This is a genomic window from Falsiroseomonas frigidaquae (assembly GCF_012163145.1).
GTDB classification, from domain to species: Bacteria; Pseudomonadota; Alphaproteobacteria; order Acetobacterales; family Acetobacteraceae; genus Falsiroseomonas; species Falsiroseomonas frigidaquae.
The window spans coordinates 281643-337374 of record NZ_JAAVTX010000006.1 but is presented as its reverse complement, the minus strand read 5'-3'; the positions used below and the strand labels follow the sequence as shown (position 1 = coordinate 337374).

Here is a 55732-nt window from a genome sequence, read left to right as displayed (position 1 = left end):
TGGCAGCATCAGGAAAGCCCTCCCGGAAAATAGCGATGAAACGCCAGCAGGGCGGCGCCGGCGATGGCCCCGGCGATCACATCATCCAGCATGACGCCGAAGGCGCCGGGCTGGCGGTCGAACCAGGAAATCGGCCAGGGTTTCGTGATGTCCAGCAGCCGGAACAGCGCGAAGGCGGCCAGCGCGCCGGGCAGGGTGGCCGCCGGCAGCGCGGCGAGCGCCAGCAGCATGCCCGCCCCCTCATCCACCACGAACCAGCCGGGGTCCTCGTGGCCATCGCGCAGCACTTCGCCCGCCGCCCACCAGCCGGCCACCAGGCACAGCGCCGCCAGGGCCAGGCAGGCCACCGGCCCCAGCCACAGCGCCGGCAGCACCAGGGCAGACCCCCAGGTGCCGGGCCCCGGCCGCAGCCGGCCGACCCCGCCCATGGTCGCCACCAGCAGGGCAGGGGTCATGGGATGCGGTCGAGGAAGGCGTCGAGCGCCGCGACGGCCGCAGGTTCCTCCAGCGTCGGGCAATGGCCGCTGCCGGGGATCTCGACGAAGCGCATGTCGCGCCGGGCCTCCGCCATCCGCAGCGCCGTGTCCTCCGACAGAAGGTCGGACAACGCGCCGCGCACCAGCATCAGCGGCGCATGCGCCAGCGCGCCGAAGGCGGGCCAGAGGTCCGGCATGGCGCCGCCCGCCGCCATCGCCTGGGCGATGCGGATGTCCCAGCGCGGATGCCATGCGCCATCCGGCCCGGCCCGGAACGTGCCGGCGGCGAAGCGGTGCCAGCCGGCCTCGTCCAGCGCCAGCGGCGGCAGCTTGGCCTTGAGATACGCGACGGCTTCCTCCAGCCCCGGCAAGGCGGGGTCGCGGCCGACGAAATCCTGCACCTGGCCGAGGCCCACCGGCTCCAGCACCGGGCCGACATCGTTCAGCACCACCCCGGCCAGCGCCGTCGGCCGCAGCACGCCCAGGATCATCGCCAGGATGCCGCCATAGCTGGTGCCCACCACCAAGGCGCGGTGGCAATGCAGCGCCGCCATGGCGTCCAGCACGTCGCGCAGGCTGTGCTCGATGCCGTAGCGCGTGACCGATTCGGCGCGGCCGCTCTCGCCATGCCCGGCATGGTCCAGCGCCAGCACACGCCGCCTGCCGGCATGGCGATCCGCAAGCGCGTCGAAATCCTCCGCCGTGCGGGTCAGGCCGGGCAGGCAGAGAATCGGCGTGCGGCCTTCCGGTCCGGCATGGTCCAGCGCGGCCAGCTTCAGCCCGTCCCGCGCCGTGATGAAAACCCGCCTGGTCATCGGCGGCCCGCCATCAACCCGGCCAGCGGATGCGGCAGGTCGCCGGTGGCGGGGTTGCGGGCGCGGTAGATCACCACGTTCTCGATCACGCGCTGCACGTAGTTGCGGGTCTCGCCGAAGGGAATCTGCTCGATCCAGTCCAGTACATGCGGCCCGCTCGGGGAACGTGGGTCGCCATAGGTGCCGAGCCACTGGTCCACCCGCCCCGGCCCGGCATTGTAGCCGGCCGCCGCCAGCGGCATGGCGCCGCCGAAGCGCTCCAGCATCTGGCCGATGAAGGCGCTGCCGAGGCGCAGGTTGTGCGCGGCATCGGTGGTCAGCATCGCCGTGGAATGCGGCACGCCGAGCCGCCGCGCCACGCCGGCGGCGGTGGAGGGCAGCAACTGCATCGGCCCGCGCGCATTGGCGGACGACACGGCCGAGAGATCGAAATTGCTTTCCTGCCGGGTGATCGCATTGACCAGCGCCGGCTCGGCGCCCTCGTTCGGGGTGGGGTAGGGGGTGGGCCAGCCATCCTCCAGCAGGATCACGCCATCGGCGCCGGCACGCCGCGCGATCCAGACCGCGTGGTCCGGGCGACGGATGGCGACGCCGAGGCGCGCGATCAGCCAGCGGTCGCCGGCATCCGGGGAAAGCTCCTCGAGCCGCAGCAGGAACATGCGGGCGCGGTCGGATTGGCCGAGATCGGCCAGCGCCACCACGGCCCGCACCATCTCCCGCCCCAGGAAGCCGGCCGCCTGGTCCTGGCCCGGGGCTGCGGCGCCGCTGCCGCCGATCCGCGCGGCAAGCTGTGCCGGGGTTTCGCCCAGCGCCAGGCTGGCGAGCTGGCCGTAGAAGGCGACCGGCAGCGTCGCCGCTTCGCGCCACTGCGCCTGGGCCTGCGCGGTGCGACCGAGCGTCGCCAGCGCGGCGCCTTCCCAATAGGCGCTCCGGGCGCGGGTGATGACGCTGCTGCTGCCCTCGCCCAGCCGGGTGAAATGGGCCAACGCCTGGGCCGGCTGGTTCAGCATCCGCAGCGCGATGAAGCCGGCCAGGAACTCGCCTTCCTGCCGCGGCTCGCCAAGCTCCGACTGGCCATGATTGGCCGCCAGGCGATAGGCGGTGGCCGGGTCGCCCAGCCGCAGCGTCTTGCGCGACAGCACCTGGCGCTCCACCCAGATGGCGCGCTGCGCCTCCGGCGACAGGTCGCGCTGCAGCGGCTCGGCGGCGTGCCAGATGGCGGCGGCCTCGGCATCGCGGTCGGCGCGGCGGGCGGTGCGGGCCAGCTCATGCGCCACGCCGATATCCTGCGCGGTGCCGGCAAAAGTGCCGGCGCGGGCGGCGAGGCGGGCTTCCAGCGTGGCGCGGCGGGCGGCGTCCAGCATCGGCAGCAGCCGGGCGGCAGCGGCGGCCTGGTTGGCCCAGAACAGCCGGTCGGCCCGGCTCCAATGGTCGTCGGCGGTCAGCTGGGCCGCATTGCGGCCCAGGAAATCCTGTTCGGCGAAACCATCGCCATCGGCATCCCGCCAGCCGGCGCGCAGCACGGCGGCGGCTTCCGTGGCGCGGCCGGTCCGGATCAGGGCATCGGCATGGCGCTGCACGCCGGGCAGGGTGCGGGCGGGGGTGCGGCCGAACTGGCGCAGCGCCAGCGCATCATCCGCATCGCCTACCAGCGCGTCCTCGGCACGGATCGACATGGTGATGGGCAGCGGCCAATCCGGGTTGGCGTCCAGCCAGCGGACGATCTCGGCCGCGCTGGCGCCGCCGTTGCGGTTCTGCACGCGGCCCCAGACCACCAGCTTGCGAACCACCGGATCGGCGGCGAGCGAAAGGCTGTCGGCTTCCAGGAACCGGTTCTGGCGCAGCGCCTCCAGCGCCTGGCGGCCGGCTGCGCGGGTCGAATCGTCCGCCCAGGGCTGCGCCGCGGCCGGCGCGGGCTCAACCAGGAGCGGGGCGAGAAGCAGGAGGATCAAGGGGGTGCGTCGCATGGCGGACACTCTAGCGCAAAATGCCGTCCGTCTTCTGCCCCTGTCGGCGAGGCTTTCCCTGCCTTTGTTGGTGGGGCCCTCGCCCTTGTCGCAGCGCGGTCCGACCATTACTCTCTCTCCCCTTCATCAGCTTGGCACGGCAGGAAAAAACATGTTCAGGGGATCGCTCGTGGCGTTGATCACGCCCATGCACGCCGACGGGTCCCTGGACGCCAAGGCCTTTTCCGATTTCGTCGCCTGGCAGATCGCCGAAGGCACGCAGGGCCTGATCCCGGTCGGCACGACCGGCGAGAGCCCGACCCTCAGCCATGCCGAGCACCATGAGGTGGTCGATCTCTGCATCGCCGCCGCCGCCGGTCGCGTACCGGTGATCGCCGGCACCGGTTCCAACAGCACCTCGGAGGCGGTGGACCTCACGCGCCATGCCAAGGCCGCGGGCGCCGATGCCGCGCTGGTGGTGACGCCCTACTACAACAAGCCGACGCAGGAAGGCCTGTACCGCCACTTCATGGCAATCGCGGATGCGGTGGAACTGCCGCTGATCATCTACAACATCCCGCCGCGCAGCGTGGTGGACATGTCGGTGGAGACCATGGCCCGGCTGGCGAAGCACCCGAACATCGTCGGCGTGAAGGACGCGACGGCGAACCTGACCCGCCCGCTGCACACCACCGCCGCCATCGGCGAGGATTTCTGCCAGCTTTCGGGCGAGGATCACACGGCGCTCGCCTTCCTCGCGGCCGGTGGCCATGGCTGCATCAGCGTCACCGCCAATATCGCGCCCCGCCTGTGCCGGGAGATGCATGACGCCTGGGCCGATGGCCGGGTCAAGGACGCCATGGCGATCCAGGCCCGCCTGACCCCGGTGCATGACGCGATGTTCTGCGAGACCTCGCCCGGCCCCGTGAAGCTCGCCGCCAGCCTGCTCGGCCACGGCACCGATCATTGCCGCCTGCCCATGGCCCCCGTGGCGGAGCAGACGCGCGCCCGCGTCCGCGCTGCCATGACAGGGGCCGGATTGTTGAACTGATGGCGGAGCCCAAGAAGAAAAGCGCGCTGATCAGCCACGGCGTCGCCGCGCAGAACCGCAAGGCGCGCTACGACTACAAGATCGGCGAGGAGATCGAGGCCGGCGTGATGCTGGTCGGGCCGGAGGTGAAGTCGCTGCGCGCCGGTCGCGCCACGCTGACCGAGGCCTGGGCCGGCGAGCGGGACGGGGAGATGTGGCTGTTCAACTGCTACATTCCCGAATGGCAGGCCGGCAGCCATGTCGCGACCTTCGAGCCGCGCCGCCCGCGCAAGCTGCTGCTGCACCGTAAGCAGGTGAAGGAACTGTCCGCCAGCATCGCCCGCGACGGCATCTCCCTCGTGCCGCTGGCCATCCAGTTCAATGAGCGCGGCGTGGCGAAGATCCTGCTCGGCGTGGGTGAGGGCAAGAAGAAGCACGACAAGCGCGCGGCGATCGCCGAACGCGACTGGTCGCGCGACAAGGCCCGGCTGATGCGCGACCGCGGATAGCCCTTCAGCCCGCACCCCGCCTTGCCGGGGGCGGGTACTCGACACGGCTTCGCAAGGACTGCCAGGCTCCTGCCATCCTGCGGAGCAAGCCCGATGCGCGGTGTCATCCTGGTTGTCCTCGCCCTGCTGGCCGCAGGCTGCGCCGCGGAAGCGCCTGCCGCCGACCCAACCCTGCTCCGCATCGCCATCCCCGGGACGGGCCGCGACATTCCGGCCCGGCTCTGCCGGCCGGAGGCGCCGGGCCCGGTGCCGCTGGCCGTCATCAACCACGGATCCCCCGCCAATGCCGCCGGCCGCGCCAGAATGGCGCCGCAACCCTGCACGGCGGAGGCGGTGCGCTGGTTCCTGGCGCGCGGCTTCGCGGTGCTGCTGCCGCTGCGCCGCGGCTATGGCCCCGATGGCGGCGACGGCGGCGGCTGGGCGGAAGGCTATGGCGGCTGCGCCAGCCCGGACTACGTCGCCGGCGGCCGGCAGACGGCACGGGACATCGCCGCCGCCGTGGCGCTGGGCCGCAGCCTGCCGGGCATCCGGCCGGAGGGGGTGCTGGTGGTCGGCCAATCCGCCGGCGGCTGGGGCGGGCTGGCGCTTGCGGCGGATCCGCCGGAAGGCGTGGTTGCGGTGGTGAACATGGCGGGCGGTCGGGGCGGCTGGGCCGGCGGGCAGCCGAACCGGGTCTGCGCCCCGGACCGGCTGGCGGCCGATGCCGGGCGATTCGGCCGGACGGCGCGGCTGCCGACGCTGTGGATCTACACCGCCAACGATACCTTCTTCGGCCCGGACCTGGCCCAGGCGATGCACCAGGCCTTCACCGCCGCGGGTGGAAGCGCCCAATTCGCGGCGCTGCCCGCTTTCGGTGCCGATGGCCACAGCCTGTTCTTCGGCCGCGGCGGCAGCGCGGTCTGGGGTCCGGTGGTCGAGCCCTTCCTGGCAGAACGCGGTTATCGCCCGCGCTAGCCAAGGGAGGCCTCAGCGGGCCTGCATCTGGGCCCGGATCTGCGCCATCAGCTGATTCAGGCGATCCTTGTACTGCTGCATCATCTCGGAGGCCGCCGAGGCCTGTCCCAGCATCTGCTGCAGCGCCACCTGGTCCAGCTCCTCCGCCGCCAGGGGCCGGCATTTGCGCGGCTGCTCCGTCATGCCCGCCTGTTGCCTTGCGGTAAGGATTATCGGTTTGCGCTAAAGCCTTTCGGCGGCGGCGGAAACCCCGGCGCGGCTGACGAAAACGGTAGCGCGCCCGGTCATTGCAGGCTGCCCCAGCGCTCCGTCGCCGGTTCGGCCGCGGCCCATTTCCAGCCTTCGGCCTGGCGGCAGGCGGTGGTGAGGAACCACTGGCTCTCGCCCTCGACCGCGAAGGCGGCTTCGCGGCATTCGGCCAGCGGATTGTCGATCACCCGCACCAGCCGCACCTGGCCGTTGCGGTTGCCGATGGGAATGGTGTGGCGCACCTGCCAGGAGCCATCCTCACCGGGATCAAGCGTGCCGATGACGCCGGCCAGCGCATCCTGTTCCGCCCGTTGCCGGCGCCGCATCACCACCTGCATGCCCGCCGTGACGCCGGCGCGCACGCTGACGCCGACGGCATAGCCCACCGCGGGATTGCTGCTGGCCAGCGCCGCGCCGCCACCCGCCACAGCGCCGGACAGATCGGCCACCTGGCCGCAGCCCGCCAGCAGCGTGGCGAGGCCGGCAAGCGCGGCTTGCCGCAATCCCGGTCGCAATGCCGCACGCCTCACTGCAGGCTGCCCCAGCGCTCCGTCGCCGGTTCGGCGGAGGCCCAGCGCCAGATCGTGCCGTCGCGGCAGACGGTCGCGGTGTAGAAGCGGCGGGATTCCGGCTCGACCACGGAGAACACGATCTCCTTGCAATCCAGCGTCCCGGCGCTGATCTGCCGCGTCACCGCAACCTCCCCGGCCTCGTCCGGCTGCAGCGGGATGGTGTGGTCCACGGCCCAGTTCGCCACCTCGCCCACCTCCAACGGCCCGGCGGCCGCGGCCAGGCGAAGCTGGGCGCTGCGATGGGTGCGGCGCTGGGCGTATTGCAGCCCGGCCCGTGCCCCGGCCTGCACGCCGATGCCGATGCCCGTGGTAGCCGCGGCACTGGCGCCAACCGCCTCCGCCAGGCTGGCGCTGCCGATGCCGGCGGCGGCGCCGGTGCCCTCGGACAGAAGTGCGCCGCAGCCAGGCAAGGCGGCGGCGCAGGCGAGAAGAAGCGCGCGGAAGCAGGTCATGCCGTCCCGGATGGCGGATGCGTGGGGATGCCGCAACCATGGGTCGCATCGCGGATCGTTCGGAAATGGCTCCGGAAACATGCCTAATACCGATGCCCCCTTGCAACCTGACGTTACATCGGCACGTATCCTGCTCAGGAGATCACGATGCCTGAAGACGATGACATCCCGCTGACCGGCAGGGTGCGCGACAAGCTGGTGGAGGCGAAGCAGGACTGGGCGCGGGAGGGGCGGCTGCTGACCGGCACCACCTCCACGCCGGAGGCCGACCGCCTGCCACCGGGCCAGCGCCTGGTGACGGACTTCCCGGTGCTGGACCTTGGCGTGCAGCCGGATGTCAGCCCGCTCAAGTACCGGCTGCGGATCGAGGGCCTGGTCGCGGCGCCGCTGCGCCTGACGCTGGAGGAATTCCGCGCCCTGCCGCAGGAAAGCCGGACCAACGACATCCACTGCGTCACCCAATGGTCGCGCTACGACAATCGCTGGGACGGCGTTCCGGTGCCGGACCTGCTGGCGCTGGCGCGGCCGAAGGATGAGGCGCGCTTCGTCGCGCTGACCAGCTATGATGGCTACACCACGAACCTCGCCATCGAGGATTTCGCCCGGCCGGAGAACCTGTTCGCCCATTCCTGGGCCGGCGCGCCGCTGGAGCGGCAGCATGGCGGCCCGGTGCGGCTGGTGGTGCCGCATCTGTATTTCTGGAAAAGCCCGAAATGGATCACCCGGGTCGAGCTCCTGCGTGAGGACCGGCCCGGCTTCTGGGAGGTGCGCGGCTATCACAACCGCGGCGATCCCTGGATGGAAGAACGCTATGACTGACCGGTCTCGCCGCATGCTGGTGGCAGCACCCCTGCTGATGGCCGCGGCGCCCGGCCAGACCGCCTTCGACTTCCGGCTGGAAGCGCTGGAGGGTGGACCGCTCGCACTGGCCGATTTCCGCGGGCGGGCGCTGCTGGTGGTGAACACCGCCAGCTTCTGCGGCTTCACCCCGCAATACGAGGGTCTGCAGGCGCTGCATGACCGCTTCGCCGCACGCGGCTTCAGCGTCATCGGCGTGCCATCCAACGACTTCCGGCAGGAAAGCGCCGACGCGGCGAAGATCCGGGAGTTTTGCGAGACGGTCTACGGCATCACCTTCCCGATGGCCGGGCTGACCACGGTGCGCGGGCCGCATGCGCATCCGCTGTTCACCTGGCTGGCGGCGCGGGCGGGTGGTCCGCCGCGCTGGAATTTCCACAAGTACCTGGTGGCGCGCGACGGGCTGGCGGTGCGAGCCTTCAGCACCTCCACCGGGCCGGCGCATCCGGAGCTTGTGCAGGCGGTCGAGGCCGCTCTGGGCACCGCCGCCGCGGGCTGAACCGCAGCGCCGGGGTGTAACGTCGAGTCTGCAACTCTGCTGCTGCTGCCTCGTTGTCCCGTTGTCGTGAACCGAGGGACACCCCATGAACAGCATCGTCTACATCGTTGGCGCCGTGGTCATCGTCATTGCCATCCTGAGCTTCCTCGGGCTGCGCTGAGCGGGCAGGGGGCGCGGATCGCCGCGTCCCCCTCTCACCGGCTTGCCGGCGCCGGGCTGGATGGCGCGTTCCGCCGCGTGGTCGATCAGGCCAGCAGCGGCAGTATTTCCCGCACCGCCGCCTCGAACATCTCCGTCGTCAGGCGGCCGGTATTCGTGTTGTAGCGGCTGACATGATAACTATCCGCAAGGATCACGCCGTCCGGCAGCGCATGCTGCGCGCCATGGGCGAATTTGTAGCGCGCGGCCGGGATTCGGTGGCTTTTCAGCAGGGCGTTGTGCGCGACGAGGCCCAGCGCCAGCACCACACGTAGCTTCGGCATCGCCAGGCGCTCGGCCAGGACGAAGCGGTTGCAGGTGGTGATCTCCGCCGGCGTCGGCAGGTTCTCGGGCGGCACGCATCGCACCGCATTGGCGATCCGCACCCCCTGCAGCTGCATGCCGTCCTTGGGATCCTCGCGATACTCGCCGGTGGCCAGCCCGTATTTCAGCAGCGTCGCATAGAGCAGCTTGCCGGCATGGTCGCCGGTGAAGGGGCGACCGGTACGGTTGGCCCCCCGGACGCCCGGCGCCAGTCCGAGCACCAGCAGCCGGCCATCGGCCGGCCCCCAGCACGGCACGGGGCCGTTGTGCCAGTCGGGCCATTTGGCGCGGTTCTCCAGCCGGTAGGCGACCAGGCGTGGGCAGAGCGGGCAGTCATGGCCGGGCGTCTCGGCGGGAAGCGGGGGCGCCGGGGAAAGGGGCAAGGCGTGGTCTTTCGCGGCTGCGGCTTGTAGAGCGCCGAAGATGATCCTGATCGCCCTTGGCGCCAACCTGCCCGGACCGGACGGGCGCAGCGCGCTGGAAACCTGCCGCGCCGCCGCCGCCCTGCTGGATTCGCTGCCCGGGCTGCGCCTGCGGGCGCTGTCCCGCTGGTACGCCACCGCGCCGGTCCCGCCCACCCCCGGCACGCCGGACTACGTCAATGGCGTGGCCCGCCTCGCCCCGCCGCCAGGTGTTGCGGCGCCGGACGCGGCGACGCTGCTGGCGGCGCTGCAGCGGATCGAGGATCGTTTCGGCCGGGTTCGCCCCTATCCCAATGCGCCGCGCACGCTGGACCTCGACCTGATCGACCTCGATTCGATGCTGCGCGAGGCGCCCGACCCGATCCTGCCGCATCCCCGCGCCCATCTGCGCGCCTTCGTCCTGGCGCCGCTGGCCGATGTGGCGCCGGGCTGGGTGCATCCGCGCCTGGGCGAGACGGTGGCCACGCTGCTGGCGCGCGCGGACCGGGCAGGGGTGCGGGTGCTGGGCTGATCGCAGCCTGCCTTGCAACCGGCGCGCCGGCTGGCTACATGGAGCGTTCACCATAGGGTGGGGAGGGGAGTCCCGCGCGCAGTCGCTGCGCATCGGGTGGCCCGGACTATTCCCCCCGCATCGGGATTGGAGCCGCCATGGCGCGCGTAACTGTCGAGGACTGCATCCTCCGCGTCCCCAACCGCTTCGAACTGGTCCTGCACGCGGCGCAGCGCGCCCGCAATGTCAGCCGGGGCGAGGAACTGACGGTCGAACGGGACAACGACAAGAACCCGGTCGTCGCCCTGCGCGAGATCGCCGAGGGCACCGTCGACCTCGACCTGCTGCAGGCCGATCTGGTCAAGTCGCTGCAGCGCGCACCGGAGCCGGAGCCGGCGGAGGAGGAGGTCCTCGACCTCATCGCCACCGACGAGAACATCTTCGGCGTGATGGACGTGAACGAGGAAGCCATCGGCGAGGGTGCCGGCCTGGAAGACCTCTCGCCCGACGACATCGAGGCGGCGATCGCCGCCGAGCTGGGCGGGAAGCGCTGACGCAAGGGCGAAAGCGCGGGGGCGCAGCCGCCTCCGCGCACCCGCCAACGGCCCCGAGGGGCCGCAAATGAACACGCCCGCCGATTCCCCCGCGGGCCTGGCGCCGCAGGCGCCGGTGACAGCCTCGTCGCCGCAGGCGCCGGTGACAGCCTCGTCGCCGCAGGCGCCGGTGACAGCCACATCGCCTCAGGCGCCGGGGGCAAGCGCGCCGCCGCGGACAGCCTCGGCCCCGCAGGCACCCGGCATCACGCTGGACCCGCCGCCACCCGCCCCGGCGCTGGCGCCCGCCGGTACGCCGCCCGCGGGCGAGACCATCGGGCAGGAGCTGGCCCGCCTCGTCGCCGCGTATTCGCCGCGTGCCGACACCTCCCTCATCGAACGCGCCTGGATCACCGCCTGCGCCGCGCATGAGGGCCAGAAGCGCGACAATGGCGATCCCTACATCATCCACCCCGTCGCCGTGGCCCGCACCCTGGTGCAGTACCGGCTGGACGCCGCCTCCATCGCCACCGCGCTGCTGCATGACGTGGCGGAGGACACGAAGGTCGGGCTGGCTGAGCTGGAGAAGCGCTTCGGCAAGGAAGTCGCGCGCCTGGTGGATGGCGTCACCAAGCTGACGCGGCTGGAGCTGCAATCCGAGCGCACCAAGCAGGCCGAGAATTTTCGTAAATTGGTCCTCGCCATGAGCGAGGACATCCGGGTGCTGCTGGTGAAGCTGGCGGACCGGCTGCACAACATGCAGACGCTGCATTTCGTCCCGCAGGAAGCCCGCCGCCGCAAGACGGCGCGGGAGACGATGGAGATCTTCGCCCCGCTGGCGGAGCGCATCGGCATGGATGCGCTGAAGACGGAAATGGAGACGCTGGCCTTCCGGGAGCTGGAGCCGGATGCCAGCCAGTCCATCGTCGCCCGCCGCGGCTTCCTCTACGGCCAGGGCGCCGACCTGATCGCGGAAATCCGGGAGGATCTGAAGCGGGTGCTGGAGGAAGCCGGCATCAACCTGCTGGAGCTGACGGGGCGGGAAAAGTCGCCCTATTCGATCTGGCTGAAGATGCACGGCAAGAGCATCGAGTTCGAGCAGCTGTCCGACATCATGGCGTTCCGCGTCATCGTGCCGGACCAGGCGGCCTGCTACCAGGCGCTCGGCGTGCTGCACTCGGCCTATCGGGTCGTACCGGGGCGGTTCAAGGACTACATCTCCACCCCCAAGACCAATGGCTACCAGTCCATCCATACCGGGCTGACGGTGCCGGAACGGCGCAACGCCAAGATCGAGGTGCAGATCCGTACGCGGGAGATGCATGAGGTCGCCGAATACGGCGTCGCCGCGCATTGGATCTACAAGCAGGGCGGTGAGGCCGCGCGCGACCAGCAGAAATTCCCCTGGGTGAAGGCGCTGCTGGAAATCCTGGAGCAGGCCAGCGAGCCGCAGGAATTCCTGGACGCCACGCGGCTGGAACTGCACCGCGACGAGGTCTTTTGCTTCACGCCCAAGGGCGAGCTGATCGCGCTTCCGCGCGGATCCACCTGCGTCGATTTCGCCTATCAGGTGCACAGCCAGGTCGGCGATCAATGCGTCGGCGCCAAGATCAACGGCCAGATCAAGCCGCTGCGCACCCCGCTGGAAAACGGCGACCAGGTGGAGATCATCACCGCCCGCGGCGGCACGCCAAACCCGCAATGGGCGCGCTTCGTCGTCACCGGCAAGGCGCGCGCCCGCATCCGCCGCTTCGTCCATGCCGAACAGCGCCAGCAGCAGCAGCAGGAAGGCCGGGCGGCCATCGCCAAGGTGTTCCGGGCGGAAGGCGTGGAATTCTCCGAGAAGCAGATGGAGCCGGCGCTGAAGGCGCTGAAGCAGTCGAGCTTCGAGGAGCTGTGCCTGGTGGTCGCCGCCGGCGGCGCTTCGCCCAAGGATGTGCTGCACGCCGTCTACCCGGAACTGCGCGGCCCGCCGCGCGCGGCCGATTCGCTGCCCATCGCCCGGTCCCGCCCGCGCGCCGTGCCGCTGGCCAAGGGCGGCTTCAAGCGCGACGTCACCATGGGCATCACAGGCCTGGTGGCGGGGATGGAGGTGCATTTCGCCGGCTGCTGCCACCCGCTGCCGGGCGACCGCATCCTCGGCATCGTCACCACCGGCAAGGGCGTAACCGTCCACAAGACGGATTGCCACAACCTGTCCGGCTTCGGCGACAGCCCGGAGCGCTTCATCGATATCGACTGGGATTACGGCGGCGGCGTCGGCGTGGCGCATACGGGGCGGATCGACGTGGTCACCGGCAACGACCGCGGCGCGCTGTCGGCCGTGACGGATGCGATCGCGCGCCAGGATGGCGCCATCGAGAATATGCGGATCGTCCATCGCGGCCCGGATTTCCAGGAGATCGCGGTGGATGTGGAGGTGCAGGATCTGCGCCACCTCTCCAACATCATCGCCGCGCTGCGGGCGCTGCAGGGCGTCGCGCAGGTCGAGCGATCGAAGGGTTGACCGCCTCCGATGACCGCAGGGCGCAGGCGCCGCGCCAGCGGCGGCGAGCACCGGAGGTCTGAATCGGATGCGGAACACATGATCATCGGTTTGGGCAGCGACATCATCGACATCCGCCGGATCGAGCGGGTGATGGCGAAGTATGGCGACCGTTTCCTGGCGCGAATCTACACCCCGGCGGAGCGTGCCAAGGCGGAGAGGCGGACGGAGAAGATCCGCGCCGCCACCTATGCCAAGCGCTACGCGGCGAAGGAGGCAGCCTCCAAGGCGCTCGGCACCGGCTTCCGGGCCGGCGTGTTCTGGCGTGACCTGGGCGTGGTCAACCTGTCCTCCGGCCAGCCGACCCTGCGGATGACGGGCGGCGCGGCGGCGCGGCTTGCGGCGATCACGCCGGCCGGCCATGCCGCCCATGTGGCGCTGACCATGACGGATGAGTTCCCCTATGCGCAGGCGATGGTCATCATCACCGCCGTCCCACTGCCGCGCATGATGCCCGCGTAATGGCACGTTCCTTGACAGGTCACGCCGCCTCGCGCTCTATCCCGCCTCGTAGAGACGCGTCCGGCATTTGGGGCGTCCGTTGAGGATGCCCGCGCAAATTCCTTCCATGGCCAAACACAAGTCGGGCGGTTGGCTCGAATCCATCAAGACGGTGGTCTATGCCGGGCTGATTGCCATCGGCATCCGCACCGTCGCGTTCGAACCCTTCAACATCCCGTCCGGCAGCATGATCCCCACGCTTCTGGTGGGGGATTACCTGTTCGTCTCGAAATATTCCTACGGCTATTCGCGGCATTCCATGCCGTTCAGCCCGAACCTGTTCGACGGCCGCATTCTCGGCAGCCTGCCGGAACGCGGCGACGTGGCGGTGTTCAAGCTGCCGCGGGACAATGCGACGGACTACATCAAGCGCATCATCGGCCTGCCCGGGGACCGCATCCAGGTCCGTTCCGGCGTGCTGTACGTGAACGGCCAGGCGGTGCGGCGCGAGCTGATCGGCCCCTATACGGTCGAGGGCGACGGCCCCCGCCTCGTGGTGCGCGAGTACCGGGAATTCCTGCCACCGCAGCCGGGCGTCGCGGCGCATGTCCACAACATCCTTGAGATGTCGGACGACCAGCCCTTCGACAATACCTCGGAATATGTCGTGCCGGCCGGGCATGTCTTCGCCATGGGTGACAACCGCGACAACAGCCTGGACAGCCGGGCCCAGAATGCGGTGGGGTTCATCCCGGTGGAAAACCTGGTGGGCCGCGCGGAATTCATCTTCTTCTCCGTCGACGGTTCCGCCCGCTGGTGGGAGGTGTGGGCCTGGCCGATGGCAATCCGCTGGAGCCGTCTGCTCAGCGCGGTACGGTGACCCCATCCGAGAACGGTGGTGCCGAGGGCACGGCCGAGACGACGCGCGACCGCAAGGCGGACGTGCTGCGCCTGGAGCGCAGCCAGCGGCGCCGGGTGAAGGTGCAGGCGAAGCGCGCCGAGGTGGCGGAGTCGACCCGCAGCGCGCATGATGCCGCCCTGGCCAGCTTCGCCGCCACCCTGCCGCACCGTTTCGCCCGCCCCGGATTGCTGGTGGAGGCGCTGACCCACCGGTCCTCCGCCGACCCCAACCGGCAGCAGCTCGACAGCAACGAGCGGCTGGAATTCCTCGGCGACCGGGTGCTGGCGCTGATCATGGCCGAGTGGCTGGCGGAGCGCTTCCCGCAGGAGCGGGAGGGCGCGCTGGGCAAGCGGCTGGGTGCGCTCGTCTCGGCGGAGACGCTGGGGCGGGTGGCGGAGGGCATGGGCCTCGGCGCGGCGCTGCGGGTGCCGCCGGGCGAACAGCGTGCCGGCGTGATGGCCCGGCAATCCGTGGTGGCGGATGCGCTGGAGGCACTGCTGGGCGCGTTGTATGTCGATGGCGGGCTGGACGCGGCCCGGGCGTTGATCCGGCGGGAGTGGGAATCGCTGCTGGAGGTTTCCTCCCGGCCGCCTTCCTCGCCGAAGAGCCGGCTGCAGGAATGGACCCTCGGGCGGGCCCTTGGGCTGCCGGAATATGTGCTGGTCTCCACCAGCGGCCCGCCGCATGCGCCGGTCTTCCGGGTGCGCGCCGTGGCGGCGGGGCGGGAGGCCGAGGCGGTGGGCGACAACAAGCGGGCGGCGGAACAGGCGGCGGCGGAACAACTTTTGCAGGTATTGGGCGCGGTATGAGTGAGACGGAAACCCCCATCGAGGCTGAAGGCCCGCGCCGTTGCGGGCTGGTGGCGATCGTGGGCGCGCCGAATGCCGGCAAATCCACGCTGGTGAATGCGCTGACCGGGACCAAGGTCTCGATCGTCTCACCGAAGCCGCAGACCACGCGCTTCCGCATCCGCGCCGTCGTCATGCAGGGCCTGGCGCAGATCATCCTGGTGGACACGCCGGGCATCTTCGCCCCGCGCCGGCGGCTAGACCGCGCCATGGTCGCGGCCGCCTGGGGTGGCGCGCAGGATGCGGACCTGGCCGTGCTGATCGTCGATGCCCGCGCCGGGCTGACGGATGAGGTGCGCCAGATCACCGAGAAGCTGAAGAAGGGCGGCCGGCGCGCCATGCTGCTGCTCAACAAGGCCGATCTGGTGGACCCGACCCGGCTGCTGCCGCTGTCGCGCGACCTGAACGAGATCCTGCCATTTGCCGAGACCTTCATGGTCTCCGCACTGAAGGGTCGCGGCCTCGACAAGGTGCTCGCCGTCCTGGCGCAGAACCTGCCGGAAGGCCCCTGGCTGTTTCCGGAGGATGACCTCTCCGACCTGCCGCAGCGCATGCTGGCCGCCGAGATCGTGCGTGAGCAGGTGCTGCGCCAGACGCATGAGGAAGTGCCGCACCACGCGACGGTGGAGACGGAAAGCTGGGCGGAGCGCAAGGATGGCAGCGCCCGGATCGACGTGACCATCTACGTCACCCGGTCCACCCAGAAGGCGATCCTGATCGGCGATGGCGGCGCCAAGATAAAATCCATTGGCCAGACCGCGCGGCGGGAGCTGGAGGCGCTGCTGGAACGGCGCATCCATCTGTTCGTCAACGTCAAGGAACGCGCCGGCTGGGACGAGGAGCGCGGGCGGATCCGTGCGCTGGGGCTGGACGACGCCGGCTGATCAGGCGGCGGCCTGCGCCGCCTTGTGCTCCGCCCGGTGTGCGCGCAGGTCCAGCACCAGCTTCAGCAGCACCAGCAGCCCCAGGGCGAAGGCCGGTTCGCCCATCGCCATGGTCACGGCGCCGCCGATGATGATGACCAGGTGCAGCACGATGATGCGCGGATAGGGTTGCTTCATCAGGCCGATGCCATCCGCCTGGCGCCACTCGCCCTGGCCCAGGAAATTCACCACCAGCGAGAACAGGTGGCTGGCCAGCAGTGCCGCCAGGGCCCAGCGCAGGCCGTCCGGTGCCAGCAGATAGGCCAGGGCGCCTTCCAGCCCCCCGTCGCCCGGTCCCAGAATCTCGACCACGAAGATGCCGTGCACGAAGGTGAAAATCCCGTAATGCAGGGTGAAGAAGCCCATCAGCAGCACCAGCGACCAGAGGCGCTTCAGCGCCATCAGGCTCGCCATGCGCAGCAGCACCATTAGGCCGATGACGATATTCTCGGCCCAGAACAGCAGCACGATCTCATAGACCGACCAGAAGCCGAGCAGCACGGCGCCCAGCGGCACCAGGTTGGCCAGCACCAGCACGGCGGAGGACGCCATCAGTGGCTGCGCCAGCGCCCCGATCAGCGCGGCCGCGCCGGCCGGGTTGGCCCGCGCGGCGTGGTGGGGCTTCCTCATGCCGTCTCCCGAGCTTGCGCGCATCCCGGCGGAAGCGCCTTTCCAGTCTCATCCCAAGCGCCCACCTTAGCGGCGTGAGCATCGAATGGACCGCCCCGGCAATCATCCTCGACATCCGCCCGCATGGCGAGGGTGGCGTCATCGCGACGCTGCTGACGGAGGAGCACGGCCGCCATGCCGGCCTCGCCAAGGGCGGCGCCTCCCGCGGCCAGGCCGCGCTGTGGCAGCCGGGCAATCTGGTTGAGGCACGCTGGGTGGCGCGCCTGCCGGAACAGCTCGGCGCGCTGAGCGCGGAGCTGGTGCATCCGGCGGCGGCGCTGGCGATGGAAGACCCGCTGGCGCTGGCCGCCCTGCGGTCGGCCTGTGCTGTCGCCGAAACCGCGCTGCCGGAGCGGGAGGCGCATCCGCGCATCTTCCACGGCTTGGTCGCCTTCATCGCCGCCCTGGCGCGGGGCACCGAACTGGCCCTGCCGGACCTGGTGCGGTGGGAGGCGGATCTGCTGGCGGATCTCGGCTACGGGCTGGATTTCTCCGCCTGCGCCGTCACCGGCAGCCGGGATGACCTGGCCTTCGTCTCGCCCCGTTCCGCCCGCGCGGTCTCCGCCTCCGCGGCCGGGGAATGGCGCGACCGGCTGCTGCCCTTGCCGGCCTTCCTGCTCGGCCAGGGGCCGTCCGGGCCGCTGGATTGGGCGGCGGGTCTGCGGCTGACCGGGCATTTCCTGGCCCGCGACGTGTACGGGGTGCAGCATAGGGGGCTGCCTGCGGCGCGGCTGATGCTGGCCGATGTTCTGGCGGGCATGCAGACCCGCTGAGCTGGGCGTTCAGGGTCCGGCAAGAAACGCGGGACATTGTATGAAGTCAGCGAACCCAAGGGACTTCCATGCTCCACCACCTCTCCGGGTTGCGCATCGCCCTGCGCATCCACCTGACCACGCTGGTGGCCCTGCTCGGCCTGCTGGCCGTGGGTGGCCTGCGGATCGTCGAGACCAACACGGTGCTGGAGGCGGACCGGGTGGCGCTGATCCAGAGCGTCGTCGAATCCGCCAGCGGCATCGTCGCGAACTATGCGGCGGAGGAGCGGGCCGGGCGGCTGTCGCGGGAGGCGGCCCAGGGCCAGGCGCTGCAGGCGCTTCGCGGCCTGCGCTATCGCGGCGAGGAATATGTCTGGGTCAACGACATGACGCCGCGCCTTGTCATGCATCCCTTCCGCCCGGACCTGGAGGGCAAGGAGGTGGGCACGCTGCGCGACCCGAACGGCCTGCCGATCTTCCAGGCCTTCGTCGAGACGGTGCGCCGGCAGGGCGCTGGCGTCGTCCCCTATCTGTGGCCGCGCCCGGGTGCCGGCCAGGTCCAGGCGGAGCCGGTGGAGAAGCTGTCCTTCGTGCAGGGATTCGCGCCCTGGGGCTGGGTCATCGGCTCCGGCCTGTACATCGACGATCTCCGCTCGGCGCAGCGCGCCGAGGTGCTGGTGGTGGCCGGGGAAACCCTGGTGGCCGCGCTGGCGGTGGCCCTGCTGGCCGTCCTGGTGGCACGCAGCATCGTCGGGCCGCTGGCACGGGTGACGCAGGCCACGGAGGCGATTGCCGCCGGTGAATTGGAAACGCCCGTCCCCGGCATCGCGCGTCGCGACGAAGTGGGCGTCCTGGCACGCGGGCTGGAGCGGTTCCGCGCGGAGGGGCTGGAGAAGCGGCGACTGGAAGCGGCGGCAGCGGAAACCCAGGCGGCCGAGGTCCGGCGGCAGGCGGCGATGCACCGGCATACGGAGGAGTTCGGCGTCTCCATCAGCGGCGTCATGGCGACGCTGGGCAGTTCCGCCGATGCGATGCGCGCCGCCGCCGACGACATGGCCCAGGCGATGGCCCGCACCCGCGAAAGCGCGGACACCACCGCGAGCGGCGCGGCGGAAAGCGTGGGCAACCTGTCCTCGGTGGCCGCGGCGACGGAGGAGATGACCCACACCGTGGGCGAGATTGCCAGTCAGGTGGCACGCGCCGCCGCCATGGCCGGGGAAGCCAACGGCCGCGCCCGCGCCACGGACGCCACGGTGCGCAGCCTGACCCAGGCGGCGGGCGAGATCGGCGATGTAGTGCGGCTCATCAACGGAATCGCACAGCAGACCAACCTGCTGGCGCTGAACGCCACCATCGAGGCGGCGCGCGCCGGGGAGGCAGGGAAGGGCTTCGCGGTTGTGGCAGGCGAGGTGAAGCAGCTCGCCGCGCAGACCGCACAGGCGACGGAGCAGATCGGGGCGCAGATCGCCGGCATGCAGGCCGCGACCGGCGAGGCCGTCGGCGCCGTCGGTGCGGTGGGCGAGGCGATCGCGCGAGTCAGCGAGGTGACGACGGCGATCGCGGCCGCGGTGGAGCAGCAGGGCGCCACGACGCGTGAGATCGCAATTAATGTCCACACCGTGGCGCAGCAGACCGAGGCCGCCGGCCGGGCGATGCGGGGCGTCAGCACGACCGTGCAGGGCGTCGACGGCACCGCGCGCAAGGTTCTGGTCGCGGCCACGGAGGTCTCGCGCGTCGCGAGCGACCTGCGGGCGGAGGTGGACGGCTTCCTGTCCGCGCTGAACGACGAGAAGGGGGATCGCCGGCAGTATGAGCGCCGTTCCGGCAACAGCCTGCGCGTCCTGCTGCGCCTGCCTGGGCGGCCGGAGGTGCAGGCGGAATTGCGGGACCTGTCGCGTGGCGGCGCCGCGCTGGCCTGTGGGCTGGACCTGCCGGCGGGCGCGCCGCTGGAGGTGGTGCTGCCGGAACCGGGCTCCGCCGGGCCTCGCGATGCGGGGCCTGGCCTGGCGGCACGTGTGGTGCGCGCCGCCGATGGCATGCTGGCGGTGACCTTCCGCCAGGACGATGCCGCCCGGCGCCGGATCGACGCGGTGCTGGCGGCCCTGGCCTCCGCCCGCCACGCCGCATGAAGCCCCTCAACAGGCGCCGCCGGCTGGGCTAGAAGGCTTCGGACCAGAACGAAGCACGAATACGTACCCATGCCGGATGACATCAAGCTTCCGCCCCCGGGGCATCCCGACAATGGCGGCGACATGCGGGAAACCGGGCTGGCCGCGGCCTTGTCCGAGCGGTACCTGGCCTATGCCCTGTCCACCATCGTCAGCCGGTCGCTGCCGGATGTGCGGGATGGGCTGAAGCCGGTGCACCGGCGGCTGCTCTACGCCATGCACCAGTTGAAGCTGGACCCCGCCGCTGGCTTCAAGAAATGCGCCCGCATCGTCGGCGACGTGATGGGCAAATACCATCCGCATGGCGACAGCAGCATCTATGAGGCGTTGGTCCGCCAGGCGCAGGATTTCGCCGCCCGCTACCCGCTGGTCGAGGGCCAGGGCAATTTCGGCAATATCGACGGCGATAACGCCGCGGCCATGCGCTACACGGAAGCCCGCCTGACCGAGGTTGCCCAGGCACTGCTGGAGGGCATCGAGGAGAATGCGGTCGATTTCCGCGCCACCTACGATGGCGAGGAAAAGGAGCCGCTGGTGCTTGCCGCGGCCTTCCCGAACCTGCTGGCGAACGGCGCGGCCGGCATCGCGGTGGGCATGGCCACCTCCATCCCGCCGCATAATGCCGGGGAGCTGTGCGACGCGGCCCTGGTGCTGATCGAGAACCCCGAGGCCGGCATCGACGAATTGCTGGCGCATGTGAAAGGCCCGGATTTCCCGACCGGCGGGCTGCTGGTGGAATCCCCCGAATCGATGCGGGAGGCCTACGCCACCGGCCGCGGCGGCTTCCGGCTGCGCGCGCAGTGGAATGTGGAGCCGCTGAAGAACGGCACCTGGCAGGTCGTGGTCACCGAGATCCCGTACCAGGTCCAGAAATCCCGCCTGATCGAGCAGATCGCGGCGCTGATGGAGGAGAAGAAGCTCCCGCTGCTCGGTGATGTGCGGGACGAATCGACGGATGTCGTCCGGCTGGTACTGGAGCCGAAGACCCGCGCCATCGATGCGAAGATGCTGATGGAGACGCTGTTCCGCCACACCCAGCTGGAAACCCGCTTCCCGCTCAACATGAACGTGCTGGACGCGGACCGCACGCCCCGCGTGATGGGGCTGCGGGAGGTGCTGCGCTGCTGGCTCGACCACCGGCATGTGGTGCTGGTGCGGCGGTCGGAGCATCGGCTGGCGGCGATCGCGCGGCGGCTGGAGATCCTGGACGGCTACCTCATCGTCTATCTCAACCTGGACGAGGTGATCCGCATCGTGCGGGAGGAGGACAAGCCGAAGGACGCGCTGATGGCCGCCTTCGGCCTGAACGAGACGCAGGCCAACGCCATCCTCGACATGCGCCTGCGCGCACTGCGCAAGCTTGAGGAAATGGAGATCCGCAAGGAGCACACCAAGCTCAGCAAGGAGCAGGCGAAGCTGCGCGGCCTGCTGACCAGCGAGGCGAAGCGCTGGGCCTCCATTGCCGATGAGGTCCGCGCGACGCGGGACAAGTTCGGCCAGGCAACCGCGCTCGGCAAGCGCCGCACGATCCCCGGCACCATCGAGGTCGGCGCCGTGGTGGACGAGACCGCCTTCATCGAGCGCGAGCCGATCACCGTCATCCTGTCCGAAAAGGGCTGGATCCGGGCGCAGAAGGGGCATCTGGGCGCCGATGCGGAGCTGCGCTTCAAGGAAGGCGACAGCCTGAAATATGCGCTGCACGCGGAAACCACGGACCGCATCGTGGTGCTGGCGACCAATGGCAAGGCCTATACGGTGAAGGCGGACGCCATCCCGCGCGGCCGTGGCGACGGCCAGCCGGTGCGGCTGCTGTTGGACCTGTCGAATGGCGATGACGTGGTGACGCTGTTCGTCCACCGGGATGGCCGCCGCTTCCTGGTGGCGGCGACCGACGGCAAGGGCTTCGTGGTGAAGGGCGAGGAGCTGCTGGCGGAGAAGCGTACCGGCAAGCAGGTGCTGGTGGTCGATGCCGCGGTGGAGGCGCTGCTCTGCATACCGATCCAGGGTGAGAACGGGGAGGGTGACAGCGTGGCGACCATCGGCAGCAACAACCGCCTGCTGGTCTTCCCGCTGTCCCAGGTGCCGGAGATGGCGCGCGGCCGTGGCGTGCAGCTCATGCAGCTCAAGGATGGCGCGACGCTGAACGACGCCAAGGTGTTCAGCGCGAAGGAAGGCCTGGCCTGGCGCTATGGCGGCGGGGTGAAGGTGGAGACGGATCTGCGGACCTGGACCGGCCAGCGCGCCGGCGCCGGCCGCATGCCGCCGGATCGCTTCCCGAAATCGCGCAAGTTCGGAGTTTGATGGACAGCGCAACCATTGCGTGATCCGATCCGGCCCCAGCAGGATCGGGGGCGGAGATGCCGAAGCACAAAGCGCCGAAATCCCAGGCCAAGCCGGCGAAGCGGGCCAGCACCACGCTGCACTTCGCCACCAACCGCCCACGCCTGTCGGATGGCTTCGCGCAGGACGCCGACCTGCTGGCCGGCGCGCATCACCCGCTGTTCCTCGGCCGGGCCGAGGTGGGCTGGGTCGGCGACCCGATCGACACGGAGGCGCCGCGCAGCCTGCTCCGCGCCCCGGAAATCATCGGCGACGATGATTTTGCCGACCCGGTCGGCGGCGCCTGCGCCCGGCTGCTGGATGACTGGCTGGTAGGCGCCGCGGCGCGGGGCGCCGTGCCCCTGTTCTACCTCCACGGCTTCTCCAACAGCTTTAGCGACGCACTGCAGCGCGCCGCCCAGATCGAGGAGTTCTACGAGGCGGAGGGCCTGGCCCTGGCGCCGCTTGTGTTCTCCTGGCCTTCCGATGGCCGCGTGCTGGACCCGCGGCTGTTCGCCGCCGATGCCGGGTTGCGGGAGCAGTATCTGGACGACCAGCGGGATGCCACCGCCTCCGCCCCCGCGCTCGCCCGGCTGATCCGCGAGATCTGGCGGGCGCGGGAACGGGCGGCCCAGGGCGTGACCCCGGGTGCGAGCCGGCCCCGCCTGGTGCTGCTGGCGCACAGCATGGGCAACCACGCGCTGGCCTGCGGGATGGAGGCGCTGAACAACGGGCTGCTGACGCGGGAGATGGAGGCGCTGTTCGCGCAGGCCATCCTGGTGGCCGCCGACGTCGCCGCCAATGCGCTGGAGCCGGGCCAGCCGCTGCGCCTGCTGCCGCAGATGGCGGAGAAGGTGACGGTCTGCATCAGCCAGGACTGCACCCTGTCCGTCGCCAGCCAGATCGCCAACGGCAATCGCCGCCTTGGCCATTACGGCCCGACCATGCTCGCCAACCTGCCGCCTGCGGTGGAGGTGGTGGATTGCTTCAGCGGGCTCGACTGGGAGTCGCGGGACCGCATCCTGGCCAAGGGCGGCACCGAATGGGACGTGGTGCAGCACCAATGGTATCGCAACGACCTGAAGGCCCGCGCCGCCCTGGCCGCGCTGCTCGCCGGGAAGAAGCCGCCCTTCAAGGCGCTGGAACTGGCGCAGCAGCTGGATAGCGACCGCAACCGGCACGCGATACTGGCCTGAGGCTCAGCCCGTAACGGTCAGCTTTTCCTGATGGTCGGGGGCCAGCGGCTCGGCATGGTCCTGGTGCTCCGCCAGCACCCGCCAGACACCGCCGGCCAGCGTCTCGCTCGGCCGGAAGCGGGATTTGTAGGACATCTTGGCGCTCTGCGGCACCCAATAGCCGAGATAGACGTAGGGCAGGCCCAGCGCCCGGGCGCGGGCGACCAGCCACAGGATGGTGTAGGTGCCGAGGCTGCGCTTGCCGCTATCGGCCTCGAAGAAGGAATAGACGGCGGACAGGCCATCCGAGAGCCAGTCGGTGAGGCAGGCGCCGACCAGCCGCCCGGTGCTATCGCGAAACTCCACGATACCGGTGGTGATCGGAGTATCCTCGACCATGGCGCGATAATCGTAGAAGCCCATCGCGGCCATGTCGCCATCGCCGTGCCGGGCGCCCTGGTAGCGCTGGAACAGCGCGAACTGCTCCGCCGTCGCCCGCGCCGGCAGCTCCGCCGTGCTCAGATCGGTGTTCTGGCGGAAGATGCGCCGCTGCGTGCGATCCGGCTGGAATTCGCCGGCGACGATGCGGATCGGGATGCAGGCGCGGCAGCCCGGGCAGACAGGGGAATAGGCGATGTTGTGGCTGCGGCGGAATCCGGCGCGCGACAGCCGGTCATGCAGCGGCTCCGCCTCCGCGCCCGACAGCTCGGTGACGATCTTCCGCTCCGTCCGCCCGGCCAGGTAAGGGCAGGGCAACGGCGCGGTGGTATAGAAGAACTGCGGGCGGCGTGCGGGGCGGTGCAACATCTGATTGAGACATAGTCTCGGCGTTCGAGGGCCGCAAATCAACCATCCTCGGCAGCGAGCCCGCGCGATCTCTGCGGCGGAGCCAGCAGCGCGCTACGAACCACCAGCGTGCCGGAGAACAGGTCGTGCAGCGTGCGGTGCCGGCCAGAAAACAGCGGCGCCAGCAGCGGCAGCCCACCCGCGGCCCAGGACAGCGCATAGAGCGTGGTGGAGGTGAAGGCCTGCCCCAGGCTCGGCGCCGTCGCATCCGCATCCGACCGCACCGCGAGGCCCATCACCGCCTGGCCCGGCGTGGCCGAGAGCGGGGAGGCGATGGACAGCGTGCCGTAGAGGATGGGCACGATCAGCGCCCAGGGCAGCAGCAGCAACCCGCCCGCCAGGCCGACGGTGAACACTGCCAGCAGCGCCGTGCCGCCCCAGACCACCCAGGACAGCATCAGCACCAGGGCCGCATCGATCATCCAGGCCGCCAGGCGGCGGCGCAAAACGCCGTCGAACGCGCGAGGGTTGGAGATGGGCACGGTGGCTCTCCGATTCGTTCACGGCGTCAGTCGGATGGAACCTGTCTCATTTTCCGGCCGTCGCCCGAGCCGGACAACGTCACCGGACTGCCAGCGTTCCATGAGGCTCGCGAAATTATCCGATAGGGGATTTCCCGACTGGCCGGTCGCGATGATCGCCAGCGCACCCTCGTCATCTGAGAGGTCCGAAACCATCCGCAGGCCGGCGCCATGCTGGTGCGCGAAGGGGTTTTCCCCGCTGCCGCGCATGCCGCCGCGGGACAGCGTTTCATTGTCGCCGCCGGTTCCAGCCTCCAGCCGCGTCATCCGCCCGAGCAGCGGGACGAAGCGCAGCAGCGGGTGCTCGAAGCGGGCGACATGGGCGGCCCCCCAGCGCCATTCGGCCAGGTCGCCGCCGTACTGGGCTTCCAGATCCGCCACGGCCCGTTCGAGGGCGCGGGCCAGCAGCGGCGTGCAGCCCTCGCTGCCACACCAGGCCTCGGCCCGGCCCGGCTCCAGCAGCAGGCGGGCGAGGAATTCCGGCCCGGCCGCCGTACCCTCCGGCGCGCCACCGGCGGCCAGCGCCATCTGCCGGAACTGGCGCAGCCAGGCATGGTGGATCAGCGGCGGCGGCAGGTCGGCACGCATCTCGCCGTTCCAATCGGCCAGCAGCGCATGGGCGCGGGCGGCCAGGCCCGGCGGCGGCGGCACGGCGCGCAGCACCGGCAGGATCTCCCGCGCCAGCGGAGACACCACATCATTCTGCATGGCGGCGAAGCCGGCGGCGTCGTGCAGCGGGCGGGCGGCGAGCAATTCGCGGATGCGGCGCAGGCGCCAGTCGCCATACCATTCCCGGCCGAGGAACACCGGATGGTCCACCGGGGCCGGGCGGGAATTTGCATTGGCGATCAGGCCCGTTTCCGGGTCCTCGACATGCGCCATGGCATCGAAGGGCACGAATCCGGTCCAGTCGCCGCTGCCATCCCAGCCGCGCGCGGGAAGGCTGCCGTCGCCTCCGGCCCGGATCGGCGTGCGGCCGAGCAGATACTGCGCGATGCGCCCTGCGCTGTCGGCCACCAGCAGGGTCTGCGGCGGGCTGCTGAACAGGGCGCCGGCGGCCCGCGCCTCGGCCACGCTGGTCGCGCGGTTCAGCGCCACCAGGGCGGCCGCGGCGGTGTCGTTCGGCTGCAGATTGGCCATGGCGACGGCGAGCACATGGCCCTCCGGCGTAGCCAGCCCATCGAGGCCCGAGATCACCGGGCCGTGCCGCGTCTCGCGCACCTGCAGGATCTCCGGCTCCTCCTGCCCGCGGATCGCGATGTGTTCCTCACGCAGCGTGAAGGGGCGCGGGCCGTCCGGGGTCAGGTAGGCATCGGGGCCGGCCAGGCGCTCGACGAATACGTCCTGCGTGTCCGAATGGGTGGTGGTGAAGCCCCAGGCCACGGACTGGTTACGGCCGATGACGATGCCAGGCACGCCCGGCGCGGTGGCCCCGGCGCGGAACTGGCCTTCCGGCAGCTCGATCCGCGCCAGGTACCACAGGATCGGCGCGTTGAAGCCGAGATGCGGGTCGTTCGCCAGGATCGGCGCGCCGCTGGCGCTGCGCTGCCCCGCCACCACCCAGGCGTTGGAGGCGGAGGCGGGCAGGGGCGCATCCTCCCCGAATAACGGAATCGCCTGCAGCACGCGGGCCAGATGTGGCGCGCCGGGCAGGCTGGCGAGGTCGGGGCGGCCGGGACTGGCATCCTGCGGCCACAGATCGTCCAGCTTCGCCGGCGGCAGCGCCTCCGCCAGGGCGGCGCGCTCCAGCTCCCGCCGCCAATTGCCCGACAGCCACAGGCCCATCACCTTGCCCCAGAGCAGGGAGTGTTCCGGCCGCCAGGGCTCCGGCTCCCCCAGCACCAGGAATTCCGGGGCGGCGAGGCGGCCGCGCACCAGGAGCAGCGCATTCACTCCCTCCGCATAGGCGGCCAGCATGTCCCGCGTCCCGGCATCCAGCGCCGCCAGGTCGGCCTCCGCCCGCGGCAGCAGGCCGAGGGTGCGGGAGAAGCGGTCGAGCCGCAGCGCGGAGGGGCCGGCGATCTCCGCCAGCCGCCCGGCGGCGCTGCGGCGCATCGCCTCCATCTGGAACATGCGGTCCCGCGCATGGAGGTAGCCGAGCGCGACCGCCGCATCGCGTTCCGTCTCCGCCCGGATGCGGGGGATGCCATGCTCATCAAGGCTGATGGCGACGGGGGCGGAGAGGCTCGGGATCGCCAGCTCCTCCCGCGCATCGGGCAGGGTGGTGAAGACCAGCGCCGCCGCGAAGGCGATGGCGAAGCCGGTGAGGATGAAGGCCAGCAGGATCAGCCGGCCGGAGAGGCGGAGGAGGAGGCGCATGCGGCGCTAGGTGGACCGGATGGGGAAGGAAGGGAAGGTGGGCCGCATCGTCGTGGGACTGGCCGCATCCGCGCCAGGGTTCACGGCTTCGCGCCTGAGTACAACGCGGCTTGCCGCCTGCATGACCAGAGTGCAATCGTCGCACCGCCGATCCGGCAGTTTCGCTTCCCCGTTCAGTGAGTACGCGGCATGGCCAACCCCGTTGAAGGCATCCAGATCTGGACCGGCGGGGAGGCGGATGACGTCCTCGTCGATGGCGTCGCATCGCCGGGCTTCGTCCTCGATATCGTCGCCCCGGGCGAGGGCGTGCATTTCTGGGTCTCGGGCGGGGGTGGTGATGACAGCGTGACCGGCGGGGGCGGGGATGACCGGCTCGTCGGCGAGGATGGCGCGGATGTGCTGCAGGGCGGCGACGGGCAGGACACGCTCGATGGCGGCAGCGGTCTTGACCGGCTCACGGGCGGCGCTGGCGACGACATCCTGTTCGAATACGCCAACGGCGCGCTGGATTCGGCCAGCCTGCTGGAGGGCGGGGATGGCTACGATACGCTGATCCTGACGCATGGCGCCCGGCTGGTAAGTGCCACCGTCACCGGCCTGGAGAGGCTGGAGACCGCGGGCATCGGCACGGTTCAGCTCACCATGGGCAGCGCCGCCTTCGCCGGATTCCAGAGCTTCATGCTCGCGGCCGGCACGGTCTTCCTGGGGACCGGCGGGGCCTACGACTTCTCCGCCAAGACCTATCTGCCGGTGGATGGCGCGACCTACGCGGTGCACTTCCAGGGCGGCAGTGCGGCGGTGCAGGTGACGGGCACGGCCGGCAACGACAGCATCCGGGCCGGGGCGGACGCCAATCTACTGCTGGGCGGCGCCGGGACGGATACGCTTTCCGGCAACGGGACGGTGGATGGCGGCGAGGGCGATGACTTCATCAATGACAATAATTCCATCTCCCGCGATGGCCTGCTGATCGGCGGTGCCGGCGACGACATGATCACCGCCCTCAACGGGCGTGACACGCTGCGCGGCGAGGAGGGAAACGACCGGCTGTCCGCCTCAGGCGGTGGCGATGTGCTGGAGGGTGGCGCGGGGAATGACCGCCTCCTGGTGGGAAGAGGCTCCAATGTGCTCGACGGCGGCGCGGGCAACGACACGCTGATCGGCGCCGGCAGATTCGGTCCGGCCGACACGCTGCGCGGTGGCGATGGCAGTGATTTTCTGATCAATGGCGGCATGCTCCTCGCGGGGGAGGTGCTGGATGGCGGGGAAGGCAACGACGTCCTCGACATGAACCGCGGCACGCTGTTCGGCGCGACGCTGATCGGAATCGAGACGCTGCTGCTGAATGGCGACCTGTCGATCGGGGCTGCGGAATTCGCCACCTTCACAAAGCTCCAGGTGAGCGATGACGGGGGGCCGTTCCTCTCCGGAAGGCCGCGCGTCGTGGCCTACGACCAGGGCGTCTTCGATCTCAGCAGCAAGGTGATCCTGAATGCGCGGGGCGATGTCGCCGCCCTTGGGGTCTATGTCCTCGGCGGCGATGCCTTCGATGATACGGTGCTCGGCGCCGCTGGCGCCGATTCCCTGGTGGGCCTGGGCGGGAATGACGAGCTGGATGGCGGTGGCGGGGCCGACACAATTCGGGGCGATTCCGGCCACGACGTGATCCGGGGCGGCGCCGGCGCTGACGTCGCGGTGTTCAGCCAGGCCCGGAGCCAGTACGGCATCGCCTTCCTGTCCGATGGCCGCGTGCTGGTGAGCAGCGCGATGGAGGGCAATGACCTGCTCTCCGGCATCGAATTCCTGCGCTTCCAGGACCAGACCATCCTGGTGCCCAATTCGGTCGGCAGCTCCGAAGCCGACCATCTGCTTGGGACCGAGGCGGCGGATTTCCTCTCGGCGCTGGCGGGCGACGACACGCTGCTTGGCCAGGCGGGTGACGACTCCCTCTATGGCGGCGTCGGCAATGATCTGTTGCAGGGTGAGGCGGGCAACGACTCCCTCTATGGCGGCGCCGATCGGGATGTCCTGTCCGGCGGCGAAGGCAATGATCTGCTGGCCGGTGCCGCGGGCCATGACAGCCTACTGGGCGGTGCAGGCCAGGATTCGCTCGATGGCGGCGAGGATGGCGACACGCTGCTTGGCCAGGATGGCGACGACCGGCTGTCCGGCCAGTCGGGCCATGACCGCCTGCTGGGCGGTGCCGGCCAGGATTCGCTCGATGGCGGCGAGGATGACGATACGCTGCGCGGCGAGGATGGCGACGACCGGCTGTTTGGCCAGTCGGGGCGCGACATCCTGCTCGGCGGGCTGGGCCGGGACACGCTGTTCGGCGCGGAGGACGCGGACAGCCTGGCGGGCGAGGCGGGCGATGACCGCCTGTCCGGCGGCACCGGCAGCGACACGCTGCTGGGCGGTGCCGGCAATGATTGGATGGCGGGCCAGGAGGACAACGACCTGCTGGACGGGGGCGAGGGGCGGGACAGCCTGTTCGGCCATGACGGCGCCGATACGCTGCGCGGCGCCCAGGACCCCGACACGCTGGTGGGCGGTGCCGGCGCCGACAGCCTTCTCGGCGGTTTCGCTGACGACTGGCTGCTCGGCCAGGAAGACAATGACGTGCTGCTCGGCGATTCCGGAAACGATTCGCTGTTCGGCCAGGAGGGCACCGACACGCTGGATGGCGCCGCTGGCAACGACTTCCTGGTCGGGGGCGATGGCGATGACCGGGTGCTGGGCGATGTTGGGAATGATCTACTGTTCGGCCAGGCCGGGGCCGATACGCTGGAGGGCGGCTCGGGCAACGACACGCTGCGCGGCGGCACCGGCGACGACCTGCTGATCGACCTCTTTGCCCGGAACTGGCTGATGGGCGAGGCGGGCAACGATACCCTCCAGGGGGGGGGCCTGATCGATGGCGGGGATGGCGATGATGCGGTTTCCGGTGGGGGCGGCGGAGACACGCTGCTCGGCGGCCAGGGCCATGACACGCTGGCGGGTGAGAGCGGCGAGGACACGCTGTTGGGGGGCGCGGGCGATGACAGCCTGGACAGTGGTTCGAGCAACGACCTGCTGGCGGGTGGCCTGGGCCAGGACTATCTGCGAAGCGGCCCGGGCGCCGACGGCTTCCTCTTTGGCGCCCCGGGCGAGGGCTCGGACCGGATCGCCGAATTCAACGTGACTGCGGACCGCATCCTGCTGGATGTGGCGGGCTTCGGTTTGGCCGAAGGCCCGATCGGCGCGGCACGATTCGTGGCCAATGCCACCGGGCAGGCCGGCGACGGCAGCGGCAGCCTTGTGGTCTACAACACGGCGACCGGCCAGCTGTTCTGGGTGGCCGATGATGGCGGCGGGCGGGAGGCGCCGGTGGAACTCGCCGTGCTGCTGGGCGCGCCGAAGCTGGGCGCGGAGGATGTCTGGGGCTTCGCCTGAACCCGCTTGGGCAAGGGCGGCGGCACGGGCCGTGCCGCCGCCTGCCATTTCACGAATTCGCGCTTGGGTACAGCGTGGCTTGGCGCATGGATGACCTGGTGCAATCGTCGCGGCGCCGATACGGCAGTTTCGCCTCCCCCTTCAGTGAGCACGCGGCATGGCCAACCCCGGCGACGGAATCCAGATCTGGACGGGCGGGGAGGCGGATGATGTCTTCGTCGACGGCGTCGCATCGCCGGGCCTTGTCCTCGACGCCGTGGTCCCGGTCGAGGGCGTGCAGTTCTGGGTCTCGGGCGGTGGCGGCGCTGACAGCCTGACCGGCGGCGCCGGCAATGACCGGCTGGTCGGGCAGGATGGCGCGGATCTGCTGCAGGGCGGCGATGGCGCGGATACGCTCGATGGCGGCAGCGGCCTCGACCGGCTCGCGGGCGGCGCCGGCGACGATACCCTGTTCGAAGACGCCGATGGCGCGCTGGACTCCGCCAGCCTGCTGGAGGGCGGGGATGGCTTCGATACGCTGGTGCTGATGCATGGGGCGCGGCTGGTCGAGGCCACCGTTACCGGCCTCGAGCGGCTGCAGACCATGGGCGCCGGCACGGTGGAGCTGTCCCTGTCCAGCGCCGTCTTCGCCGGGTTCGAGAGCTTCAGGCTTACGGCCGGCACCGTCTTTCTGGGCATCTCGGGCGCCTACGACTTCTCGGCCAAGAGCTATGTGCCGGTGGATGGCGCGACCTATGCCGTGCGCTTCCGGGCCGGCAGCGAGGCGGTGCAGGTCACGGGCACGGCCGGCAATGACCGCATCCAGGCCGGCACGGGCGACAATCTGGTGATGGGCGGCGCCGGGGCAGATTCGCTGTCAGGGAACGGGACGCTGGATGGCGGCGAGGGGAATGACACCCTCGTGGGCGGCAGCGGGCGCAGCACGCTGCTGGGCGGCGATGGGGATGACACCCTGGCCGGCTCGCTGGGCGAGGATCTGCTGGAGGGCGGCATGGGAAATGATCTGCTGTATGCGAGCGGCGGCGGCAGCATGTTGGATGGTGGCGCGGGGAGCGACACAGTGCAGGGCGGCGGCAATTTCGGCGCGGCCGATACGATGCTGGGCGGCGATGGCAATGACCTGCTGGTCAACCGTGGCTCGCTCTACGCCGGAGAGATCCTGGATGGCGGTGCGGGCCATGACGTGCTCGACATGAATTACGGCTTCCTGCTGGGCGCGACGCTGGTCAGCATCGAGACGCTGCTGCTGAACGGGGACGTGGCGATCGGGGCCGAGGAATTCGCCACCTTCACCCATCTCCAGGTGCGGGTGGACAATGATGACGACTTCTTTTTCGGCCTGCCGCGCGTCGTTGCCTTGAGCGAGGGCGTGTTCGATTTCAGCAGTAAGATCTTCCTGAACAAGTGGGGCGCCGTCGCCAACCATGGCGTCTACTTCCTCGGCGACGAGTCCTTCAACGACACGGCCATCGGCGGCGGGGGTGGGGATTCGCTGGCCGGCCTCGGCGGCAATGACGAGCTGGATGGCGGCGCGGGGGCGGATACGATCATCGGCGGTGCCGGCAATGACGTGATCCGCGGCGGCGCCGGCACCGATGTCGCGGTTTTCAGCCAGGATTGGAGCCAGTACGGCATCGCCTTCCTGCCCGATGGCCGCGCGCTGGTGAGCAACGCGGCGGATGGCAACGACCTGCTCTCCGGCATCGAATATCTGCGTTTCGCGGACCGGACCGTCTCCGTGCCCAATGCGCGTGGCACGCCCGATCCCGATTTCCTGATCGGCACCGAGGGCGCGGATTCGCTCGCGGGGCTGGCGGGCGCAGATACGCTGCAAGGCGAGGACGGCGACGACCGGCTCTATGGCGGCAGCGGCAATGACAGGCTGCTGGGCGGCGCGGGCGCGGATTCCCTCTATGGCGGTGCAGGCATCGACGCGCTGCTCGGCGGCGACGGCAACGACCTGCTGGCCGGCGCCTGGGGCAACGATCTCCTTCTGGGCGGCGCCGGCCAGGATTCGCTCTATGGCGGGGAGGATGCCGACACCCTGTCCGGCGAGGATGGCGACGACCGGCTGTTCGGCCAGGTGGGGCGCGACACCCTGGTGGGCGGGCTGGGCCGGGATACGCTGTTCGGCGGCGAGGACGCGGACAGCCTGGCGGGCGAGGCGGGCGATGATCGCCTGTCCGGCGACAGCGGCAACGACACGCTGCTGGGCGCCGCGGGCAATGACTGGATGGCGGGGCAGGATGGCAATGACCTGCTCAACGGGGCCGAGGACGAGGACAGCCTGTTCGGCCATGACGGCGCCGATACGCTGCTCGGCGGCCGGGGCCACGACACGCTGGTGGGCGGTGCCGGCGCCGACAGCCTGCTCGGCGAGTACGACGACGACTGGCTGCTCGGCCAGGATGGCAATGACGTCCTGCTCGGCGATTCCGGCAATGATTCGCTGTTCGGCCAGGAAGGGGCCGACACGCTGGATGGCGGCTCCGGCCATGACTTCCTGGTCGGCGCCGACGGCAATGACCGGCTGCTGGGCAACGCCGGAAATGATTCGCTGTTCGGCCAGGCGGGGGCCGATACGCTGGAGGGCAGTGCGGGTAACGACACGCTGCGCGGCGGGGCCGGCGATGACCGCCTCTACGACCCCCGCAATTTCAATCTGCTGCTGGGCGAGGAGGGGAATGACACTGTCGAGGGCTCGGGCCTGGTCGATGGCGGCCAGGGCGATGATCTCCTGATCGGCGGGGGGAATGGCGACACGCTGATCGGCGGGCAGGGCCATGATTCGCTTGCCGGGTGGGGCGAAGACGACACGCTGCTGGGCGGCGACGGCGATGACAGCCTCGATGGCGGGTCGAACAACGACCTGCTGGCGGGCGGCCCGGGCCAGGACTATCTGCGGAGCGGCGCCGGCGCCGATGGCTTCTTCTTCTTTCGGCCGAATGAGGGGTCGGACCGGATCGACGAATTCAACGTGAATGCGGACCGCGTCCTGCTGGATGTGGCGGGCTTCGGCCTGGCCGAAGGCCCGATCGGCGCGGCGCGGTTCGTGGCCAGTGCCACCGGGCAGGCCGGCGCCGGCAGCGGCAGCCTGGTGGTCTACAACACGGTGACCGGCCAGTTGTTCTGGGTGGCCGATGATGGCGGCGGGCGGGAGGCGCCGGTGGAACTCGCCGTGCTGCTGGACGCGCCGAAGCTCGGCGCGGAGGATGTCTGGGGCTTCGCCTGAGCCCTGGGGCGAGGGCAGACGGGCCTCCACCGGCAATGGCGCCTGGGCCCCGCTCGACCCCTCCGATGGAGGTGCGGACTAATCCTTTTTTGACTTGGGTCCGGCTTCCGGCGGTGCGGCATGCTCCAGGCTGCGCTGCCCCGGAAGGAGACTCGAATGAAGGGCGACCTCAGTAGACGGTTGACCGCCGAATTCTTCGGCACCTTCTGGCTCACCTTCGGGGGATGTGGCGCGGCCGTACTGGCGGCGGCGTATCCCGGACTTGGCATCGGCTTCCTGGGCGTCGCGCTGGCCTTCGGCCTGACGGTGCTGACCATGGCCTATGCCGTGGGCCACATTTCCGGCGGTCATTTCAACCCCGCCGTCACGCTCGGCCTGTGGTCGGCCGGCCGCTGCGCCAACCACCATGTACTGCCCTACATGACCGCCCAGGTGGCCGGGGCGATCGCGGCGGCCGGCATGCTGTGGATGATCGCCTCCGGGCAGCCGGGCTGGGTGCCGGGCGGCTTCGCGTCGAATGGCTATGGCGAGCTGAGCCCGGGCAAATACAGCATGGAGGCCTGCCTCGCGGCGGAGATCGTGCTGTCCTTCTTCTTCGTCTTCATCATCATCGGCACCACCTCGAAGGGCGCCGCGGTGGGTTTCGCGGGCATCCCGATCGGCCTGGCGCTGACATTGATCCACCTGATCTCCATCCCCGTCACGAACACCTCGGTCAACCCGGCGCGCAGCACCGGGCCGGCGCTGTTCGCCGGGGGCGAGTATGTCGGGCAGCTCTGGTTGTTCTGGGTGGCACCGCTGGCCGGTGCCTTCCTCGGCGGCGCCCTGGCACGCTGGCAGTATGAGCCGGCTTCCGTGGTCGAGGAGCAGGTGATCGGCAAGGTGGAGGCGCGCTGACCGGCGCGCCGGCAGGACCACCGCCGCGCGGCGGTCCTGCCCCGGGGCTGCGATCAGCCCATATTCACCATGATGGTCTTCTTGTGCGTGAAGTGCTCCAGCATCGCCTCCAGCGAGGCTTCCTTGCCGAGGCCGGAGGATTTCACGCCGCCATAGGACAGGTTCGCCTGCACGACGAGGTTCTGGTTGATCTGCACCAGCCCCGCCTCCAGCCGGTGCGCGAGGTCCAGCCCGACCTTCAGATTGTTGGTCCAGAGGCTGGCGGCCAGGCCGTATTCGCTATCGTTCGCCTCGGCCAGCACGGCTTCCGCATCGTCGAAGGGCTGCATGACGGTAACCGGGCCGAAGATCTCCTCCCGCACCAGGCGGGAATTGCCGTCGAGGCCGGTGAAGATCACCGGCTGCACGAACAGCCCCTTCTTCAGCGCCGGGTCGGTCGGCATGGCGGAGCAGACATGGGCGGTGGCACCCGGCGTCGCCGCGCCCTCGGCGATATAGGCCTTCACCTTCTCCAGCTGGCCCTGGCTGACGATGGTGCCGATATCCGTCTTCTCATCCAGCGGGTCGCCCATCACCATCTTGTCGACCGCCTCCTTCATCGCCGCCACGAAGCGGTCGAAGATCGGGCGCTCGACATAGATGCGGCTGGCCGCCGTGCAGGACTGGCCCTGCCGGGTGAAGCGCATGGAGGTCAGCGCGCCGGAGACGGTCTTGTCGAAGTCGCAATCGGCGAAGACGATCATCGGCGACTTGCCGCCGAGCTCCAGCGTGACGGGGATCAGCTTCTCCGCCGCCGCGCGGGCGACGATCTTCCCGGTCTCGACCGATCCGGTGAAGGTCACCTTCCGCACCAGCGGGTGGGCCACCAGCGGCGCGCCGCATTCCGGGCCCTGGCCAGAGACCATGTTGAACACGCCCGGCGGCAGGATGCGGTTCAGGATCTCGCAGATCCGCAGCACCGCCAGCGGCGCTTCCTCGGCGGACTTCACCACCACGGCATTGCCGGCCACCAGCGCCGGCGCAACCTTCAGCGCCATCAGCAGCATCGGCACGTTCCAGGGGATGATGGCGCCGACCACGCCCAGCGGCTCCCGCACCGTCACGGACAGCACATTGGGGGCGAAGGGCACCGATTCGCCCTTCAGCTCGCCGCCCAGGCCGCCGAAGAATTCGAACACATCGGCCACCACATTGGCCTCGACGCGGGATTCGGTGCGCAGCGCCTTGCCGGTTTCCAGCGCGATCAGCAGGCCGAGCTCATCCACATGCGCGCGGATGGCCGCCGCGCAGGCATGCACCAGGGCGCCGCGCTTGCGGGCCGGGACCTTGGCCCATTCCTTCTGGGCCTTCGCGGCGTCCTGCACCGCGGCATCGACATCCGCCGCATCGCCCTCCGCGGCTTCCGCCACCTGTTCGCCGGTGGCCGGGTTCACCACCGGGAAGGTCTTGCCGGAGCGGGCCGGGACGTAGCGCCCGCCGATCAGATGCACGCCGGACAGCGCGCGGGCCAGGGCGAAGGGATCGGTGGTCGGCGCCTCGGGCGTCTTGTGGGGCAGGTCGAGCATGGGTTTCCTCCCGCGGGAACACGGCACTATAAGCGGCGGCCGCCACATTCGTGGCGCCTGTCGGCCGCAAGATGCGGCGATGGGCGTCCGGCGGCAATGCCACGGCGCCGTTTCGGGCCGTCGGTGGAGATGGGCCATAGACAGGGAAGGGGCTTGATTGACCATGGAGAAGGCGCCGAGCGGACCGTTGCGCGGCCTCAGGGTCCTCGACCTGACCCGCGTGCTGGCTGGCCCCACCTGTACGCAGATGCTGGGCGACCTGGGCGCCGAGGTCATCAAGATCGAGAAGCCGGGCTCCGGCGACGACACCCGCGGCTTCGCGCCGCCGGTCTGGCCGGAGACGGAGGAGAGCGCCTATTTCCTGGGCGTCAACCGTAACAAGAAGTCCCTCACGCTGGACATCGCCAAGCCGGAAGGCCAGGCGATCGTGCACCAGCTGCTGGATGGCTGCGACATCCTGGTCGAGAACTTCAAGGTCGGCGCGCTGGCCAAGTACGGCCTGGGCTTCGAGCAGCTGAGCCAGAAATTTCCGGGGCTGATCTACTGCTCGATCACCGGCTTCGGCCAGACCGGCCCCTACGCGCCCCGGCCGGGCTATGATTCGCTGATTCAGGCGATGGGCGGCGTGATGTCCCTGACCGGGGAGCCGGACGGGCTGCCGCAGAAGGTGGGCGTACCGGTCGCCGACCTGTTCGCGGGTCTGTATGGCTGCATCGGCATCCTGGCGGCGCTGCGCCACCGGGAACGCACCGGGCAGGGCCAGCAGGTCGATATCGGCATGCTGGACACCAGCGTGGCCTGGCTGGCGAACCAGGGCATGAACTACCTGGCGACCAAGGAAAATCCGCCGCGCCTGGGCAACCAGCACCCCAATATCGTGCCCTACCAGGTGTTCCCGACTCGGGACGGCCACATCGTGCTGTCTGTCGGCAACGACCCGACCTTCGTCCGCTTCTGCGAGGTCACAGGCCAGCAGGCGCTGCTTTCCGACGAGCGCTTCGCCACCAATGCCGCCCGCGTCGCCAATCGCCAGTTCGTGACGGATACGCTGACGCCGGTGATGCAGCAGCGCAGCACGGATGAATGGGTCGCGGCGCTGGAGACCGCCAAGATCGGCTGCGGTCCCATCAACACCTTGGACAAGGTGTTCGCGGACCCGCATGTGCAGGCCCGGAAGGTGGTCGTGGAAATGCCGCATGCCTCCGGCGCCACGGTGGAGGTCATCGCCAACCCGGTGCGCCTCTCCGCCACCCCCGCCGACTACCGCGTGCCGCCGCCGCAGCTCGGCCAGCATTCGGAGGATGTGCTCTCCGGCCTGCTGGGGCTGAGCGAGGCGGAGATCGCCGCGCTCCGCGAAAAGGGCGTGGTCTGAATGCGGGCGGGAAGGCTGCGCTACCTTCTGGGCGCGGCCTTCCATGGCATGGCCTGGACGGAATGGGGGCCGCCGGATGGCGCCGCCGTGATCTGCGTCCATGGCCTGACCCGCAACGCGCGGGACTTCGATGCGCTGGCGCAGGCCCTGGCGGCACGTGGCCGGCGCGTGCTCTGCCCGGACCTGCCGGGACGTGGCGAATCGGACTGGTTGCCGGACCCGTCGCTCTATGCGCCGCCGGTCTATGTCGCGGCGCTGGCGCATCTGCTGGCGCGGCTGGATGGTCCGGTGGACTGGGTCGGCACCTCGCTGGGTGGCATCTGCGGCATGATGGTGGCCGCCGCCGCGGGCCAGCCGATCCGCCGCCTGGTGCTGAACGACATCGGCCCGCATGTGCCGCAGGCGGCCATGGCACGCATCCATGACTACCTCGCCGACAGCCCGCGCTTTGCCGACCTGGGGGCTGTGGAGGCGCATCTGCGTCGCGTCCATGCCCCCTTCGGCAGGCTGGACGACAGGCAGTGGGCCCACCTGGCGGGGCATTCGGCCCGGCCGGCGCCGGAAGGCGGGCTGATGCTGCATTTCGACCCCGCCATCGCCACCCCGCTTCGCGCCCGGCCGCCGGAGGCGCTGGACCTGTCGGCGCTGTGGGACCGGGTCGCGGTGCCGGTGCTGGCGATCCGCGGCGCCGAAAGCGACCTGCTGCTGCCGGAAAGCCTGGCCGCCATGGCGGCACGCCCCGGCGTGCGGGTGGCGGAGGTCGCGGGGGCCGGGCATGCGCCGGCGCTGATGGACAGGGCGCAGATGGAGCTGGTGGCCGACTTCCTCGGCTGAATTTCAGCGCGGCGCCGCTCCCTGATCCAGCAGCCGCGCGATGCGGCCCGGCGGCCGCGCCGTCTCCAGCTTCAGCAGGCCGAAGCGCAGGCGCAGCTTCTGCAACCGGCTGAGCGCCTCCTCCGGCGCCGGCAGCGGCGGCAGCCGGTGCGCGTCTTCCCCCAGCAGAGCCAGGCGCGCCTGCCGGGCGCGGTGCAGCCGCCACCATGCGATGGTCCGCGGCTCCCCGGCCGGGGCGTGCTGCAGGGCCATCAGCGCATTCACCTCCGCCCGCTGCGCCCGCAATGCAGCCACCGCCGGTTCGCCACCGCGATCCGAGGCGCCGTGCCAGGGGCGAGGGAAGGGGGTCGGTTCAGGCATCGCGCAACTTCCGCGCTGCCTCCACCGCGAAGTAGCTCAGCACGCCATCGGCGCCGGCGCGCTTGAAGCCCAGCAGGCTCTCCATCATCGCCCGGTCATGGTCCAGCCAGCCATTGCGGACGGCGGCCATGATCATCGCGTATTCCCCGCTCACCTGGTAGGCGAAGGTGGGCACGGCGAAGCGGTCCTTCACCCGGCGGACGATGTCGAGATAGGGCATGCCCGGCTTGACCATCACCATGTCCGCGCCCTCCGCCAGGTCCAGCGCCACTTCGCGCAGCGCCTCGTCGGTATTGGCGGGGTCCATCTGGTAGGTCTTCTTGTCGCCGCCCTTCAGCGAGGCGCCGGACCCCACCGCATCCCGGAACGGCCCATAGAAGGCGGAGGCGTACTTGGCGGCGTAGGACATGATCCGGGTGTGGATCAGGCCCTTCGCATCCAGCGCCGAGCGGATGGCGCCGATGCGGCCATCCATCATGTCGGACGGCGCGATGATGTCGATGCCGGCCTCGGCCTGGATCACCGCCTGGATCGCCAGGATTTCCACCGTCTCGTCATTCGCCACGTACATCCCGCCCGGGCCAGCACGGAGAACGCCGTCATGGCCGTGGTCGGTGTAGGGGTCCAGCGCCACGTCGCCGACCAGGCCGATATCCGGAAATTCCCGCTTCAGCAGCCGGGCGGCGCTGCACATCAGGTTGTCCGGGTTCTTGGCTTCCGTCCCCTCGCCATCCTTCTTCGCCGGATCGGTGGCGGGGAACAGGGCCAGCGCCGGGATGCCGAGATCCGCCGCCGGCGCCACATGGGCCGCCAGCCGGTCCAGCGTCACGCGCTTCACCCCGGGCATGGAGGCGACCTCGGTTTCTGTGCCCGTCCCCTCGATGACGAAGATCGGCCAGATCAGGTCATCGACCGAAAGCCGGTTCTCCGCCACCAGGCGCCGGGTGAAGGCATCCACCCGATTGCGGCGCGGCCGCTGGGCCGGATAGCCGCTCATGCCGCCGCGGCCGCCAGCGCCTGGTCGAGATCGGCGATGATGTCGTCGATATGCTCGATGCCGATGGACAGGCGCACATAGCCGGGGCTGACGCCGGAGGCCGCCTGTTCCTCGGCCGAGAGCTGGCTGTGGGTGGTGGTGGCCGGGTGGATCGCCAGGCTGCGGGCGTCACCGATATTCGCGACGTGGTAGAACATTTTCAGGGATTCGATGAACTTCCGGCCGGCCTCGGCGCCCGCCTTCAACTCGAAGCCCATCAGGCTGCCGTAGCCGCCCTTCAGCGCCGCATCGGCGCGGCGCTTGGATTCGCCGGTCATCAGGCTGGGGTGGATTACCTTGGCCACCGCCGGATGGCTGGCCAGGTGGGCGGCGACCTTGATGGCGTTGGCGCAGTGCCGTTCCATCCGCAGCGGCAGCGTCTCCAGCCCCTGCAGGGTCAGGAAGGCGTTCATCGGCGCCATCGGCGCGCCGAGGTCACGCAGCAGGATCACCCGCATGCGGATGATGTAGGCGACCGGGCCCATCGGCTTCACCGCCTGGGTCCAGACCGCGCCGTGATAGCTCGGATCCGGCTTGTTCAGGGTGGGGAAGCGGGCGGCATTGGCCTCCCAGTCGAAGTTGCCGCCATCCACCACCACGCCGCCGATGCTGGTGCCGTGCCCGCCGATCCACTTCGTCGTGGAGTGCATGACGATGGCCGCGCCGAGTGCCAGCGGCTTGCACAGCACCGGGGCCGCCGTGTTGTCCATGATCAGCGGCACGCCGAGCTTGCGGCCCAGCGCCGCGACCTCCGCGATCGGGAAGACCTGCAGCTTCGGGTTGGGCAGGGTTTCCGCATACCAGCAGCGGGTGCGGTCATCGGTCGCGTCGGCGAAGGCCTGCGGGTTCGCCGGGTCCACAAAGCGGACCTCGATGCCGAATGATTTCAGCGTATTGGCGAACAGGTTCCAGGTGCCGCCATACAGATCCGTGGAGGAGACGATGTTGTCCCCGGCCTCGCACAGGTTCAGCACGCAGAAGGTCGTCGCCGCCTGGCCGGAGCCCACCGCCAGCGCCGCCACGCCGCCCTCCAGCGCGGCCACGCGCTTTTCCAGCACGTCCACCGTGGGGTTCATGATGCGGGTGTAGATGTTGCCCATCTCGGCCAGGCCGAACAGGCGCTGGGCGTGGCCCGTGTCCTGGAACTGGAAGCTGGTGGTCTGGTGGATCGGCACGGCGACGGACCCGGTATTCGGGTCGGCGCGCCAGCCGGCATGCAGCGCGATGGTTTCCGGATTGGTGCTGTCGGTCATTGTTGTCCCCATGGGTTGTCCCCTTGGCCATTTCTGGCGCCCTCGGGCGCATTGGTGCCACGGCGCTTGCCGCGACGCCAAGCGGAAGGGCGCGCAGCTTCGGACGACCCACCCAGGCACCGCGCCGACGATTACTGGCGGAGGCGCACTTTATGTAGGGGCGGTAACGAGTCAGTCATAAAACTGTCAGCCTGCTGTTCCCAACGATCCAGCTGCGGTAACCCGGTTCCCGAAGATTGTCTTTCGGAAACATCAGACCGGCCAAGGGAAACCGCCAGGCATGAACGCGATCAATGCGATTGCGACGGATTTCGGCGCCTGTCTTGATTCGGAACGACGGACTGGCAGCAGGACGCAAATTCCTGAACTCTGGGTCAAGGGCGGCCGGGTCACGGTCAGTGGCTACCAGGATTTCACTATCCAGGGCGGCCTGGTGGAGAAACTCCCGCTACCGGACAAGTATCGAAAGCTCGACTGCTATCTCCGTGACTGCGCCGCACTCCTCGGCGGCCAGGGCAGCTTCCTCGACATCGGCTGCTCCGCCGGGCTGCTGTGTTTCCTGGCGCGGGAGGCCGGCTTCCGCTCCGTCACCGGGCTGGATCATGACCGGGAGTATGTCGGCATCCTCGCCGCCGCCTCGCTGGTCGGCGGCCTGCCGGTGGAGCCGGTGGTCGGAGGCTGGCGCGACGCGCCCGGCGAATATGACATCGTGGCCGGCATGGCCGTAATCCACTGGATGTTCGCGGCCCCCGGCTCGGAAGGGTCTTTCGACAGCATCTTCCGCAACCTGGCGAGCCGCACCCGGCGCTACCTGCTGCTGGAGTGGGTGGCGCCGGAGGATGCCACCATCGCGCAGTTCGGCCTCGACCTGCGCGATGGCGGGGCGCAGCGCGAGCCCTATACGCTGGAGAACTTCCTGGCCGCGGCGCAGCGCCAGTTCGGTGCGGTGGACGCCGTGATCGAAACCTCCCGTACCCGGCGGGTCTATGTCTTCCGCAAGCAGCCGCCGCTGCGTGTGGCGCAGCCGAAGACCAGCTTTTCCAGTGTCGTGCGGTTCGCCGATACCTGCGTCAGCAAGACCTTCCAGCCGCGCGCGCTGGTGCTGCACCCGGAGATCCTGGTGCGGGAGAGGCGGGCGCTGGAGCTGCTGTTCGGCCTGCCGGGCTTCCCGATGCTGCTCGCGGCGGATGACCGGTGCCTGCATCTGAGCCTGGCCGGCGACCCGGCCTCGCCTGCCAATCTACCGGCGGATGCCGAGGAACAGGGCCGCGCCCTGGTGGCGGCGCTGCGGCGGAAGGGCATCCGCCACAACGACATCCACCCCGGCAACCTGCAGGTCAAGGACGGCGCGCTGTACCTGATCGACTTTGCCTGGGCGTCCTTCGATGACGAAGCGCGCGACTTCCTGCCGGACCGCATCGGAGTCGGCCGCGGCGTGCGCGTACCGGGCGACCCCTTCGAGGACCAGATGATGATGGACCGCTCCATCGCGATCCTGCGCGGCAGGTATCGCCAGGGCTGACTGTCAACCCGTAGCCGGAACAGGTCTCCGGCGACACGCAAGAGGTGGTGGTCGGCGTTCCACCACGCCCCCGGCCATGGTATCGCTGCGCCATGACCCCCGCCAGCACCCCCATCGCCCTCGGCTCCGACCATGCCGGCATCGGCCTGAAGGCCACCCTGCGCAGCGCGCTGGAAGCCGCCGGCCATCCGGTACTCGACCTTGGCACGCATGGTCCCGAAAGCGTGGACTACCCCGATTTCGCCCTGGCCGTCTGCGGCGCGGTGCTGGAAGGCACGGCGCGCTTCGGCGTGCTGGTCTGCGGCACCGGCATCGGCATCTCCATGGCCGCCAACCGGAATGAGGGCATCCGCTGCGCCCTGGTGCATGACGCGACCGGCGCACGGCTGACCCGGCAGCATAATGATGCGAATGTCCTGGCCCTCGGCGCCCGCATGATCGGCGCCGAAGTGGCGCTGGATGCGCTGAACGTCTTCCTGACCACCCCCTATGAGGGCGGCCGGCACGACCGCCGCGTCCTCAAGCTCAGCCCCGGTTGGAGCCCGTCCCCATGAACGAGACCACCCCGGCGGTGACCCCCGCCCGCTTCTTCCAGGCTTCGGTGGCCGAGACCGATCCCGAGATCGCCGCCACGCTGCACGATGAGCTGATCCGCCAGCAGGACGGCATCGAGCTGATCGCCTCCGAGAACATCGTCTCCAAGGCAGTGCTGGAGGCGCAGGGCAGCGTTCTCACCAACAAATACGCCGAGGGCTATCCCGGCCGCCGCTACTATGGCGGCTGCGAGGTGGTGGACATCGCCGAGAGCCTGGCGATCGAGCGTGCCAAGAAGCTGTTCGGCTGCGGTTTTGCGAATGTCCAGCCGCATAGCGGGGCGCAGGCCAACCAGGCGGTGTTCTTCGCCCTGATGCAGCCCGGCGACACCTTCATGGGGCTGGACCTCGCCGCCGGCGGGCACCTCACCCATGGTGCTCCCGCCAATCAATCGGGAAAATGGTTCAAGGTCGCGCCCTATACGGTGCGGCGCGAGGACCAGATGATCGACATGGAGGAGGTCGCCCGCATTGCGCGGGAGACGAAGCCCAAGATCATCATCGGCGGCGGCTCGGCCTATGCCCGCACCTGGGATTTCGCCAGGTTCCGGGAGATTGCGGATGAGGTGGGCGCCATCTTCATGGTGGACATGGCGCATTTCGCCGGGCTGGTGGCGGGTGGCGCGCATCCCTCGCCCTTCCCGCATGCCCATGTGGTGACCACCACCACCCACAAGACGCTGCGCGGCCCGCGCGGCGGCATGATCCTGACAAACGACGAGGCGCTGGCCAAGAAGTTCAACAGCGCCGTCTTCCCGGGCCTGCAGGGCGGCCCGCTGATGCATGTCATCGCCGCCAAGGCGGTGGCCTTCGGCGAGGCGCTGCGCCCGGAATTCCGCGCCTATGCGAAGCAGGTTGTGCTGAACGCCAAGGCGCTGGCGGCGGAGCTGAAGGGGCAGGGGCTCGACCTCGTCACCGACGGCACCGACAACCACCTGGTGCTGGTGGACCTTCGCCCGAAGAAGCTGACCGGCAAGGCGGCGGAGGGTGCGCTGAACCGCGCCCACCTGACCTGCAACAAGAACGGCATCCCCTTCGACCCGGAGAAGCCGATGGTAACCTCCGGCGTCCGCCTCGGCAGCCCGGCGGCCACCAGCCGCGGCTTTGGCGAGGCCGAGTTCAAGCTGGTCGGCCAGATGATCGGCGAAGTGCTGGACGGCCTGGCCCAGGCCAACAGCCCGGAAGCCAATGAGGCGGTCGAGACCGCCGTGAAGGCCCGCGTCCTGGAGCTCTGCCGCCGCTTCCCGATCTACGGCTGAGCCACCCAATGGCGCACCTCCTTGACGGCGGCCTTCACTCGCCTGCCGAAAGCGCCACCCAAAAAGGCGGCCTGCACACTTCTGCGGGCCGAGCGGCCAAACGGCCGCCGCGCCCAGACCAAGCGTCGGGCCCGGTACGCCAGTGCACGGCGCGTAGCCAAGCCGGCGGAGCCGGCGCCCGGCGCCTGAGGGCATAGGCATATGCGCTGTCCCTTCTGCGGGCATGAAGACACCCAGGTGAAGGACAGCCGTCCGGCGGAGGATGGCGCCTCGATCCGGCGCCGCCGGTCCTGCCCCGCCTGCGGCAACCGCTTCACCACCTTCGAACGGGTGCAGCTGCGCGAATTGGTGGTGATCAAGACCGATGGCCGCAGGGTGCCCTTCGACCGGGACAAGCTGGCGCGCTCCGTCCGCGTCGCGCTCCGCAAGCGGCCCTTCGACGAGGAGCGGATCGAGCGCATCGTCAACGGCATCCAGCGACGGCTAGAGGTGGAGGCGGATAGCGAAGTGCCGTCGCACCGGATCGGCGAGGTGGTGATGGAAACGCTGCGGGATGTGGACGAGGTGGCCTATGTCCGCTTCGCCAGCGTCTATCGCAATTTCAGGGAAGCCAAGGATTTCCGCGCCTTCCTGGGGAAGATCGAAGGCTCCTGATCGTGTCGGACGAAGAGCATATGCGGGCCGCGCTGGCCTTGGCCGCGCGTGGCCTTGGCAATACCTGGCCCAACCCGGCAGTCGGCTGCGTCATCGTCGCGGCGGATGGGCAGGTGGTCGGCCGCGGCTGGACCCAGCCCGGCGGCCGCCCGCATGCCGAGACGGAGGCGCTGAAGCGCGCCGGCGCCGCGGCGCGGGGGGCCACCGCCTATGTCACGCTGGAGCCCTGCTGCCATTGGGGCCGCACGCCGCCCTGCACGGATGCGATGATCGCAGCCGGCGTCGCCCGCGTGGTGGTGGCGCTGCGCGACCCCGATCCCCGCGTCGATGGCGAGGGTTTTTCCCGGCTTCGCGCCGCCGGCATCGTGGTGGAGGAGGGGCTGCTGGCGGAGGAGGCGGCGGCGCTGAATGCCGGCTTCATCAAGCGCCTGCGCCTCGGCCTGCCGCTGGTCACCCTGAAGCTGGCCACCACGCTGGATGGCCGCATCGCGACGGCCACCAAGGAAAGCCGCTGGATCACGGGGCCCGAATCCCGCCGTGCCGCCCATGCCCTGCGCGCGCGGCATGATGCGATCCTGGTGGGGTCCGGCACCGTGCTGGATGACGACCCGGACCTGACCTGCCGCCTGCCCGGCGGCGTGCCCATCCCGGCGCCGCGCGTCGTGGCCGATGCCAGGCTGCGAATTCCGCCCGGCGCCCGGCTGGTCCGCACGGCGCGGGAGATCCCGACCCTGGTGGCGACCACCCCCGGCCATCCCGACTCCGCCCTGGCGCCGCTGCGCGAGGCCGGCGTGGAGATCCTGGAGCTGCCGCCGGGGCCGGGTGGGCTGTCGATGCATGGCATCCTGACCGCGCTCGCCGCCCGCGGCATCACCCGGGTGCTGGCGGAGGGCGGGTCCGGCATCGCGGCCTCCCTGTTGCGGGAGGAGCTGGCCGACCGGCTCGCCTGGTTCCACGCGCCGATGGTGATCGGCGGCGACGGCATACCCGCATCCTACGCGCTACCATTGCCGGAACTGGCCAAGGCGCCCAAGTTCCGCCGCGTGGCGCACCGCACCATCGGCGCGGATGTCCTGACCGAATTCGAGCGCGAGGCTGGCTGAATGTTCACCGGGATCATCACCGCCCAGGGGGAGGTGACCGCGATCACGCCGATCGGGCAGGGGCAGGACATGCGCCTGACCATCGGCGTGCCGGCGGGTTGGCTGGATGGCGCGGCGCTCGGCGCCTCCATCGCCTGTTCCGGCTGCTGCCTGACGGCGATCGAGCTGGCGCCGACATCCTTCACGGTCGAAGCCTCGGCCGAGACACTTGCCAAGACCACGCTCGGCGGCTGGCAGCCCGGCCACCGGATCAACCTGGAACGTCCGCTGAAGATGGGCGACGAGCTGGGCGGGCATGTGGTCTCCGGCCATGTGGACGGGCTGGGGGAGGTTTTGTCGGCGACGCCGGAAAACGGCTCCACCCGCTGGCGCTTCCGGGTTCCGGCGCCGCTCGCGCCCTACATCGCGCCCAAGGGAAGCATTGCCATCGATGGCGTCTCCCTGACGGTGAACGAGGTCGAGGGTCTGGAATTCGGCGTGAACATCATCCCGCACACGTCGGAAGTTACAGGATTTTCTGCCTTGCGCCCCGGCCATTCCGTGAACATCGAGATCGATATGCTGGCCCGCTACGTCGCCCGCCTGCGGGAGTTCAACGCATGAGCACCGTCACCGCCCGCACCACCAACTTCCACGACTTCCTCAGCCCCACCGAGGAGCTGCTGGAGGAAGCCCGTCGCGGCCGCATGTTCATCCTGGTGGATGACGAGGACCGGGAGAATGAGGGCGACCTGGTCATCCCGGCGCAATTCGCCACGCCGGACGCCATCAACTTCATGGCCAAGCACGCCCGCGGGCTGATCTGCCTGGCGATGGCGCGGCACCGGGTGGAACAGCTCGGCCTGCCGCTGATGGCGCAGTCCAACGGCACCCGCCACGCCACCGCCTTCACCGTGAGCATCGAGGCGCGGGACGGCGTGACCACCGGCATCTCCGCCGCCGACCGGGCACGGACCGTGGCCGTGGCGATCAACCCGGAACTCGGCCGCGAACACATCGTCACCCCCGGCCATGTCTTCCCGCTGGTGGCGCGGGATGGCGGCACGCTGGTGCGCGCCGGGCATACCGAGGCGGCGGTGGATTTTGCGCGGCTCGCCGGGCTCAACCCCTCCGGCGTGATCTGTGAGATCATGAATGATGACGGCTCCATGGCCCGGATGCCGGACCTGGTGGCCTTCGCGCAGCATCACGGCCTGAAGCTCGGCACCATCGCGGACCTGATCGCGCATCGCCGGGGCACGGAACGCCTGGTGCGGCGGGTGGAGGAAGGCAGTGTCGAGGGTGTCGGCGGCACCTGGCGGGTGGTGGTCTATGCCTCGACCTTGGACCATGGCGAGCACCTGGCGCTGGTGAAGGGCGACCTTTCCGGCCCCAGCCCCGTGCTGGTGCGGATGCATGCCACGTCACTGCTGCGGGACATGGTGGGCGGCAAGGTGGAGGATGACCTGCACGCCGCCATGCGCTGCATCTCCGAAGCCGGGCGCGGCGCGGTGGTGATGCTGCGCGACTGGCGGCCGGATGGCCTGTCCCAGCAGATCCGCGCGGCGCGCGAACGGCGGCTGACCTCGCCGGAAATCCGCGACTATGGCATCGGCGCGCAGATCCTGGCCGATCTGGGCTTGCGCGACATCATCCGCCTGTCCGACAACCCCCGCCCGCTGGTCGGCCTGGAAGGCTATGGCCTGACCGTGGTCGAGACACGACCGATACCGAAGGACAGCAAGTGAGTACCAAGGACGCCATTCACGACCTGCGGCCGGGGCCTTCCGCCGGCCGAGCGGCCGAGCGGCCGCCGCGGCTTATGCCGCGAAGCCAAGGGCCGCGGATGCGGCCCGCCCGGCGTTTGAGGGCGTGCACATGAGTACCAAGGACGCCCCCACCCGCGCGGCGAAGTCGCTGGCCGGAGACCCGCCGCGCATCCTGGTGATCCAGGCCCCCTACTATGCGGATGTGGTCGGCGGCATGCTGGCCGGCGCCCGTGGTGTGCTGGAAGGCGTCGGCGCCAGCCTCGAAGTGGTTGATGTCGCCGGGGCCTTCGAGATGCCGGCGGCACTCCGCATGGCGCTCGGCGCACCGGATCGCTGGGACGGCTTCCTGCTGCTCGGCTGCGTGGTGAAGGGCGAGACCGACCATTACGACTTCATCTGCGCCTCGGTCTGCCAGGGCGCCATGACGGTCGCCGCGGAATATGGCGCGCCGCTCGGCTTCGGCCTGCTGACGGTGGCAAGCCTGGACCAGGCCATCGCCCGGTCGCGCGCCGACCAGCACAACAAGGGCGCGGAGGCGGCGCATGCCGTGCTCGGCCAGGTCACGCTGGCGCGTCGCTGGCATTTCTCGCATTGGGCACGGCGATGAGCAGCGGCAAGTCGAAATCCCCCGCAACCGGCGGGCGGCCGCGTACCGGCGCACGCGTCGCCGCGGTGCAGGCGCTGTTCCAGAGCGAACAGGCCGGCGAGAATCCGGAATCGGTGATCGCCGAATTCGTCCGCCACCGCCTCGGCCCCAACGCCGCCGAGGACAGCTATGGCGAGGGCCGCATCCCGGACGCCGACGCCAAGCTGTTCGCCCGCATCGTCCGCACCGCCGCGGCGCAGATCGAGAGCCTGGACGTGTCCATCGGCAAGGCGCTGGCCAAGGACTGGCCGCTGGAGAAGCTGGACCCCGTCCTGCGCGCCCTGCTGCGCGCCGCGGCGGCGGAATTCGCCACGCCGAAGGAGCCGCCGGCGCGCGTCGTGATCAACGAATACCTCGACATCGCCAACGGCTTCTTCGTGGGTGACGAGCCGCGCTTCGCCAATGGCGTGCTGGACGCGCTGGCCCGTGCCTACCGCACGGACGAGTTCACGCCGGTTACGCCCGCATCGGTCCCGTCCGCCCCGACCCCGCGCGGCTGACATGGCGCTGCCCGCCGAGTTCGGGCTGATCGCGCGGCATTTCGCGCCCCTGGCGGGAAGGGGCGCGCTCGGCCTCGGTGATGACGCGGCACTGCTGGACCCGCCACCGGGCCGTACCCTGGTGCTGGCGGCGGATGCCATGGTTGCGGGGGTGCACTTCCTGCCCGATGACCCGCCGGAGACGCTGGGCCGCAAGCTGCTGCGGGTGAACCTGTCCGATCTCGCCGCGATGGGCGCGGTGCCGCTGGCCTATCTGATGACCACCGCCTTTCCGCGCGGCGTGACGCAGGACTGGATCGCCGCCTTCGCCGCCGGGCTGGCGGCGGACCAGGCGGAATTCGGCATCGAGCTGCTGGGCGGCGATACGGTCGTGACGGATGGGCCGGCCACCTTCTCGCTGACCATCCTCGGCCATGTCGCGCCGGGGGCGGCGCTGCGGCGGGTGGGGGCGCGGCCGGGGGATGAGGTGTGGGTCTCGGGCTCCATCGGCGACGGCGCGCTGGGGCTGCTGGCCTTGACGGGGCGGCTGCCGGCGGATGTGCATCTGGCGTCGCGCTACCGGCTGCCGCGGCCGCGCGTCGCGCTCGGCCTGCGCCTGGCGGGGCTGGCGCGGGCGGCGATGGATGTCTCGGATGGGCTGGTGCAGGATCTCGGCCACCTGGCGCGCGCCGCCGGCTGCGGCGCCGTGATCGAGGCAGCCGCCGTGCCGCTCTCCGCCCCTGCGCGGGCCGCGCTGGCCGCAGACCCGGCCCTGCTGCCGCGCATCCTGGCGGGCGGCGATGACTACGAGCTGGTTTTCGCCGCGGACCCCGCCGATTCGGCGCGGGTGCGTGCTGCTGGCGCCGAGGCTGGCGTACCGGTGACGCGGATTGGCGTGTTCGAGGCCGGGGAGGGGGTGCGCGTCCAAAATCCCGCCGGCGATGATGTACCGCTGGATGTCAGCGGATGGAGCCATTTCTGATGCAAGCCGAAGAAGCCCGCATGAAGCGGGACGTGCGGATCCTGTTCTTCTGCCAGGCGCTGATGAACGCCTCGGTGGTGGGGCAGGTCGCGATGGGCGGGCTGGTCGGCTACAGCCTGGCGACCGACAAATCGCTGGCGACGCTGCCGCTGGCGCTGCAGATGGTGGCCACCATGGCGGCCTCCATCCCGGCCGGCATCATCTTCGCCCGCCTCGGCCGCCGTGCCGGCTTCCTGATGGGGGCGGCGGGGTCCTTCTGCGGCGCGCTGACCTTCGCGCTGGGCATCTGGCTCGGTGATTTCTGGGTCTATGCGCTGGGCGCGCTGCCCGCCGGCATCGGCTTCGGCATTGCCCAGCATTACCGGTTCGCCGCCGCCGAGGTGGCTTCCCCGGCCTACCGCCCGAAGGCGATCTCCCTGGTGATGGCCGGCGGCGTGCTGGCGGCGATCTTCGGGCCGGAGCTGGTGAAGCACAGCCGCGACCTGTTCGAGCCCTTCCTGTTCCTCGGCACCTACCTGATCCTGTCGCTGCTGCCGATCGGCTGCGCCGTGCTGCTGACCATGGTGCGCCTGCCCCCGGCGCCGCCGCGGCCGAAGGTGACGACGCCCGTGATCGACATCCTGCGCCGCCCGGCCTTCCTGGCGGCTGCCGGCACCGGCGCCATGGCCTATGGCACGATGAACCTGCTGATGACCTCGACTCCGCTGGAGATGATGGCCTGCGGCTTCGGGGTCGGCGCCAGCGCCACGGTGATCCAGGCGCATGCGGTGGCGATGTTCGCGCCGGGCTTCTTCACCGGGCGGCTGATCGCCCGCTTCGGCGCGCGCACCATCATCGGCGCAGGCGTGGCGCTGAACGCGCTGTGCGTGGCCGTCGCGGTGCAGGACGAGACCTTCTGGCACTTCACCGTGGCGCTGGTGCTGCTGGGACTCGGCTGGAACTTCATGTTCACCGGCGCCACCACCCTGCTGGGGGAGGCGCATTCGCCGGATGAACGGGTGCGGGCGCAGACCGCGAACGACTTCATCGTCTTCGGCACCGTCGCCTGCACCGCGCTGGGTTCCGGTGTCATCCACGCCACGGCGGGGTGGGAGGTGCTGAACCTGATGCTGCTGCCGGCGCTGCTGTTCGCCCTGGGGCTGACGCTGTTCCTGCGGCCGGCCCGTATCCGCGCAACCTGATATTCCAGGGGCTTGCCACCGCATCCTGTGATGCGGTGGCAGCTGGTTCTTGAGCAGAAACGCCGTTCTGGCTGATCCAGCCAGAACGGATCCGGCGCTACCGGCTCGGCGCGCCGATCGTCTGGTTGGCTTGGCCGCCGACGCCGGGCGCCAGGCGCCCGATATTGCCGAACAGCTGCTGCAGGATGGTCCGGTCGTTGCCCGGGGAGGGGGTGACGCGGGAGACGACCTGCACATCCCGCGCATCTTCCGGCCCGAAGCGCTTGATTTCCTGCACCACGCCGGCCGGGGTGAAGCTGATGGCGACCACGCGCTGGTCTTCCACCGACAGGGTCCGGCCCGGGCGCTGCCGGGTGACGCTGCTCATGTAGTACCAGGTCGAATTGTCGAAGGTGCTGGTCTGCGAGGGCGAGCCGATCAGCGTCTCGACATCGGCGCGGGAACTGACGCCGGGCGTGATCTGCGTCAGCGCCTCCTCATCCACCGAATGGCCGCGAAGCTGGCGCGGGCTTTCGAACAGCCCGGCTCCGGGAACCGACGGCATCCAGGAGCATCCGGCCGTGCCGAGCACGGCAGCCAGGGCCAGGACCAGCTGAGTGGCCCGAAGGCCCGGACGGGCGCCTCGGCGAGAGGTTTGACGGGCCGCAGAGGGCCGCAACATGTTGACCGCGTGCATGGGGCGCTCCATGTGCGGGCAATGCCACCCTCGCGGGTCGCGGTCAACGTTCCCCGGGGACGCGCGGGATTGTGGCCAATTGCCCGGATGGGAGTGGATGATGGGCCTGCTCGGCCTTTTCGCGCGCAAGCCGCATGAACGTGCGGGCTTCGAGCTTTACGGCGCGGCCGTCGCGGCGGCGCGGCAGCCGCGATTCTTCGCCGAACTCGGCGTACCCGACACGCTGGATGGGCGCTTCGACCTGGTCTCGCTGCATGTCGCGCTGCTGATTCGCCGGCTGCGGCGGGACCCCGACCCGGCGGGACCGAAGCTCGCCCAGGCGGTGTTCGATGCCATGTTCGCGGACATGGATGTGAATCTGCGCGAGATGGGAGTGGGCGACCTGGTGGTGGGGAAACGGGTGAAACGCATGTGGGAAGCCTTCCATGGCCGCGCCGCGGCCTACGAATCGGCCGTCGATGCCGGCGACGCGCCCGCGCTGGCGGAGGCGCTGGCCCGCAACATCTGGCGCGGTGAGGCACCGCCGCCCGGCGCCGCCGGGCAACTGGCCCGGCATGCCCTGGCGGTGGCCGAGGCGCTGGTGCCGCAGCCCATGGCGGCGCTGAAGCGCGGCCAGGCGGTGTTCGCATGAGCACCGATTCGCCCTCGCCGCCCGAATTCTCCCGCCGCCATCGCCTGGGCGGCACCGAGCCGCGCAGCCTGGAGTTGCGCGCCCGGCCGGAGGAATGCGCGGCTCTCGCCGCCCGCTTCCGGATTCCCGGAGTCGAGCGGCTGGACGCGTCGCTGACCCTCAGCCCGGAAACCGGCGGCACCACGCGGCTGCGCGGCCGGTTGCAGGCGGATGTGGTGCAGGAATGCGTGGTCACGCTTGGGCCGGTGCCGCAGGTGGTGGATGTGGCGCTGGATCTGCGCCTGCTGCCGCCCGGCACCCCGGCGACGGATGACGACCCCGACAGCCCGGACGAGATCGAGACCTTCGGGGATGCGGTGGATCTCGGCGAGGTGGTGGCGGAGCAGCTGGCCCTGGCGCTCGACCCCTATCCGCGCGCCCCGGATGCGGCGATCCCGCCTGAATTGGATGCCGGGTCGCCGAATCCGGACGCTACGCTTGAGCCCGAGGCCGATATGGACGATACGGCCCCGGAGCGCCCGAATCCCTTCGCCGTCCTGTCCCGCCTGAAGCGGAACTGAGCGGCGCAAGAAGCCCGGGGCCGCTTGCTTCCTTGGGCCGCGCGGTGCTAATGCCCGCGGCTCCGCTGATATTGCAGCTTGTTGACGAGAAAGGCTCGGCACCATGGCCGTCCCGAAGAGAAAAGTTTCGCCCTCCCGCGCTGGTATGCGTCGGAGCCATCAGGCTCTGACTGCCGCCGCGCATATGGAGTGCTCCAACTGTGGTGAGCTCAAGCGCCCGCACCACATCTGCTCGCATTGCGGTCATTATGACGGCCGTGAGGTGATGGCGGCCGATAAGGCCAAGGGCGTCGTCCGGGTCTGACCCGCACGAAAGGGCAACCGCCCATGTGGCGAAGGCTCTGAAAGTGGCGGGGAAGAACCTGGCAGGCAAGGTTGTGGCCGATTTCGCCCTGGCGATCGACGCCATGGGCGGCGACCACGCACCGGATTCCATCCTGGATGGGCTGGAGCTGGCCGCGGAACGCCACCCGAATGCCCGTTTCCTGCTCGTGGGCGATGAGGCGCGGATCGGGGCATTGCTCGCCCGTCGGCCGCGCGCGGCCAAGGCGTGCAGCCTGCGGCATGCGCCGGAAGCGATTCCGGGCGACATGAAGCCGACTGCGGCGTTGCGCGTGCGCGGGTCCTCCATGCGCATCGCCATCGATGCGGTCGCGCAGGGCGAGGCCTCGGGCGTTGTCTCGGCCGGCAATACCGGTGCGCTGATGGCGTTGGCCAAGATCGTGGTGAAGACGCTGCCGGAAATCGACCGGCCGGCGCTGGCAGCGATTGGTCCATCGGCGCGCGGCGACGTGGTGATGCTCGACCTGGGCGCGAACCTGCAGTGCGATTCGCGGAACCTGGTGGAGTTCGCCATCATGGGCGACGCCTTCGCGCGCGCCGTGCTGGGCCTGACCAACCCGACCATGGGCCTGTTGAATGTCGGTTCCGAGGAGCTGAAGGGCGACGAGCGTGTGCGCGTGGCGGCGGAGACGCTGCGGGACAGCCATCTCGGCACCAATTTCCGCGGCTTCGTCGAAGGCCATGACATCGCCGCCGGCACCGTGGACGTGATCGTCACCGACGGCTTCACCGGCAATGTCGCGCTGAAGACCGGGGAGGGCGCGCTGAAGCTGATGCGCGACCTGCTGCGCCAGGTCTTCACCAGCTCGATGCCGGCGCGGATGGGCTACCTGCTGGCCCGCCCGGCGCTGGACCGGCTGCGCGAATGGATGGACCCGCGGCGCTACAACGGCGCCGTGCTGATCGGCCTGAATGGCGTGGTGGTGAAGAGCCATGGCGGCACGGATGCCGTCGGCTTCGCCCATGCGGTGGATGTGGCGATGGACATGGTGACGCACCGCTTCAACGACCGGATCCGGGAAGGCCTGGCACTGCTGCCGAGCCCGGCCCAGCGACTCGCCGCCACCCCGCGCTGACCATGGGCAGCGTGATCAGCGGCGTGATCGCCGGCACGGGCGGCTACCTTCCGGCGCGCTCCGTCAGCAATGACGAGCTGGCCGCCGAAAAGCACCTCGACACCACCGATGCCTGGATCGTCGAGCGCACCGGCATCCGCCGGCGGCACTTCGCCGCGGACGGCGAGACCGCATCCTCTATGGGTATCGCCGCCTGCCAGGCGGCACTGGCCCAGGCCGGCGCCTCGGTGGCGGATGTGGATGCGGTGATCGTGGCGACCGCGACGCCCGACAGCGCCTTCCCCTCGACCGCCGCCCGTATCCAGGGCGGCCTCGGCGTGACGCGCGGCTTCGCCTTCGACCTGTCGGCGGCCTGCACCGGCTTCATCTACGCGCTGTCGGTGGCCGATGCGATGATCCGCACCGGCCAGGCGCGCGGCGTGCTGGTGGTGGGCACCGAGGTCTATTCCCGCATCCTGGATTGGTCCGACCGCGGCACCTGCGTGCTGTTCGGCGACGGTGCCGGCGCGGTGTTCGTGGTGGCGGAGGAGGGCAGCACGCGCGGCCTGCTTTCCACGCACCTGCATTCCGACGGCCGGCATGGCGACATCCTGCAGGTCGATGGCGGCGCCGGGTCCACCGGCGGCACCGGCGTGGTCCGCATGGCGGGGCGGGAAGTGTTCAAGCACGCCGTCACCAAGCTGGCCGCCGCGGTGGATGAGGCGCTGGCGGCCAACGGCCTCGGTCATGACGACGTCGCCTGGCTGGTGCCGCACCAGGCCAATATCCGCATCATCGAGGCGATGGGCCGCAAATTGCATCTCGGCCTGGACCGCGTCGTGGTCACGGTGGACCGGCATGCCAACACCTCCGCCGCCTCGATCCCGCTGGCGCTGGCGGAAGCCACGCGCGACGGCCGCATCAAGCCGGGCGATCTGGTGCTGATGGAGGCCATCGGTGGTGGTCTGACCTGGGGCGCCGCACTGGCGCGATTCTGAGCGATTCCCGCGCCCTATGGGGCGCGGCGGCAACACTGTGGCAGCTTCCTGCCACACAGTCCCAAACCTGTGGTTGACGGGCGTCCCGGAACCCGGCTTTCTTGCGACTTGAAGGGGTTGCAAGGACCTGCTCTGGCATGACGACGATCACGCGAGCCAATCTGGCGGAAGCGATCTACGCGCAGGTGGGACTCTCGCGAAACGAGAGTGCCGAACTGCTGGAGACGGTGCTGGAGCGCATGTCGGCGGCGCTTGAGGCGGGGGAGGCCGTGAAGATCTCCGCCTTCGGCTCCTTCGTCGTGCGCCAGAAGGGCCGCCGGGTTGGGCGCAACCCGAAGACCGGGGTGGAGGTGCCGATCCAGCCCCGCAAGGTGCTGGCCTTCCGGCCCTCCCACGTCCTCAAGGCTCGGCTGAACCCGGGCCTCGCCATCAGCCGAACGGCTGAAGACGACGCATGAGCGACGACGGCGCCGAAGGCGATGCCGCACGGGGCCGCCCGCGAAAGGCCCCGACAGCCTTCCGTACAATCAGTGAAGTAGCAGACGATCTTCAGATTCCGCAGCATGTT

56 protein-coding genes (2 of these 56 only partly in view) are annotated in these 55732 nt (G+C 70.1%); 39 read left to right on the top strand and 17 right to left on the bottom strand.

Features of this window, described 5'->3' with window-relative positions; translation table 11 throughout:
- The 4 genes in view from HB662_RS21165 to HB662_RS21150 are tightly spaced (each overlapping or abutting the next) and all read right to left on the bottom strand, a layout consistent with a single transcriptional unit that may run on beyond the window.
- On the bottom strand, window positions 1-9 hold the beginning of the coding sequence (locus HB662_RS21165; RefSeq protein WP_168052482.1) for a CinA family protein. Its footprint begins 489 nt before the window's first position; only the first 9 of its 498 coding nucleotides appear in the window; its start codon is at window positions 7-9; the stop codon falls past the left edge of the window.
- Entirely contained in the window at window positions 9-455 is a 447-nt protein-coding gene (locus HB662_RS21160) for a phosphatidylglycerophosphatase A family protein (RefSeq protein WP_168052479.1), read from the bottom strand. Before HB662_RS21160 ends, HB662_RS21165 begins: the two co-directional genes overlap by 1 nt.
- On the bottom strand, window positions 452-1291 hold the full coding sequence (locus HB662_RS21155; RefSeq protein WP_168052477.1) for an alpha/beta fold hydrolase: 840 nt from the start codon (window positions 1289-1291) through the stop codon (window positions 452-454). The genes HB662_RS21160 and HB662_RS21155 overlap by 4 nt, the downstream gene beginning before the upstream one ends.
- Window positions 1288-3243: a lytic transglycosylase domain-containing protein gene (locus HB662_RS21150; protein ID WP_245185792.1), complete on the bottom strand. Its 1956-nt coding sequence runs from the start codon at window positions 3241-3243 to the stop codon at window positions 1288-1290. Before HB662_RS21150 ends, HB662_RS21155 begins: the two co-directional genes overlap by 4 nt.
- Before the next feature lie 166 nt (window positions 3244-3409).
- Between HB662_RS21150 and dapA the strand changes: the two genes are divergently transcribed.
- The 3 genes from dapA to HB662_RS21135 all read left to right on the top strand — a co-directional run bounded on the left by dapA (window position 3410) and on the right by HB662_RS21135 (window position 5730).
- Window positions 3410-4288: a 4-hydroxy-tetrahydrodipicolinate synthase gene (gene dapA / locus HB662_RS21145; RefSeq protein ID WP_168052473.1), complete on the top strand. Its 879-nt coding sequence runs from the start codon at window positions 3410-3412 to the stop codon at window positions 4286-4288.
- Window positions 4288-4776 (top strand): SsrA-binding protein SmpB, encoded by a 489-nt coding sequence (gene smpB / locus HB662_RS21140; protein WP_168052471.1) that lies wholly within the window; start codon window positions 4288-4290, stop codon window positions 4774-4776. Before dapA ends, smpB begins: the two co-directional genes overlap by 1 nt.
- 93 nt (window positions 4777-4869) lie before the next feature.
- The gene (locus HB662_RS21135; RefSeq protein ID WP_209443401.1) at window positions 4870-5730 is read left to right on the top strand and encodes an alpha/beta hydrolase family protein; all 861 of its coding nucleotides are present in this window, start codon (window positions 4870-4872) and stop codon (window positions 5728-5730) included.
- 12 nt (window positions 5731-5742) lie between these two features.
- Here the strand turns inward: HB662_RS21135 and HB662_RS21130 are convergent, their stop codons facing one another.
- The 3 genes from HB662_RS21130 to HB662_RS21120 form a co-directional block, all read right to left on the bottom strand.
- Entirely contained in the window at window positions 5743-5913 is a 171-nt protein-coding gene (locus HB662_RS21130; RefSeq protein ID WP_168052469.1) for a hypothetical protein, read from the bottom strand.
- Between the two features lie 101 nt (window positions 5914-6014).
- Window positions 6015-6494, bottom strand: a complete 480-nt coding sequence (locus tag HB662_RS21125) for a hypothetical protein (RefSeq protein ID WP_168052467.1) — start codon at window positions 6492-6494, stop codon at window positions 6015-6017.
- Between the two features lie 11 nt (window positions 6495-6505).
- Entirely contained in the window at window positions 6506-7003 is a 498-nt protein-coding gene (locus HB662_RS21120) for a hypothetical protein (RefSeq protein ID WP_168052464.1), read from the bottom strand.
- Window positions 7004-7150: 147 nt separating this feature from the next.
- Here HB662_RS21120 and HB662_RS21115 point away from each other — a divergent pair, with 147 nt between their 5' ends.
- Window positions 7151-7822, top strand: coding sequence for a sulfite oxidase-like oxidoreductase (locus HB662_RS21115; RefSeq protein WP_168052462.1), 672 nt, complete (start codon window positions 7151-7153; stop codon window positions 7820-7822).
- Window positions 7815-8360, top strand: coding sequence for a glutathione peroxidase (locus tag HB662_RS21110; protein WP_168052460.1), 546 nt, complete (start codon window positions 7815-7817; stop codon window positions 8358-8360). Before HB662_RS21115 ends, HB662_RS21110 begins: the two co-directional genes overlap by 8 nt.
- Window positions 8361-8605: 245 nt before the next feature.
- Here the strand turns inward: HB662_RS21110 and HB662_RS21105 are convergent, their stop codons facing one another.
- Window positions 8606-9265 carry a uracil-DNA glycosylase gene (locus HB662_RS21105; RefSeq protein ID WP_171970268.1) on the bottom strand — a complete coding sequence of 220 codons (660 nt, stop codon included), beginning with the start codon at window positions 9263-9265 and terminating at the stop codon, window positions 8606-8608.
- Between the two features lie 40 nt (window positions 9266-9305).
- Here HB662_RS21105 and folK point away from each other — a divergent pair, with 40 nt between their 5' ends.
- The 7 genes from folK to era all read left to right on the top strand — a co-directional run bounded on the left by folK (window position 9306) and on the right by era (window position 15946).
- On the top strand, window positions 9306-9815 hold the full coding sequence (gene folK, locus HB662_RS21100; RefSeq protein ID WP_168052458.1) for a 2-amino-4-hydroxy-6-hydroxymethyldihydropteridine diphosphokinase: 510 nt from the start codon (window positions 9306-9308) through the stop codon (window positions 9813-9815).
- A 137-nt stretch (window positions 9816-9952) separates the two neighbouring features.
- A complete protein-coding gene (rpoZ, locus tag HB662_RS21095; RefSeq protein WP_168052456.1) occupies window positions 9953-10348 on the top strand; it encodes a DNA-directed RNA polymerase subunit omega in 396 nt (131 codons plus the stop codon).
- Between the two features lie 67 nt (window positions 10349-10415).
- The gene (locus tag HB662_RS21090; RefSeq protein WP_209443400.1) at window positions 10416-12833 is read left to right on the top strand and encodes a RelA/SpoT family protein; all 2418 of its coding nucleotides are present in this window, start codon (window positions 10416-10418) and stop codon (window positions 12831-12833) included.
- A 78-nt stretch (window positions 12834-12911) separates the two neighbouring features.
- Window positions 12912-13334, top strand: coding sequence for a holo-ACP synthase (gene acpS, locus HB662_RS21085; RefSeq protein WP_168052454.1), 423 nt, complete (start codon window positions 12912-12914; stop codon window positions 13332-13334).
- 106 nt (window positions 13335-13440) lie between these two features.
- Window positions 13441-14193 (top strand): signal peptidase I, encoded by a 753-nt coding sequence (lepB, locus tag HB662_RS21080; RefSeq protein WP_168052452.1) that lies wholly within the window; start codon window positions 13441-13443, stop codon window positions 14191-14193.
- A 158-nt stretch (window positions 14194-14351) separates the two neighbouring features.
- Complete coding sequence (gene rnc / locus HB662_RS21075) at window positions 14352-15023, top strand: ribonuclease III (RefSeq protein WP_168053116.1); 672 nt, start codon at window positions 14352-14354, stop codon at window positions 15021-15023.
- Window positions 15020-15946: a GTPase Era gene (gene era, locus HB662_RS21070; protein ID WP_168052450.1), complete on the top strand. Its 927-nt coding sequence runs from the start codon at window positions 15020-15022 to the stop codon at window positions 15944-15946. Before rnc ends, era begins: the two co-directional genes overlap by 4 nt.
- Here the strand turns inward: era and HB662_RS21065 are convergent, their stop codons facing one another.
- Entirely contained in the window at window positions 15947-16615 is a 669-nt protein-coding gene (locus HB662_RS21065) for a DUF6498-containing protein (protein ID WP_168052447.1), read from the bottom strand.
- Window positions 16616-16695: 80 nt separating this feature from the next.
- Between HB662_RS21065 and recO the strand changes: the two genes are divergently transcribed.
- From recO to HB662_RS21045, 4 genes are all read left to right on the top strand, one after another.
- Entirely contained in the window at window positions 16696-17427 is a 732-nt protein-coding gene (recO, locus tag HB662_RS21060) for a DNA repair protein RecO (RefSeq protein ID WP_168053114.1), read from the top strand.
- A gap of 68 nt (window positions 17428-17495) precedes the next feature.
- On the top strand, window positions 17496-19535 hold the full coding sequence (locus HB662_RS21055; RefSeq protein WP_168052445.1) for a cache domain-containing protein: 2040 nt from the start codon (window positions 17496-17498) through the stop codon (window positions 19533-19535).
- A gap of 69 nt (window positions 19536-19604) precedes the next feature.
- Complete coding sequence (parC, locus tag HB662_RS21050) at window positions 19605-21875, top strand: DNA topoisomerase IV subunit A (RefSeq protein ID WP_168052443.1); 2271 nt, start codon at window positions 19605-19607, stop codon at window positions 21873-21875.
- Between the two features lie 56 nt (window positions 21876-21931).
- On the top strand, window positions 21932-23089 hold the full coding sequence (locus tag HB662_RS21045) for an alpha/beta hydrolase (RefSeq protein ID WP_168052441.1): 1158 nt from the start codon (window positions 21932-21934) through the stop codon (window positions 23087-23089).
- Between the two features lie 3 nt (window positions 23090-23092).
- On the opposite strand, the gene HB662_RS21040 is transcribed toward HB662_RS21045, so the two are convergent.
- From HB662_RS21040 to HB662_RS21030, 3 genes are read right to left on the bottom strand one after another with little or no spacing between them, the layout of a single operon-like run.
- Complete coding sequence (locus HB662_RS21040; protein WP_168052439.1) at window positions 23093-23875, bottom strand: arginyltransferase; 783 nt, start codon at window positions 23873-23875, stop codon at window positions 23093-23095.
- Between the two features lie 38 nt (window positions 23876-23913).
- Entirely contained in the window at window positions 23914-24396 is a 483-nt protein-coding gene (locus HB662_RS21035; RefSeq protein WP_168052437.1) for an RDD family protein, read from the bottom strand.
- Between the two features lie 18 nt (window positions 24397-24414).
- Window positions 24415-26754, bottom strand: coding sequence for a penicillin acylase family protein (locus HB662_RS21030; RefSeq protein ID WP_168052435.1), 2340 nt, complete (start codon window positions 26752-26754; stop codon window positions 24415-24417).
- A 189-nt stretch (window positions 26755-26943) separates the two neighbouring features.
- Here HB662_RS21030 and HB662_RS21025 point away from each other — a divergent pair, with 189 nt between their 5' ends.
- The 3 genes from HB662_RS21025 (at window position 26944) to aqpZ (ending at window position 34315) form a co-directional block, all read left to right on the top strand.
- Window positions 26944-30186 (top strand): calcium-binding protein, encoded by a 3243-nt coding sequence (locus HB662_RS21025; RefSeq protein WP_168052433.1) that lies wholly within the window; start codon window positions 26944-26946, stop codon window positions 30184-30186.
- Window positions 30187-30343: 157 nt separating this feature from the next.
- A complete protein-coding gene (locus HB662_RS29800) occupies window positions 30344-33418 on the top strand; it encodes a calcium-binding protein (protein WP_168052431.1) in 3075 nt (1024 codons plus the stop codon).
- A gap of 156 nt (window positions 33419-33574) precedes the next feature.
- Window positions 33575-34315: an aquaporin Z gene (gene aqpZ / locus HB662_RS21015; protein WP_168052428.1), complete on the top strand. Its 741-nt coding sequence runs from the start codon at window positions 33575-33577 to the stop codon at window positions 34313-34315.
- A 53-nt stretch (window positions 34316-34368) separates the two neighbouring features.
- Here the strand turns inward: aqpZ and HB662_RS21010 are convergent, their stop codons facing one another.
- Window positions 34369-35880, bottom strand: coding sequence for an aldehyde dehydrogenase family protein (locus HB662_RS21010; protein ID WP_168052426.1), 1512 nt, complete (start codon window positions 35878-35880; stop codon window positions 34369-34371).
- Window positions 35881-36043: 163 nt separating this feature from the next.
- Here HB662_RS21010 and HB662_RS28840 point away from each other — a divergent pair, with 163 nt between their 5' ends.
- Together HB662_RS28840 and HB662_RS28835 are read left to right on the top strand one after the other, a co-directional pair.
- Window positions 36044-37252, top strand: a complete 1209-nt coding sequence (locus HB662_RS28840) for a CaiB/BaiF CoA transferase family protein (protein ID WP_171970277.1) — start codon at window positions 36044-36046, stop codon at window positions 37250-37252.
- Complete coding sequence (locus tag HB662_RS28835) at window positions 37253-38086, top strand: alpha/beta fold hydrolase (protein ID WP_171970267.1); 834 nt, start codon at window positions 37253-37255, stop codon at window positions 38084-38086.
- 3 nt (window positions 38087-38089) lie between these two features.
- Here HB662_RS28835 and HB662_RS21000 read toward each other — a convergent pair whose 3' ends face one another.
- From HB662_RS21000 to HB662_RS20990, 3 genes are read right to left on the bottom strand one after another with little or no spacing between them, the layout of a single operon-like run.
- Window positions 38090-38446, bottom strand: a complete 357-nt coding sequence (locus HB662_RS21000; RefSeq protein ID WP_168052424.1) for a hypothetical protein — start codon at window positions 38444-38446, stop codon at window positions 38090-38092.
- Window positions 38439-39443 (bottom strand): porphobilinogen synthase, encoded by a 1005-nt coding sequence (gene hemB / locus HB662_RS20995; protein WP_168052422.1) that lies wholly within the window; start codon window positions 39441-39443, stop codon window positions 38439-38441. The genes HB662_RS21000 and hemB overlap by 8 nt, the downstream gene beginning before the upstream one ends.
- The gene (locus HB662_RS20990) at window positions 39440-40735 is read right to left on the bottom strand and encodes an O-acetylhomoserine aminocarboxypropyltransferase/cysteine synthase family protein (protein WP_168052420.1); all 1296 of its coding nucleotides are present in this window, start codon (window positions 40733-40735) and stop codon (window positions 39440-39442) included. Before HB662_RS20990 ends, hemB begins: the two co-directional genes overlap by 4 nt.
- Before the next feature lie 280 nt (window positions 40736-41015).
- Here HB662_RS20990 and HB662_RS20985 point away from each other — a divergent pair, with 280 nt between their 5' ends.
- From HB662_RS20985 to HB662_RS20935, 11 genes are all read left to right on the top strand, one after another.
- Window positions 41016-42257 (top strand): class I SAM-dependent methyltransferase, encoded by a 1242-nt coding sequence (locus tag HB662_RS20985; protein ID WP_168052418.1) that lies wholly within the window; start codon window positions 41016-41018, stop codon window positions 42255-42257.
- Window positions 42258-42349: 92 nt separating this feature from the next.
- The gene (gene rpiB / locus HB662_RS20980) at window positions 42350-42811 is read left to right on the top strand and encodes a ribose 5-phosphate isomerase B (RefSeq protein ID WP_168052416.1); all 462 of its coding nucleotides are present in this window, start codon (window positions 42350-42352) and stop codon (window positions 42809-42811) included.
- A complete protein-coding gene (glyA, locus tag HB662_RS20975; RefSeq protein ID WP_168052414.1) occupies window positions 42808-44109 on the top strand; it encodes a serine hydroxymethyltransferase in 1302 nt (433 codons plus the stop codon). The genes rpiB and glyA overlap by 4 nt, the downstream gene beginning before the upstream one ends.
- 201 nt (window positions 44110-44310) lie before the next feature.
- The gene (nrdR, locus tag HB662_RS20970) at window positions 44311-44763 is read left to right on the top strand and encodes a transcriptional regulator NrdR (protein WP_168052412.1); all 453 of its coding nucleotides are present in this window, start codon (window positions 44311-44313) and stop codon (window positions 44761-44763) included.
- Window positions 44764-44765: 2 nt separating this feature from the next.
- A complete protein-coding gene (gene ribD, locus HB662_RS20965) occupies window positions 44766-45866 on the top strand; it encodes a bifunctional diaminohydroxyphosphoribosylaminopyrimidine deaminase/5-amino-6-(5-phosphoribosylamino)uracil reductase RibD (RefSeq protein ID WP_168052410.1) in 1101 nt (366 codons plus the stop codon).
- Window positions 45867-46469, top strand: coding sequence for a riboflavin synthase (locus HB662_RS20960; protein WP_168052408.1), 603 nt, complete (start codon window positions 45867-45869; stop codon window positions 46467-46469).
- Complete coding sequence (ribB, locus tag HB662_RS20955; protein ID WP_168052406.1) at window positions 46466-47593, top strand: 3,4-dihydroxy-2-butanone-4-phosphate synthase; 1128 nt, start codon at window positions 46466-46468, stop codon at window positions 47591-47593. Before HB662_RS20960 ends, ribB begins: the two co-directional genes overlap by 4 nt.
- Before the next feature lie 130 nt (window positions 47594-47723).
- Window positions 47724-48221 (top strand): 6,7-dimethyl-8-ribityllumazine synthase, encoded by a 498-nt coding sequence (gene ribH / locus HB662_RS20950; RefSeq protein ID WP_168052404.1) that lies wholly within the window; start codon window positions 47724-47726, stop codon window positions 48219-48221.
- Window positions 48218-48760, top strand: coding sequence for a transcription antitermination factor NusB (nusB, locus tag HB662_RS20945; protein WP_168052402.1), 543 nt, complete (start codon window positions 48218-48220; stop codon window positions 48758-48760). Before ribH ends, nusB begins: the two co-directional genes overlap by 4 nt.
- 1 nt (window position 48761) lies before the next feature.
- Window positions 48762-49721 carry a thiamine-phosphate kinase gene (gene thiL / locus HB662_RS20940; RefSeq protein WP_168052400.1) on the top strand — a complete coding sequence of 320 codons (960 nt, stop codon included), beginning with the start codon at window positions 48762-48764 and terminating at the stop codon, window positions 49719-49721.
- Window positions 49721-50902 carry an MFS transporter gene (locus HB662_RS20935; RefSeq protein ID WP_245185791.1) on the top strand — a complete coding sequence of 394 codons (1182 nt, stop codon included), beginning with the start codon at window positions 49721-49723 and terminating at the stop codon, window positions 50900-50902. Before thiL ends, HB662_RS20935 begins: the two co-directional genes overlap by 1 nt.
- 97 nt (window positions 50903-50999) lie before the next feature.
- Here the strand turns inward: HB662_RS20935 and HB662_RS20930 are convergent, their stop codons facing one another.
- Window positions 51000-51446: an outer membrane protein assembly factor BamE gene (locus HB662_RS20930; protein ID WP_245185790.1), complete on the bottom strand. Its 447-nt coding sequence runs from the start codon at window positions 51444-51446 to the stop codon at window positions 51000-51002.
- Between the two features lie 229 nt (window positions 51447-51675).
- Between HB662_RS20930 and HB662_RS20925 the strand changes: the two genes are divergently transcribed.
- The 7 genes from HB662_RS20925 to HB662_RS20895 form a co-directional block, all read left to right on the top strand.
- Window positions 51676-52209 (top strand): ubiquinol-cytochrome C chaperone family protein, encoded by a 534-nt coding sequence (locus HB662_RS20925; RefSeq protein ID WP_245185789.1) that lies wholly within the window; start codon window positions 51676-51678, stop codon window positions 52207-52209.
- Entirely contained in the window at window positions 52206-52769 is a 564-nt protein-coding gene (locus tag HB662_RS20920) for a YceD family protein (RefSeq protein ID WP_168052396.1), read from the top strand. The genes HB662_RS20925 and HB662_RS20920 overlap by 4 nt, the downstream gene beginning before the upstream one ends.
- 103 nt (window positions 52770-52872) lie before the next feature.
- On the top strand, window positions 52873-53073 hold the full coding sequence (rpmF, locus tag HB662_RS20915) for a 50S ribosomal protein L32 (protein ID WP_168052394.1): 201 nt from the start codon (window positions 52873-52875) through the stop codon (window positions 53071-53073).
- Between the two features lie 43 nt (window positions 53074-53116).
- Window positions 53117-54187 carry a phosphate acyltransferase PlsX gene (plsX, locus tag HB662_RS20910; RefSeq protein ID WP_168052392.1) on the top strand — a complete coding sequence of 357 codons (1071 nt, stop codon included), beginning with the start codon at window positions 53117-53119 and terminating at the stop codon, window positions 54185-54187.
- Between the two features lie 2 nt (window positions 54188-54189).
- Entirely contained in the window at window positions 54190-55164 is a 975-nt protein-coding gene (locus tag HB662_RS20905; RefSeq protein ID WP_168052389.1) for a beta-ketoacyl-ACP synthase III, read from the top strand.
- Between the two features lie 137 nt (window positions 55165-55301).
- Window positions 55302-55622, top strand: coding sequence for an integration host factor subunit alpha (locus tag HB662_RS20900; protein ID WP_168052387.1), 321 nt, complete (start codon window positions 55302-55304; stop codon window positions 55620-55622).
- A protein-coding gene (locus HB662_RS20895) for a MerR family transcriptional regulator (protein WP_168052385.1) crosses the window boundary here: on the top strand, window positions 55619-55732 show its beginning. It continues 306 nt past the right edge of the window; the window shows 114 of its 420 coding nt (coding positions 1-114); it begins with the start codon at window positions 55619-55621; its stop codon lies off the right edge, out of view. Before HB662_RS20900 ends, HB662_RS20895 begins: the two co-directional genes overlap by 4 nt.

Bases quoted from the DNA above. Each gene is read 5' to 3' on its own strand.
- HB662_RS21030 (WP_168052435.1), bottom strand. From the start codon at position 26,754: ATGCGCCTCCTCCTCCGCCTCTCCGGCCGGCTGATCCTGCTGGCCTTC.
- HB662_RS21160 (WP_168052479.1), bottom strand. From the start codon at position 455: ATGACCCCTGCCCTGCTGGTGGCGACCATGGGCGGGGTCGGCCGGCTG.
- dapA (WP_168052473.1), top strand. From the start codon at position 3,410: ATGTTCAGGGGATCGCTCGTGGCGTTGATCACGCCCATGCACGCCGAC.
- HB662_RS21135 (WP_209443401.1), top strand. From the start codon at position 4,870: ATGCGCGGTGTCATCCTGGTTGTCCTCGCCCTGCTGGCCGCAGGCTGC.
- HB662_RS20920 (WP_168052396.1), top strand. From the start codon at position 52,206: ATGAGCACCGATTCGCCCTCGCCGCCCGAATTCTCCCGCCGCCATCGC.
- rpoZ (WP_168052456.1), top strand. From the start codon at position 9,953: ATGGCGCGCGTAACTGTCGAGGACTGCATCCTCCGCGTCCCCAACCGC.
- glyA (WP_168052414.1), top strand. From the start codon at position 42,808: ATGAACGAGACCACCCCGGCGGTGACCCCCGCCCGCTTCTTCCAGGCT.
- HB662_RS21045 (WP_168052441.1), top strand. From the start codon at position 21,932: ATGCCGAAGCACAAAGCGCCGAAATCCCAGGCCAAGCCGGCGAAGCGG.
- HB662_RS20930 (WP_245185790.1), bottom strand. From the start codon at position 51,446: ATGCCGTCGGTTCCCGGAGCCGGGCTGTTCGAAAGCCCGCGCCAGCTT.
- rpmF (WP_168052394.1), top strand. From the start codon at position 52,873: ATGGCCGTCCCGAAGAGAAAAGTTTCGCCCTCCCGCGCTGGTATGCGT.
- HB662_RS20985 (WP_168052418.1), top strand. From the start codon at position 41,016: ATGAACGCGATCAATGCGATTGCGACGGATTTCGGCGCCTGTCTTGAT.
- HB662_RS29800 (WP_168052431.1), top strand. From the start codon at position 30,344: ATGGCCAACCCCGGCGACGGAATCCAGATCTGGACGGGCGGGGAGGCG.
- nrdR (WP_168052412.1), top strand. From the start codon at position 44,311: ATGCGCTGTCCCTTCTGCGGGCATGAAGACACCCAGGTGAAGGACAGC.
- era (WP_168052450.1), top strand. From the start codon at position 15,020: ATGAGTGAGACGGAAACCCCCATCGAGGCTGAAGGCCCGCGCCGTTGC.
- aqpZ (WP_168052428.1), top strand. From the start codon at position 33,575: ATGAAGGGCGACCTCAGTAGACGGTTGACCGCCGAATTCTTCGGCACC.
- HB662_RS21120 (WP_168052464.1), bottom strand. From the start codon at position 7,003: ATGACCTGCTTCCGCGCGCTTCTTCTCGCCTGCGCCGCCGCCTTGCCT.
- HB662_RS21000 (WP_168052424.1), bottom strand. From the start codon at position 38,446: ATGCCTGAACCGACCCCCTTCCCTCGCCCCTGGCACGGCGCCTCGGAT.
- HB662_RS21055 (WP_168052445.1), top strand. From the start codon at position 17,496: ATGCTCCACCACCTCTCCGGGTTGCGCATCGCCCTGCGCATCCACCTG.
- folK (WP_168052458.1), top strand. From the start codon at position 9,306: ATGATCCTGATCGCCCTTGGCGCCAACCTGCCCGGACCGGACGGGCGC.
- rpiB (WP_168052416.1), top strand. From the start codon at position 42,350: ATGACCCCCGCCAGCACCCCCATCGCCCTCGGCTCCGACCATGCCGGC.
- HB662_RS20990 (WP_168052420.1), bottom strand. From the start codon at position 40,735: ATGACCGACAGCACCAATCCGGAAACCATCGCGCTGCATGCCGGCTGG.
- HB662_RS20960 (WP_168052408.1), top strand. From the start codon at position 45,867: ATGTTCACCGGGATCATCACCGCCCAGGGGGAGGTGACCGCGATCACG.
- HB662_RS21040 (WP_168052439.1), bottom strand. From the start codon at position 23,875: ATGTTGCACCGCCCCGCACGCCGCCCGCAGTTCTTCTATACCACCGCG.
- HB662_RS20905 (WP_168052389.1), top strand. From the start codon at position 54,190: ATGGGCAGCGTGATCAGCGGCGTGATCGCCGGCACGGGCGGCTACCTT.
- thiL (WP_168052400.1), top strand. From the start codon at position 48,762: ATGGCGCTGCCCGCCGAGTTCGGGCTGATCGCGCGGCATTTCGCGCCC.
- HB662_RS21065 (WP_168052447.1), bottom strand. From the start codon at position 16,615: ATGAGGAAGCCCCACCACGCCGCGCGGGCCAACCCGGCCGGCGCGGCC.
- ribH (WP_168052404.1), top strand. From the start codon at position 47,724: ATGAGTACCAAGGACGCCCCCACCCGCGCGGCGAAGTCGCTGGCCGGA.
- HB662_RS21025 (WP_168052433.1), top strand. From the start codon at position 26,944: ATGGCCAACCCCGTTGAAGGCATCCAGATCTGGACCGGCGGGGAGGCG.
- HB662_RS20925 (WP_245185789.1), top strand. From the start codon at position 51,676: ATGATGGGCCTGCTCGGCCTTTTCGCGCGCAAGCCGCATGAACGTGCG.
- HB662_RS28835 (WP_171970267.1), top strand. From the start codon at position 37,253: ATGCGGGCGGGAAGGCTGCGCTACCTTCTGGGCGCGGCCTTCCATGGC.
- HB662_RS21130 (WP_168052469.1), bottom strand. From the start codon at position 5,913: ATGACGGAGCAGCCGCGCAAATGCCGGCCCCTGGCGGCGGAGGAGCTG.
- lepB (WP_168052452.1), top strand. From the start codon at position 13,441: ATGGCCAAACACAAGTCGGGCGGTTGGCTCGAATCCATCAAGACGGTG.
- nusB (WP_168052402.1), top strand. From the start codon at position 48,218: ATGAGCAGCGGCAAGTCGAAATCCCCCGCAACCGGCGGGCGGCCGCGT.
- HB662_RS28840 (WP_171970277.1), top strand. From the start codon at position 36,044: ATGGAGAAGGCGCCGAGCGGACCGTTGCGCGGCCTCAGGGTCCTCGAC.
- HB662_RS21115 (WP_168052462.1), top strand. From the start codon at position 7,151: ATGCCTGAAGACGATGACATCCCGCTGACCGGCAGGGTGCGCGACAAG.
- HB662_RS20935 (WP_245185791.1), top strand. From the start codon at position 49,721: ATGCAAGCCGAAGAAGCCCGCATGAAGCGGGACGTGCGGATCCTGTTC.
- HB662_RS21110 (WP_168052460.1), top strand. From the start codon at position 7,815: ATGACTGACCGGTCTCGCCGCATGCTGGTGGCAGCACCCCTGCTGATG.
- ribB (WP_168052406.1), top strand. From the start codon at position 46,466: ATGAGCACCGTCACCGCCCGCACCACCAACTTCCACGACTTCCTCAGC.
- HB662_RS21010 (WP_168052426.1), bottom strand. From the start codon at position 35,880: ATGCTCGACCTGCCCCACAAGACGCCCGAGGCGCCGACCACCGATCCC.
- parC (WP_168052443.1), top strand. From the start codon at position 19,605: ATGCCGGATGACATCAAGCTTCCGCCCCCGGGGCATCCCGACAATGGC.
- smpB (WP_168052471.1), top strand. From the start codon at position 4,288: ATGGCGGAGCCCAAGAAGAAAAGCGCGCTGATCAGCCACGGCGTCGCC.
- HB662_RS21155 (WP_168052477.1), bottom strand. From the start codon at position 1,291: ATGACCAGGCGGGTTTTCATCACGGCGCGGGACGGGCTGAAGCTGGCC.
- hemB (WP_168052422.1), bottom strand. From the start codon at position 39,443: ATGAGCGGCTATCCGGCCCAGCGGCCGCGCCGCAATCGGGTGGATGCC.
- HB662_RS21090 (WP_209443400.1), top strand. From the start codon at position 10,416: ATGAACACGCCCGCCGATTCCCCCGCGGGCCTGGCGCCGCAGGCGCCG.
- HB662_RS20900 (WP_168052387.1), top strand. From the start codon at position 55,302: ATGACGACGATCACGCGAGCCAATCTGGCGGAAGCGATCTACGCGCAG.
- acpS (WP_168052454.1), top strand. From the start codon at position 12,912: ATGATCATCGGTTTGGGCAGCGACATCATCGACATCCGCCGGATCGAG.